48 protein-coding genes, 1 tRNA gene and 1 riboswitch are annotated in these 52,195 nt (G+C 72.3%); of the genes, 9 read left to right on the top strand and 40 right to left on the bottom strand.

Going from position 1 to position 52,195, the window contains the following annotated elements:
• Window positions 1-280: S1 RNA-binding domain-containing protein (locus AB4Z02_RS14030; protein WP_441971649.1), on the bottom strand; the 280-nt coding region annotated here is incomplete at its 3' end.
• 156 nt (window positions 281-436) lie between these two features.
• Here AB4Z02_RS14030 and AB4Z02_RS14025 point away from each other — a divergent pair.
• Window positions 437-1,252, top strand: coding sequence for a class I SAM-dependent methyltransferase (locus AB4Z02_RS14025; RefSeq protein WP_441971647.1), 816 nt, complete (start codon window positions 437-439; stop codon window positions 1,250-1,252).
• A 124-nt stretch (window positions 1,253-1,376) separates the two neighbouring features.
• Window positions 1,377-2,885: an MFS transporter gene (locus AB4Z02_RS14020; protein WP_056885268.1), complete on the top strand. Its 1,509-nt coding sequence runs from the start codon at window positions 1,377-1,379 to the stop codon at window positions 2,883-2,885.
• A gap of 118 nt (window positions 2,886-3,003) precedes the next feature.
• Here the strand turns inward: AB4Z02_RS14020 and AB4Z02_RS14015 are convergent, their stop codons facing one another.
• The 3 genes from AB4Z02_RS14015 to polA all read right to left on the bottom strand — a co-directional run bounded on the left by AB4Z02_RS14015 (window position 3,004) and on the right by polA (window position 9,119).
• Window positions 3,004-5,748, bottom strand: coding sequence for a hypothetical protein (locus tag AB4Z02_RS14015; RefSeq protein ID WP_441971645.1), 2,745 nt, complete (start codon window positions 5,746-5,748; stop codon window positions 3,004-3,006).
• Window positions 5,748-6,287, bottom strand: coding sequence for a hypothetical protein (locus AB4Z02_RS14010; RefSeq protein ID WP_156400084.1), 540 nt, complete (start codon window positions 6,285-6,287; stop codon window positions 5,748-5,750). Before AB4Z02_RS14010 ends, AB4Z02_RS14015 begins: the two co-directional genes overlap by 1 nt.
• A 156-nt stretch (window positions 6,288-6,443) precedes the next feature.
• Entirely contained in the window at window positions 6,444-9,119 is a 2,676-nt protein-coding gene (gene polA / locus AB4Z02_RS14005; protein ID WP_441971643.1) for a DNA polymerase I, read from the bottom strand.
• A gap of 19 nt (window positions 9,120-9,138) precedes the next feature.
• Here polA and AB4Z02_RS14000 point away from each other — a divergent pair, with 19 nt between their 5' ends.
• Window positions 9,139-9,570 carry a PaaI family thioesterase gene (locus AB4Z02_RS14000; protein ID WP_441971641.1) on the top strand — a complete coding sequence of 144 codons (432 nt, stop codon included), beginning with the start codon at window positions 9,139-9,141 and terminating at the stop codon, window positions 9,568-9,570.
• 60 nt (window positions 9,571-9,630) lie between these two features.
• Here AB4Z02_RS14000 and AB4Z02_RS13995 read toward each other — a convergent pair whose 3' ends face one another.
• From AB4Z02_RS13995 to AB4Z02_RS13985, 3 genes are all read right to left on the bottom strand, one after another.
• Window positions 9,631-10,182, bottom strand: a complete 552-nt coding sequence (locus AB4Z02_RS13995) for a GNAT family N-acetyltransferase (RefSeq protein ID WP_056885273.1) — start codon at window positions 10,180-10,182, stop codon at window positions 9,631-9,633.
• Between the two features lie 243 nt (window positions 10,183-10,425).
• Window positions 10,426-10,956 carry a GNAT family N-acetyltransferase gene (locus AB4Z02_RS13990; RefSeq protein ID WP_441971638.1) on the bottom strand — a complete coding sequence of 177 codons (531 nt, stop codon included), beginning with the start codon at window positions 10,954-10,956 and terminating at the stop codon, window positions 10,426-10,428.
• A 3-nt stretch (window positions 10,957-10,959) separates the two neighbouring features.
• Window positions 10,960-11,568, bottom strand: a complete 609-nt coding sequence (locus AB4Z02_RS13985) for an ANTAR domain-containing response regulator (protein WP_235531577.1) — start codon at window positions 11,566-11,568, stop codon at window positions 10,960-10,962.
• A gap of 448 nt (window positions 11,569-12,016) precedes the next feature.
• Between AB4Z02_RS13985 and AB4Z02_RS13980 the strand changes: the two genes are divergently transcribed.
• Window positions 12,017-13,018, top strand: a complete 1,002-nt coding sequence (locus AB4Z02_RS13980) for a S1C family serine protease (protein ID WP_441971636.1) — start codon at window positions 12,017-12,019, stop codon at window positions 13,016-13,018.
• A gap of 34 nt (window positions 13,019-13,052) precedes the next feature.
• On the opposite strand, the gene AB4Z02_RS13975 is transcribed toward AB4Z02_RS13980, so the two are convergent.
• The 20 genes from AB4Z02_RS13975 to AB4Z02_RS13880 form a co-directional block, all read right to left on the bottom strand.
• Window positions 13,053-13,138, bottom strand: a tRNA-Leu gene (locus AB4Z02_RS13975).
• Between the two features lie 142 nt (window positions 13,139-13,280).
• On the bottom strand, window positions 13,281-14,732 hold the full coding sequence (gene pyk / locus AB4Z02_RS13970) for a pyruvate kinase (RefSeq protein ID WP_056885276.1): 1,452 nt from the start codon (window positions 14,730-14,732) through the stop codon (window positions 13,281-13,283).
• Between the two features lie 83 nt (window positions 14,733-14,815).
• Window positions 14,816-16,270, bottom strand: coding sequence for a glutamate synthase subunit beta (locus tag AB4Z02_RS13965; RefSeq protein ID WP_441971634.1), 1,455 nt, complete (start codon window positions 16,268-16,270; stop codon window positions 14,816-14,818).
• Window positions 16,263-20,807 (bottom strand): glutamate synthase large subunit, encoded by a 4,545-nt coding sequence (gene gltB, locus AB4Z02_RS13960; protein WP_441971632.1) that lies wholly within the window; start codon window positions 20,805-20,807, stop codon window positions 16,263-16,265. Before gltB ends, AB4Z02_RS13965 begins: the two co-directional genes overlap by 8 nt.
• A 139-nt stretch (window positions 20,808-20,946) precedes the next feature.
• Complete coding sequence (gene lgt / locus AB4Z02_RS13955; RefSeq protein ID WP_235531578.1) at window positions 20,947-21,861, bottom strand: prolipoprotein diacylglyceryl transferase; 915 nt, start codon at window positions 21,859-21,861, stop codon at window positions 20,947-20,949.
• The gene (locus AB4Z02_RS13950; protein WP_056885279.1) at window positions 21,858-22,619 is read right to left on the bottom strand and encodes a DsbA family protein; all 762 of its coding nucleotides are present in this window, start codon (window positions 22,617-22,619) and stop codon (window positions 21,858-21,860) included. Before AB4Z02_RS13950 ends, lgt begins: the two co-directional genes overlap by 4 nt.
• Complete coding sequence (locus AB4Z02_RS13945; RefSeq protein WP_056885280.1) at window positions 22,616-23,116, bottom strand: DoxX family protein; 501 nt, start codon at window positions 23,114-23,116, stop codon at window positions 22,616-22,618. Before AB4Z02_RS13945 ends, AB4Z02_RS13950 begins: the two co-directional genes overlap by 4 nt.
• A gap of 1 nt (window position 23,117) precedes the next feature.
• Window positions 23,118-23,915 (bottom strand): tryptophan synthase subunit alpha, encoded by a 798-nt coding sequence (gene trpA, locus AB4Z02_RS13940; RefSeq protein WP_441971651.1) that lies wholly within the window; start codon window positions 23,913-23,915, stop codon window positions 23,118-23,120.
• Between the two features lie 2 nt (window positions 23,916-23,917).
• Window positions 23,918-25,189 carry a tryptophan synthase subunit beta gene (gene trpB, locus AB4Z02_RS13935; protein WP_441971630.1) on the bottom strand — a complete coding sequence of 424 codons (1,272 nt, stop codon included), beginning with the start codon at window positions 25,187-25,189 and terminating at the stop codon, window positions 23,918-23,920.
• Complete coding sequence (gene trpC, locus AB4Z02_RS13930; protein ID WP_441971628.1) at window positions 25,186-25,977, bottom strand: indole-3-glycerol phosphate synthase TrpC; 792 nt, start codon at window positions 25,975-25,977, stop codon at window positions 25,186-25,188. The genes trpB and trpC overlap by 4 nt, the downstream gene beginning before the upstream one ends.
• A 38-nt stretch (window positions 25,978-26,015) precedes the next feature.
• Window positions 26,016-26,507, bottom strand: a complete 492-nt coding sequence (locus AB4Z02_RS13925; protein WP_441971627.1) for a DUF2752 domain-containing protein — start codon at window positions 26,505-26,507, stop codon at window positions 26,016-26,018.
• Window positions 26,508-26,511: 4 nt separating this feature from the next.
• On the bottom strand, window positions 26,512-26,763 hold the full coding sequence (locus AB4Z02_RS13920) for an HGxxPAAW family protein (protein WP_056885284.1): 252 nt from the start codon (window positions 26,761-26,763) through the stop codon (window positions 26,512-26,514).
• Between the two features lie 49 nt (window positions 26,764-26,812).
• Window positions 26,813-27,412, bottom strand: a complete 600-nt coding sequence (locus AB4Z02_RS13915; RefSeq protein WP_056885285.1) for a Trp biosynthesis-associated membrane protein — start codon at window positions 27,410-27,412, stop codon at window positions 26,813-26,815.
• Window positions 27,409-28,974, bottom strand: a complete 1,566-nt coding sequence (locus AB4Z02_RS13910) for an anthranilate synthase component I (protein ID WP_441971625.1) — start codon at window positions 28,972-28,974, stop codon at window positions 27,409-27,411. Before AB4Z02_RS13910 ends, AB4Z02_RS13915 begins: the two co-directional genes overlap by 4 nt.
• The gene (gene hisI / locus AB4Z02_RS13905) at window positions 28,967-29,341 is read right to left on the bottom strand and encodes a phosphoribosyl-AMP cyclohydrolase (RefSeq protein WP_056885287.1); all 375 of its coding nucleotides are present in this window, start codon (window positions 29,339-29,341) and stop codon (window positions 28,967-28,969) included. Before hisI ends, AB4Z02_RS13910 begins: the two co-directional genes overlap by 8 nt.
• A gap of 91 nt (window positions 29,342-29,432) precedes the next feature.
• Window positions 29,433-30,143, bottom strand: coding sequence for an ergothioneine biosynthesis protein EgtC (egtC, locus tag AB4Z02_RS13900; RefSeq protein ID WP_200949335.1), 711 nt, complete (start codon window positions 30,141-30,143; stop codon window positions 29,433-29,435).
• Complete coding sequence (gene egtB / locus AB4Z02_RS13895) at window positions 30,118-31,485, bottom strand: ergothioneine biosynthesis protein EgtB (RefSeq protein WP_441971623.1); 1,368 nt, start codon at window positions 31,483-31,485, stop codon at window positions 30,118-30,120. Before egtB ends, egtC begins: the two co-directional genes overlap by 26 nt.
• The gene (locus tag AB4Z02_RS13890; protein WP_441971621.1) at window positions 31,478-32,752 is read right to left on the bottom strand and encodes a glutamate-cysteine ligase family protein; all 1,275 of its coding nucleotides are present in this window, start codon (window positions 32,750-32,752) and stop codon (window positions 31,478-31,480) included. Before AB4Z02_RS13890 ends, egtB begins: the two co-directional genes overlap by 8 nt.
• A gap of 144 nt (window positions 32,753-32,896) precedes the next feature.
• Complete coding sequence (locus AB4Z02_RS13885; RefSeq protein WP_056885291.1) at window positions 32,897-34,678, bottom strand: ABC transporter ATP-binding protein; 1,782 nt, start codon at window positions 34,676-34,678, stop codon at window positions 32,897-32,899.
• Window positions 34,675-36,504: an ABC transporter ATP-binding protein gene (locus AB4Z02_RS13880; RefSeq protein ID WP_441971619.1), complete on the bottom strand. Its 1,830-nt coding sequence runs from the start codon at window positions 36,502-36,504 to the stop codon at window positions 34,675-34,677. The genes AB4Z02_RS13885 and AB4Z02_RS13880 overlap by 4 nt, the downstream gene beginning before the upstream one ends.
• 166 nt (window positions 36,505-36,670) lie before the next feature.
• On the opposite strand from AB4Z02_RS13880, the gene AB4Z02_RS13875 reads away from it, so the two are divergent.
• The gene (locus AB4Z02_RS13875; protein WP_441971617.1) at window positions 36,671-37,315 is read left to right on the top strand and encodes a TIGR03085 family metal-binding protein; all 645 of its coding nucleotides are present in this window, start codon (window positions 36,671-36,673) and stop codon (window positions 37,313-37,315) included.
• A gap of 87 nt (window positions 37,316-37,402) precedes the next feature.
• On the opposite strand, the gene hisF is transcribed toward AB4Z02_RS13875, so the two are convergent.
• On the bottom strand, window positions 37,403-38,176 hold the full coding sequence (gene hisF / locus AB4Z02_RS13870; RefSeq protein ID WP_441971616.1) for an imidazole glycerol phosphate synthase subunit HisF: 774 nt from the start codon (window positions 38,174-38,176) through the stop codon (window positions 37,403-37,405).
• Window positions 38,177-38,207: 31 nt separating this feature from the next.
• Between hisF and AB4Z02_RS13865 the strand changes: the two genes are divergently transcribed.
• The 3 genes from AB4Z02_RS13865 (at window position 38,208) to AB4Z02_RS13855 (ending at window position 41,292) form a co-directional block, all read left to right on the top strand.
• Window positions 38,208-38,882: a hypothetical protein gene (locus AB4Z02_RS13865; RefSeq protein WP_441971614.1), complete on the top strand. Its 675-nt coding sequence runs from the start codon at window positions 38,208-38,210 to the stop codon at window positions 38,880-38,882.
• A 149-nt stretch (window positions 38,883-39,031) separates the two neighbouring features.
• Window positions 39,032-40,081, top strand: a complete 1,050-nt coding sequence (locus tag AB4Z02_RS13860) for an FUSC family protein (protein WP_441971612.1) — start codon at window positions 39,032-39,034, stop codon at window positions 40,079-40,081.
• 20 nt (window positions 40,082-40,101) lie between these two features.
• The gene (locus AB4Z02_RS13855) at window positions 40,102-41,292 is read left to right on the top strand and encodes an MFS transporter (protein WP_441971610.1); all 1,191 of its coding nucleotides are present in this window, start codon (window positions 40,102-40,104) and stop codon (window positions 41,290-41,292) included.
• A gap of 48 nt (window positions 41,293-41,340) precedes the next feature.
• Here the strand turns inward: AB4Z02_RS13855 and AB4Z02_RS13850 are convergent, their stop codons facing one another.
• From AB4Z02_RS13850 to def, 12 genes are all read right to left on the bottom strand, one after another.
• Window positions 41,341-41,847 carry a PH domain-containing protein gene (locus AB4Z02_RS13850; RefSeq protein ID WP_056885295.1) on the bottom strand — a complete coding sequence of 169 codons (507 nt, stop codon included), beginning with the start codon at window positions 41,845-41,847 and terminating at the stop codon, window positions 41,341-41,343.
• Window positions 41,844-42,689: an ATP phosphoribosyltransferase gene (gene hisG / locus AB4Z02_RS13845; RefSeq protein WP_056885296.1), complete on the bottom strand. Its 846-nt coding sequence runs from the start codon at window positions 42,687-42,689 to the stop codon at window positions 41,844-41,846. Before hisG ends, AB4Z02_RS13850 begins: the two co-directional genes overlap by 4 nt.
• A gap of 11 nt (window positions 42,690-42,700) precedes the next feature.
• The gene (locus AB4Z02_RS13840; RefSeq protein WP_441971608.1) at window positions 42,701-42,964 is read right to left on the bottom strand and encodes a phosphoribosyl-ATP diphosphatase; all 264 of its coding nucleotides are present in this window, start codon (window positions 42,962-42,964) and stop codon (window positions 42,701-42,703) included.
• Between the two features lie 180 nt (window positions 42,965-43,144).
• Window positions 43,145-43,615 (bottom strand): 6,7-dimethyl-8-ribityllumazine synthase, encoded by a 471-nt coding sequence (gene ribH, locus AB4Z02_RS13835; RefSeq protein ID WP_441971606.1) that lies wholly within the window; start codon window positions 43,613-43,615, stop codon window positions 43,145-43,147.
• Window positions 43,612-44,871 carry a bifunctional 3,4-dihydroxy-2-butanone-4-phosphate synthase/GTP cyclohydrolase II gene (locus AB4Z02_RS13830; RefSeq protein WP_441971604.1) on the bottom strand — a complete coding sequence of 420 codons (1,260 nt, stop codon included), beginning with the start codon at window positions 44,869-44,871 and terminating at the stop codon, window positions 43,612-43,614. Before AB4Z02_RS13830 ends, ribH begins: the two co-directional genes overlap by 4 nt.
• On the bottom strand, window positions 44,868-45,575 hold the full coding sequence (gene pnuC / locus AB4Z02_RS13825) for a nicotinamide riboside transporter PnuC (protein ID WP_056885300.1): 708 nt from the start codon (window positions 45,573-45,575) through the stop codon (window positions 44,868-44,870). Before pnuC ends, AB4Z02_RS13830 begins: the two co-directional genes overlap by 4 nt.
• On the bottom strand, window positions 45,572-46,258 hold the full coding sequence (locus AB4Z02_RS13820) for a riboflavin synthase (protein WP_441971602.1): 687 nt from the start codon (window positions 46,256-46,258) through the stop codon (window positions 45,572-45,574). Before AB4Z02_RS13820 ends, pnuC begins: the two co-directional genes overlap by 4 nt.
• Window positions 46,258-47,313, bottom strand: a complete 1,056-nt coding sequence (gene ribD, locus AB4Z02_RS13815; protein ID WP_441971600.1) for a bifunctional diaminohydroxyphosphoribosylaminopyrimidine deaminase/5-amino-6-(5-phosphoribosylamino)uracil reductase RibD — start codon at window positions 47,311-47,313, stop codon at window positions 46,258-46,260. The genes AB4Z02_RS13820 and ribD overlap by 1 nt, the downstream gene beginning before the upstream one ends.
• Window positions 47,314-47,442: 129 nt before the next feature.
• Window positions 47,443-47,571: riboswitch (FMN riboswitch) on the bottom strand.
• Window positions 47,572-47,654: 83 nt separating this feature from the next.
• A complete protein-coding gene (rpe, locus tag AB4Z02_RS13810; protein ID WP_441971598.1) occupies window positions 47,655-48,311 on the bottom strand; it encodes a ribulose-phosphate 3-epimerase in 657 nt (218 codons plus the stop codon).
• A 5-nt stretch (window positions 48,312-48,316) separates the two neighbouring features.
• A complete protein-coding gene (locus AB4Z02_RS13805) occupies window positions 48,317-49,945 on the bottom strand; it encodes an RsmB/NOP family class I SAM-dependent RNA methyltransferase (RefSeq protein WP_441971596.1) in 1,629 nt (542 codons plus the stop codon).
• Entirely contained in the window at window positions 49,942-50,898 is a 957-nt protein-coding gene (locus tag AB4Z02_RS13800; RefSeq protein ID WP_441971595.1) for a methionyl-tRNA formyltransferase, read from the bottom strand. Before AB4Z02_RS13800 ends, AB4Z02_RS13805 begins: the two co-directional genes overlap by 4 nt.
• A gap of 1 nt (window position 50,899) precedes the next feature.
• Window positions 50,900-51,445 carry a peptide deformylase gene (gene def / locus AB4Z02_RS13795; RefSeq protein ID WP_056885305.1) on the bottom strand — a complete coding sequence of 182 codons (546 nt, stop codon included), beginning with the start codon at window positions 51,443-51,445 and terminating at the stop codon, window positions 50,900-50,902.
• A gap of 154 nt (window positions 51,446-51,599) precedes the next feature.
• Between def and AB4Z02_RS13790 the strand changes: the two genes are divergently transcribed.
• A partial coding sequence (locus AB4Z02_RS13790; RefSeq protein WP_441971592.1) for a DUF222 domain-containing protein occupies window positions 51,600-52,195 on the top strand: 596 nt, incomplete at its 3' end.

The following is a 52,195-nucleotide window of genomic DNA, read 5'->3' as shown; positions in this document are numbered from 1 at the left end:
GGAGGACCAGGGCCTCGACCTCGTCGCCGACGCTGACGACCTCAGAGGGGTCGACGTCGTGCTTGATGGAGAGCTCGCGCGAGGGGATGACACCCTCGGTCTTGTAGCCGATGTCGAGCAGGACCTCGTCCCGGTCGACCTTGACGATGCGACCCTCGACGATGTCGCCGTCGTTGAAGTCCTTGATGGTCGCGTCGATGGCGGCAAGGAGGTCTTCCTCAGAGCCAATGTCGTTGATGGCGATCTGAGGGGCGGTCTTCTCGACCGTGCTGGCAGTCATGTAGTAGGAACTCCGATGATGGACAGTGAATAGAAGTGGGTGTTGTGTGCGCCCTGGGCGCCCCGCAGTCGGCGGCACGACGAAGCACGCACACGGAGGTGCTCCCCCACACTACCGAGGCGGTCCCCGCACGGTCAAAACACGACAGGAGCAGCCGTGGACGAGTTTGCGCAGGTCAGCCGCCGCGAGGCCGGGGCGGACGAGACCGCGGCCGCGAACCGGTCCTGGTGGGACGCCGAGGCCGGTGGCTACTACGCCGAGCACGGCAGCTTCCTCGGCGACACCGAGCTCGTCTGGGGTCCCGAGGGCTGGCGCGAGGACGAGCTCACGCTGCTCGGTGACGTCGACGGCAAGGACGTCCTGGAGATCGGGGCCGGCGCCGGCCAGGGTGCGCGGTGGGCGGCCCGGCACGGCGGGCGCGTCGTGGCCACGGACCTGTCCGCCGGAATGGTGCGCAAGGGCCTCGACCTCAACCTGAGGTCCAGCCCTGGACGAGGCTCCGTGCCGGTCCCGTTCGCCCAGTGCGACGCGGTCGCGCTCCCCTTCGCCGACCACGCCTTCGACCTCGTGTTCACCGCGTACGGCGCCGTGCCCTTCGTGGCCGACACGGCCCTGCTCATGCGGGAGGTCGCGCGTGTCCTGCGCCCCGGGGGCCGGTTCGTCTTCTCCACGACCCACCCGGTGCGGTGGGCCTTCCCCGACGACCCCGGACCTGACGGCCTGACGGCGACCCAGTCGTACTTCGACCGCACGCCGTACGTCGAGAGCGACTCCGACGGCGAGGCGACGTACGTCGAGCACCACCGCACGCTCGGGGACCGGGTGCGCGAGCTCGTCGGCGCGGGACTCTTCCTCGTCGACCTCGTCGAGCCGCCGTGGCCCGAGCGCAACGAGCAGTCCTGGGGTGGCTGGTCGCCGTTGCGGGGCCGGCTCCTCCCGGGCACGGCGATCTTCGTCTGCTACCGCCCCTGACCTGCCTCTTCGCCGGAAACAGGTGCGCTGCTCGACGTGCGAGTTGCCCCGGTTGGTTCTAGCGTCGATGCGGCGCTCCACCTGGCCGGTGGCGGCGCGACGTCGACTCAACGAGGAGGTACCTGTGGCGTCAGACGTCGAGACAGGACGCATCACCACCGACATCCCCGCGAGGCTGGACCGCCTCCCTTGGGCCCGGTGGCACTGGATGGTCGTCATCGGGCTGGGGACCGTGTGGATCCTCGACGGACTCGAGGTGACCATCGTCGGCTCCATGTCCGAGGCCCTCAAGCCCGCGAACACCGGGCTCGGCCTGAGCAGCTCCGACATCGGCCTCGCCGGGGCCGTCTACGTGGCAGGTGCCTGCATCGGGGCCCTGCTCTTCGGCCAGCTGACCGACCGCTTCGGCCGCAAGAAGCTCTTCCTGCTCACCCTCGGCGTCTACATCTTCGCCACGGTGCTCACGGCCTTCTCCCCCACCCCCCTCTGGTACTTCGTCGCCCGCTTCATCACCGGCATGGGCATCGGTGGCGAGTACGCAGCCATCAACTCGGCCATCGACGAGCTGATCCCCAAGAAGTACCGCGGGCGCGTGGACGTGGCCATCAACGGCTCCTTCTGGGTCGGCGCCGCGCTCGGCTCGCTGCTGACCATCCCGCTGCTCGACCCCAAGGTCCTCGACCCCGCGCTCGGCTGGCGCCTGGCCTTCGGCCTCGGCGCCGTGCTCGCCGTCGGCATCCTGGTCGTGCGGCGCCACGTCCCCGAGAGCCCGCGCTGGCTGTTCATCCACGGCCGCGAGGACGAGGGCGAGAAGATCGTCAAGGACATCGAGGGCACCGTCTCGGAGGAGACCGGTGGCAACCTGCCGTCCGTCGACGACGAGCCGATCACCATCCGCCAGCGCCGGACCATCTCCATCCCGGAGATCGCCAAGACGGTCTTCACGCTGTACCCCCGGCGCACCGTCCTCTGCTTCGCCCTGTTCGTCGGGCAGGCCTTCCTCTACAACGCGTTCTTCTTCACCTACGGCGACAGCCTGACCACCTTCTTCGGGGTCAAGCAGACCGGCTGGTACATCGCGATCTTCGCCGTGAGCAACTTCGCCGGGGCCCTGCTCCTCAGCCCCCTGTTCGACACGGTCGGGCGCGTCCGGATGATCACGGGCACCTACATCCTGTCCGGCGTGCTGCTGGCGGTCGCCGGGTTCAGCCTCGGCGGGCTGAGCGCCGTGACGCTGACGATCTTCGGTGTGGTGATCTTCTTCTTCGCCTCCGCCGGGGCCAGCGCCGCCTACCTGACGGCCAGCGAGGTCTTCCCGCTCGAGACTCGGGCCCTGTGCATCGCGTTCTTCTACGCCATCGGGACCGCCGCCGGCGGCATCAGCGGACCGCTGCTGTTCGGCAAGCTCATCGACAACGCCTCGGCCTCCAAGGACATCACCGGCCTCGCAGTCGGCTACTTCCTCGGAGCCGCCCTGATGATCCTGGGCGGCCTCGCGGAGGCGTTCCTCGGCGTCAAGGCCGAGGGCCAGTCGCTGGAGAGCATCGCCCAGCCGCTGACCGCGGACGAGGCGCAGGAGGAGGGCAGCAGCACGGACACCGGCCGCGCCCAGCCGTCCGCCTCCCCCGCCTGACCCGCACGACCCGCAGGGCTCTTCGCCCAGACGCGACGAGGGGGCGGTCCCAACCGGGACCGCCCCCTCGTTGCTGTGTGCCGTCGGGCCCAGGGCGTCAGCCCTGGACCCGACGGGCTCAGATGAAGCGCCGGCGCAGGAAGGCCGCACCACCCGCGAGGCCGAACGCGGCCACCGCACCGAGGCCGCGGCCGACGTTGCGGCCACCCTCACCATCGGCACCGGCGAGCTCGTAGGAGTACGCCGTGTTGCCCACCGCGTCGGCCGGGGCGCCGTATGCCATTCCCTCGGACTTGGCGCGCTCGGCGCCGGCCACGATGAGGGCGTACTTCTGGCCGTAGTCCGCCGCAGTCGACTTGCCCGCCTCGACGAGCTTCTTGGTGCCCTCGTCGGACAGCTTCTGGGCGCCGTCCTTCAGCTTCGGCGCACCGCCGGCAGCCTGTGCGAGGCCGTCCTTGAGCTGGCCGGAACCGTCGGCGGCGTCGCCCAGGCCACTGGAGAGCTGGTCGGCACCTGTCCGCAGGTCACCCGCACCGGCGTCGAGCTTGCCCGCGCCCTCCCGAGCCGTCCCGGTCCCGTCGGCAAGCTGGCCCGCACCGTCCGAGAGCTGCTTGGCGCCGTCGTCGAGCTGTCCCGCGCCTGCGGAGAGGTCACCGAGGCCCGAGTCGAGCTGCGCCGCGCCACCGGCAAGCTGGTCGGCACCGGCCGCCAGGTCGTCCGCTCCCGTGGACGCCTCACCGAGGACTCCGGAGAGGCTGTCCGCGATCCCGGCGACGAGCTGATCGATGCCCGCCGCGACCAGGCCCTGGACCTGATTGATGCCGCAGGGGTTCTTGGTGTTGGTCGGGTCATCCAGCTTGCAGTTCGGGTTGCTGATACCGAGCTTGACCTGGTCCAGCCCTCCGCTGATCTGGTCGAGGCCGTAGAGCAGCGTGCCGTCCGTGGACTTGTCACCCACACCGGCGACGAGCTCGTTCAGGGCGTACAGGGCGGTCTCACCTGGGACGTCACGCGAGCCGATGTTGGCCAGGATCTGGTCGAGGCCGTACAGGGCCGTCTGGCCCGGGGTGGTGCGCGAGCCGAGCCCGGCGACCACCTTGGCCAGCGTGATCTTGGCAGTCACGGCGGCACCGGCCTTCGGGTCCGGAATCCCCGGTGCGCTGAAGAAGCTGGGCGCAATGACCGTGCACAGGTCGGTGGGGCTCGCCACGAAATGCGCGATATCCACCTGGCCGAGGGAGGTCAGCCCGTCCTGGTTGTTGGGGCACCCGAGCACGGCCTGCAGGTTCATCAGGCCCTGCTTGGCACCAGGGCTGGTCGCGCTGGCGTTGTCGAGCCCGGTGAGGATGCTCGTGAGCGCCTGCTTGGCCCCCGGCGTCGTCGCGCTGTTCTGGTCGAGCTTGTCGAGGAGCTGGTTGAGGACCTGCTTGACGCCACCGGGGTCCGTCGGGCCGAGCGCGCCCTTGGGGTGGTCGAGACCGGCCGTCATGGTCCCGGCGCCGTCCTGCATCTGGGCGATGCCCCAGAGGATCGTGCCGGTCTGCGATGCAGAACCGATGCCCTTCTGCACTGCGGTCAGGGCGTCCTTGAGCTGAGCGACGCCATCCGCGACGTCCGGGTTCTCCGGCAGCTTGGCGACGCCGTCCTGGATGAGGGCGAGGCCGTCGGCCAGCTGCGCCGACCCGTCGGCGACCTGGTTGGCGCCGCCGGCCACCTGCGCCGAGCCGTCCTTCGCCTGCGCGGCGCCGGACTTGAGCTGGCCCGCACCCCCGGAGAGCGCCTTCGAGCCGTCGGCCAGCTTCTTGGCCCCGTCGTCGAGCTGGCCCACGCCACCGCTGAGCTGGCTGGTGCCGTCCTTGAGCTGGCCTGCACCGGCAGCGAGAGCCTTGGCGCCGGGCGCTGCCTGCCCGGCCAGGCCGGCGTTGAGCTGGTCGGCGCCGTCGCGCAGCTTGATGAGGCCGGCGAGCAGGTCGCCCGCGCCGTCACGCAGCTTGAGCAGGTTGGCGTCGATCTCGGTGGCACCGGCGGTCAGGGTCGAGCCGGTCTCGGCGCCACCCTTGTAGGACTCGGCGCCGCCCTTGAACGAGGGGCTGTCGAGGGGACTGACCGGCAGGGCCGAGATGGAGGCCTTCGGCACGACGCCGTCGGAGATCTTCGCCTCGTAGCCGAAGGTCGCCGAGGGCTTCCCGATCGGCCCGAACAGGGTCATCGTGAACGACATCTTGGTGCCGCCACGACCGTCGCCCGCCATGTTCGCCTCGGCCGACTTCACGTCGGTGAAGGTCGAGGGCAGCACGGTGGTCAGCGACCCCACCATCGGGATGACGACGTCCTCGCTGGTCGACGTGGTCTTGCCGGTGCCGTCGTCGAACGAGACCGTCTGCGTCTGCCCGGTCATGTTGGTGACGGTGTACTGCACCTTGAGGACCCCGCTGCGGCCGACGACGTCGCCGGGCTGCACGGTCTTGCCGTCGAGGGTGTAGGTGACGTCGACCTTGAGCGGCAGGCGCTTGGTGTAGTCGCTGACCGAGCGCAGGCGCTTCTCACCGTCGACGGTGTAGGTGCCCACCATGTTGCCGTTCTTGACCTCGAACCCGCCGAAGCCGTCGAGGTTGCGCAGCCCGTTGGTCTCCACCGGGTTGGACAGGTCCACCGTGCCCTTGCCCTGCATGGCGACCTGCTCGTACACGCGAGCCGTGTCGAGCTTGCCGCTGGCGTCGAGGTAGGCCTGGATGGTCTCGGTGTTCGACACCAGGACGTCGCCGGACGAGGCGGCGAACGCGGGCCCGCAGGCCAGCACCAGGGCGGCGGGCACCGCGAAGAACGCAGCTCCCGCGCCGACGGCCGTCTTCTTCTTCAGCATCACTTGGTCTCCCCTGCGAAGAGGCCGTCGAGGCCTTCGGACTCGTCACGTGCGGTGGTGGTGGTTGTGGCGGCGGCGGGGGCGGCGGCGCCCAGGCCCTCGGCCACCAGGGAGGTGGCGAGGTAGCCCAGGGCCACGGCGAACAGCACCGTGGTGGCAGCGGTGGGCGCCTCCGCGAGGAACTGCGACGGCGCGTTGGTGTATGTCTCCTCGTAGGCGCCGACGATGGCCGCCGCACCGAGGAGGCCGCTCCACAGCGGCAGGCGTCCGGCGCTCACCGAGCAGGCGACGGCGACGAGGGCCACGACGAGGAACGCCGCGGCCGCGCGGCCACCGGCCGAGTCGGGCAGCAGCGCCGCGCGCAGCGCGAAGCCGATCCAGGCCAGCACGAAACCGACGGCGAAGCCGCCCAGCTTGCCCAGCGCGGGGGAGTGCGGCACCAGGCCCAGCACACCGCCGAGGGCGGCTCCCATCAGGGCCACGTGCTGGAGGTCGAGCCCGAAGAGCTCCCCCAGACCGATGATCAAGGCCGCAAACACGGCCAGCACAAGCCCAGCGATCAGGCTCCGTCGCATGTCCACCTCACAGTAAAAGCACCCGACGTCCGTTGGCGGGTGCGAATGGTTACCGAAGAGTAGAGGTGACAGGTGGCTACACGTGGTGCATTCGCGAAATTCGTGTACGGCGCGTCGTGCTCAGTGGGCGGCGTCGTGCCAGGACCGGCCGACGCCGACGCTGACCTCCAGCGGCACGTCCATCTCGACGGCACCACCCATCTCACGGCGGACCAGCGCCTCGACGTCCTCAGCCTCCCCCGGAGCGACCTCGAGGACGAGCTCGTCGTGGACCTGGAGCAGCTGGCGCGAACGCGCTCCCGACTCGGCCAGCGCCTTGTCGACGCGCAGCATCGCCAGCTTGATGATGTCGGCCGCCGACCCCTGGATGGGCGCGTTGAGCGCCATCCGCTCCGCCATCTCGCGGCGCTGGCGGTTGTCGGACGTGAGGTCGGGCAGGTAGCGGCGCCGGCCCAGCATGGTCTGCGTGTAGCCCGTGCCGCGGGCCTCGGCGACCACCTCGGTCAGGTAGTCGCGCACCCCGCCGAAGCGGGCGAAGTACTCGTCCATGAGCCCCTGCGCCTCACCGGTGGAGATGGTCAGCTGCTTGGACAGGCCGAACGCGGACAGGCCGTAGGCGAGCCCGTAGGACATCGCCTTGACCTTGGAGCGCATCGCAGGGGTGACGTCCTGCGGCTCGACGGAGAAGACGCGCGAGCCGACGAAGCGGTGCAGGTCCTCCCCCGTCCGGAACGCCTCGATGAGGCCCTCGTCGCCGGACAGGTGGGCCATGATGCGCATCTCGATCTGGCTGTAGTCCGCGGACAGCAGCGACTCGTAGCCCTCCCCGACCACGAACACCTCACGGATGCGGCGCCCGGCGTCGGTGCGGATCGGGATGTTCTGGAGGTTGGGGTCGGTCGACGAGAGCCGGCCCGTGGCTGCGATGGTCTGCTGGTAGGTGGTGTGGATGCGGCCGTCGGCAGCCACCGACTTCTGCAGGCCCTCGACGGTCACCCGCAGCCGCGCCGCGTCGCGGTGGCGCAGCAGGGCCTCGAGGAACGGGTGCTCGGTCTTGGTGAACAGGTCGGAGAGGGCGTCGGCGTCGGTGGTGTAGCCCGTCTTGGTGCGCCGCGTCTTGGGCAGGCCGAGGGTCTCGAAGAGGACCACCTGCAGCTGCTTGGGCGAGCCGAGGTTGATCTGGTCGCCGCCGATCGCGTCGTAGGCGTCCTGCTGCGCCTCGCGGACCTTGGCGGCGAAGTCCTTCTCGAGCTCGTCCATGACGGCGGTGTCGGCGGCGATGCCCGTGCGCTCCATCTCGGCGAGCACCCGCTCGAGCGGGAGCTCGACGTCACGCTGCAGCTCGGTGCCGCCGGTCGCCTCGAGCTGGTCGGTCAACGCCACCCCGAGGTCGAGGACGGCCCGCGCCCGGATCATCGCCTCCCGCGCGACGGCGTCGTCGTCGGCCGCGAAGTCGAGCAGCCCCTGGCCGGAGTCAGGGGTCTCGGCGCGCAGCTCGCGCCCGAGGTTGCGCAGGACGAGGTCGCCGAGGTCGTAAGAGCGCTGGTCGGGGCGCACGAGGTAGGCGGCCAGCGCGGTGTCCATGACGACCCCGCGCAGCTCGAACCCGCGCTCGGCCAGCGCCTGCAGCTGCCACTTGGCGTCGTGCAGGACCTTCGGGGAGTCGGGGTCGGCCAGCCAGGCCGCCAGCGCCGCCTCGGTCTTGGGGTCGGCCGTCGCGAGGTCGAGGTAGCCCGCTGGGCCCTCGCTCGGCGCGACCGCGACGGCGAGCGCCTCGCCGGCCCCGGCGCGGTAGTGACCCGTGACCGCCAGCCCCGCGGTCAGGCGCTGACCGTGCACGCCGTCGCCGAAGAACACCGCACCCGTGTCGGCGTCGAGCACCGAGCCCTCGACCTCGAAGCCGTGGTCGGCCTCCTCCTGCGGCGCCTCGAGGTACTCGAACAGCCGGTCGCGCAGCACGCGGAACTCGAGGCTGTCGAAGACGGTGTGCACCTGCTCGCGGTCCCAGTTCTGGCGCTCGAGCTCGTCGATGGTCACCGGGAGCTCGAGGTCGCGCAGCAGGTGGTTGAGCCGGCGGTTGCGCAGGACACCGTTGAGGTGCTCGCGCAGCGACTCCCCCGCCTTGCCCTTGATCTCGCCGGCGTGGGCGACGACGCCCTGCAGGTCGCCGTAGAGGCCCAGCCACTTGGCGGCGGTCTTGGGGCCGACGCCGGGCACCCCTGGCAGGTTGTCGCTGGTCTCGCCGACGAGGGCGGCGAGGTCGCTGTAGCGCTCGGGGGCGACGAGGTACTTCTCCTCCACGGCCTTGGGGTCCATGCGCCAGACCTCGGACACGCCACGCACCGGATAGAGCAGGGTGACCTTGTCGGTGACCAGCTGGAAGGCGTCGCGGTCGCCGGTGCAGATGACGACGTCCATGCCCTGCGCGGTGGCCTGCGTGGTCAGCGTCGCGATCACGTCGTCGGCCTCGTAGCCGTCCATCTGCACGTGCTTGATCTTGAGTGCGTCAAGCACCTCCCGGACCAGGGCGACCTGTCCCTGGAACTCGCTCGGCGTCGCCGACCGGGTCGCCTTGTAGTCGGCGTACTCCTCGCTGCGGAACGTCTGCCGGCTGACGTCGAACGCGACGGCCACGTGGGTCGGCTGCTCGTCGCGCAGCACGTTGATCAGCATCGACGTGAAGCCGTAGACGGCGTTGGTGTGCTGCCCGGTGCTCGTCGAGAAGTTCTCGACGGGCAGCGCGAAGAACGCCCGGTAGGCGAGGGAATGACCGTCGAGGAGCAGGAGGCGACTCACGCATGGCAGCCTATTGCCCGTGACCGACACCAACGACTTCGCCTCGACGCTGCAGGCCATCGAGGACCTCAACCCCGACTCGCTGCTGCACCGCATGCACATCGAGATCCTCGAGGGGACCCCTGACCGGGTCGTCGGCCGCATGCCCGTCGAGGGCAACACCCAGCCCTACGGCCTCCTGCACGGCGGCGCCTCGGTCGTCCTGGCCGAGTCGCTGGGCTCGATCGGTGCGGCCCTGCACGCCGGTCCCTCGCGCATCGCGGTCGGGCTGGACATCAACGCCACCCACCACCGCGCAGCCCGCTCCGGGTACGTCACGGGCACCGCGACCGCCCTGTCGCTGGGCGGCACCCTGGCGAGCTACGAGGTCGTGATCACCGACGAGCAGGACCGGCGCGTGTGCACGTGCCGGATCACCTGCCTGATCCGCGACGCCGCCCCCGGCGCCTGAGGAGGACGCGCGGCGGGCGCCCCGGGGGGTACGCGCGCGGGCGCCTGGGGACGTACGGCGTCAGCCGGCGAGGCGGTTGGCCGACGCGGCGGCGCGGGCGCGCAGCGAGCGACGGCGGTGCAGCAGCGCGTCCAGCGTGTGCTGGCGCTGCTCGTCGGCGCCGAGGCGGCGACGCAGCGCCGCCACGGTGGTGATGCGCCGGACGACCTGGGAGCTGAAGCCGAGGCGGGCGAAGAACCGGTTGGCGTCACGGTCCTGGGCCGGCACGTTGCAGCCGATCTGGTCGCAGCCACGCGAGTCGGCGTAGAGGCTCACCGCGCCCATGAGCTGCTTGGCGACCCCGTGCTTGCGGGCCTCCGGCACGACGTAGAGCTGGTCGATGGTCACGCAGGGCGCCTCGGTGAGCGCCGAGAACGGGCTGGTGGCAGCGACTGCGAAGCCGACTGCGCGGCCGTCGGCCATGGCGACATACGCCCGCACGTCCTCGCGCGTCAGGGCTGCTGCGACCCGGCCCTCGGAGGCGGCGCGTGCGGCGACCTCGGGACTGACACCGGCCTCCACCCGCGAGGACATCCACAGCTCGGTGAAGGAGCGCTGCTCGTCGTCACGCACACGTCGGACACTGATCGCGGGACGGCTCACCGGTTCCTCCATCGTCGACGGTATGACTCCTGTGCGCGCGGCTCCCCCGAAGACCGCCGGCGGGAGGGTGGCCCCGCCAGACGTAGGACTCTAGGGCCATCGCCGCGAGTTCGTGAAGGGTTCAACAAGACTCGGCTCCGGAAGTGAATGGGCTTGCCTGTGGCAGCCCGTGTTTCGGCTCGACGACGACTGCCTCGAAGGCGTCGGACGTGCTCACAAGGCCTGCTCGTAGACGTAGTCGTCCTCGTAGCGTTCGCCCACGAGGAAGCGCTTGGTGCCCACCCGCTCGAAGCCGCTCTTGCCGTAGAAGCGCTGGGCCCGCTCGTTGAGCTGGTTGACCCCGAGCCAGGCCCCGGCCGCCCCCCGGGCGCGGGCGGCGTCGAGGCAGGCCTGCATGAGCAGGCGGCTGGTGCCGGCGCCGTGCCGGTCGGGCAGCACGTAGATCTTGCTCAGCTCGGACGTCGGGTGGTGGCGCAGCGCCGCGCGCACGTCCGGGTCGGCCGGCTCACCGGTGACGAGCATGGCGTACCCGGTGGCGTGGCCGTCCTCCTCGGCGAGGAACAAGTCACGCGCGGGGTCGGCGAGGTAGCCCTCGAAGCACTCCTGCGACAGGACGGTCGCGATGAACGTGTCGATCGACGCCTGGGTCGTGTGCGGCGGGCACGCGAGGGCGAAGGTGGCTGCCGCCACGGCGGCGAGCGTCACGGCGTCGGCCGGTGTGGCCGACCGCACCTGCACGGGCACCGCTCAGGCCTTGTCCATGCCGCTGACTACCGCATCGGCGACCTCGCGCATCCCGAGCCGGCGGTCCATGGCCGTCTTCTGGATCCAGCGGAACGCCTCAGCCTCGGTCACCTTGAGCTTCTTCATGAGGATGCCCTTGGCGCGGTCGACGGCCTTGCGCGTCTCGAGCCGCTCACCGAGGTCGGCGATCTCGCTCTCGAGCGCCTTGACCTCGGTCCAGCGGTGCCGGGCGATGTCGATGGCGGGCGTGAGGTCCGAGGCAGTGAACGGCTTGACGATGTAGGCCATCACGCCGGCGTCGCGGGCCCGCTCGACGAGCTCGGTCTGGCTGAAGGCGGTGAGCATGACGACGGGGCAGATCTTCGCGGAGCCGATCTCCTCAGCGGCGGTGATGCCGTCCATGACGGGCATCTTCACATCCATGATGACGAGGTCGGGGGTGAGCTCCTTGGCCATCTCGACGGCCTGCTCGCCGTTGCTCGCCTGCCCGACGACCTCGTAGCCGGCCTCCGTGAGCATCTCCGCGAGGTCGAGCCGGATGAGGGCCTCGTCCTCGGCGACGAGGATGCGGGTCGACTTCGAGGGCGCGGTCTGGGCTTCGGTCTCGCTCACGGGGACGAGCATAGGAGACGCACGTTAACGGCACGTTGCCCGGTCACGCGTCCGCCCCCCTGCCGTCGCGGTGCAGACGCCTCTGGACGCACCACTTCCCGCGAACGACGTACTCGGCGTGCGGGAATCAGCCGTTTCTACGGTTTTGGTGCTGGGGCACGGTGCGTTGAGGTCCGGTCAACCGCGTTTTCCCAGGGGGTCGAACATGCGACATGGACTCAGCACCGTGCTGCCCGTGGCACTGCTGGCATCTCTGGCTGCATGCTCCGCGGGTCGCACTGCGGAGCACGGGACGGTCACCGTCACGGTCACGCGCGACCAGCCGACGAAGACCGTCGTGACACCATCCACGGCGCCACCTGGCCGGAGCGTCACCGCCTCGGCCGCGAGCAGCCAACCACCCACGCTGAAGTCGGCCTTCGCCCGGGTGAAGGGTGGCGTGGTGCGGATGGAGGTCGCGACCTGCGACGGCGCCGGTCAGGGATCGGGCTTTGTGGTCGGTCAGGGGCTGGTCGCAACCGTCGCCCATGTCGTCGAGAACGCACAGGTCGTGCGGGTGATCAACGGCAGCATGTCCACGGCTGGCACGGTCATCGGATTCGACGCGGGCGCGGATGTCGCACTGGTGCGAACTTCGGCCGACCTACCCGGGAAACCGCTGTCGTGGTCCTCGGACGTCCCTGAGGTCGGGGACGAGGTGGCTGCTCTGGGCTTCACCCGCGGCGAGCCGCTCTCATTCAAGCCGGGAACCGTCAACAGCCTCGACCGCAAGGTGATCATCGACGGGGTCACCAGGTACGGCCTCCTGGAACTCGACTTCGCGGCCAACCACGGCAACAGCGGTGGTCCGGTGATCAACGCCAGAGGCCAGGCCGTCGGCCTGGTCGACGCGCAGACCGACTATGTGAACGACCAGGGCGCGCAGTCGGGAGAACGACAGGGCGACCGGCTTGCGGTCGCTGCGTCGACGGCGCAGAAGGACCTCGAGCGGTGGAGGTCGGATCCTGAGTCGATCAGGCCGCCGGACTGCGCGGAGGTCATCGGACCTGATGGCGAGCGGATGCCGGCAGACCAGTACCCGCAGGACATCGCCCAACAGGCGTTCCAGACATTGCGCATCTACTTCGGGTCGGTCAACAACGGCGACTACCCCACTGCGCTGGCGCAGCTTGCCCACCCGGTCTCCGTAGGGGAGTTCGCCCGGCGCGTCAAGAGCGCGAACGACACCGACTTCGAGGTCGGGGACGTCTCGTTGGACGCGGTCGGGAACCCCGTCGTGTCGTTGACGTTCCAGAGCCACCAGGACGCAGGGGACGGCCCTGCTGACCGGCCGGAGGAAACCTGCACGCGGTGGTCCTTGGACTGCCAGTTCAGCAAGGTCAACGGCCTGTGGCTGATCGAGCGTGCGCGCGCACACGACCACGAGCCGGCAGACCAACCGTGCAGCTGACCGGTCGCGCCGTCCATGGGACGACTACCCGGGCTGGTGCCGAAGATGGGACTCGAACCCACACGCCCTTGCGAGCAGAGCATTTTGAGTGCTCCGTGTCTGCCATTCCACCACTTCGGCGCACCCGCCGGACGGGCCGGCGGACGGTGCGGGACGAGCATACAAGCGCGGGAGGGCGCCACCGGACACACGAACGCCGCGCCGGGGACGACCCACCGCGGCGCGCGTGCCGGCCGGGCCGGGCACGCGCCCTACAGCCGCTTCAGTCCTGGAGGTCCTCGTAGGCCGGGGCCACCTTGTTGACCGCGTCGCCCATCTTGTGGACCCGCAGCGCGTTGGTGGAGCCCGGGATGCCGGGCGGCGAACCGGCGACGAGGATGACCAGGTCGCCCTCCTTGACGCGGCCGGACCCGAGCAGCGACTTGTCGACCTGGTGGGCCATCTGGTCGGTGTGCCGGGCCATGGGCACGAGGAACGTCTCGATGCCCCAGGCCAGGGCGAGGCGGGAGCGCGTGTGCGGTTCGGGCGTGAACGCCAGCATGGGGATCCGCGGCCGGATGCGCGACATGCGCTTGGCCGTGTCACCCGACTGTGTGAAGGTGATGAGGTACTTCGCCCCGAGCAGCTCGCCGATCTCGACCGCTGCGGCGGACACCGCGCCACCCATGGTGTGGGGCTTGGTGCCGAGGGGGCGGATGCGGTCGAGGCCGTGCTCCTCGGTGCTCTCGATGATGCGGGCCATCGTCTCCACCGCCGTGATGGGGTGGGCGCCCACGCTCGTCTCGCCGGAGAGCATCAGCGCGTCGGCGCCGTCGAGGACGGCGTTGGCGGCGTCGGAGGCCTCGGCGCGGGTGGGCCGTGGGTTGTCGATCATCGACTCGAGCACCTGCGTCGCGACGATGACGGGCTTGGCGTTGGCGCGGGCGATCTCGATGGCGCGCTTCTGGACGAGCGGCACCTCCTCGAGGGGCAGCTCGACGCCCAGGTCGCCGCGCGCCACCATGACGCCGTCGAAGGCGCCGATGATCTCGACGAGGTTCTCGACCGCCTGCGGCTTCTCGATCTTGGCGATGACCGGCAGCCGGACGCCGACCTCGTCCATCACCTCGTAGACGTCGTCGAGGTCCTTGGCGGAGCGGACGAACGACAGCGCGATCATGTCTGCGCGGAGCTTCAGGGCCCAGCGCAGGTCGGCCTTGTCCTTCTCGGACAGCGCCGGGACGGAGACCGCGACACCCGGCAGGTTGATGCCCTTGTTGTTGGAGACGGTGCCGCCCACCGTCACCTTGCAGCGCACGTCGGTCTCGGTGACCTCGACGGCCTCGAGGGCGACCTTGCCGTCGTCGATGAGGAGCGCGTCGCCGGGGCGCACGTCGCCCGGCAGGCCCTTGTAGGTGGTGCCCACCTCGGACGCGGAGCCGTCGACCTCGCGCGTGGTGATGGTGAACTCCGCGCCGTTGGCGAGCTCGACCGGGCCGTCCTTGAAGCGGGCGGTGCGGATCTTGGGCCCCTGCAGGTCGACGAGGATGCCGACGGCGTGGCCGGTCTCGTCGCTGGCCGCCCGGATGGAGCGGTAGATCTCCTCGTGCACGGAGTACTCGCCGTGGGAGAGGTTGAGGCGGGCCACGTCCATGCCGGCGACGACGAGCTCGCGGATGCGCTCAGGGCTGGAGACAGCCGGGCCGAGGGTGCAGACGATCTTGGCGCGACGCATGGGAACGAGCCTATCGGGCATGTCGCGGCGGACGTGACCCCGGTCACCCTGCGGACAGGCGTCCCGCAGGGTGACCGAGACGGTCAGACGACCAGCGGGCGGTCGTTCGGGTTGATCGGGCGCGGCAGGGCGGTCTGCCCGGTGAGAAAGCGGTCGACCCCGGCGGCGGCCGAGCGCCCCTCGGCGATGGCCCACACGATCAGCGACTGGCCGCGTCCCGCGTCGCCGGCGACGAAGACCCCGGGCACGCTCGACATGTAGTCCTTGTCGCGCTTGACGTTCGAGCGCTCGTCGAGCTCGACCTCGAGCTGCTCCACGACGCCTGCCTTCTCCGGGCCGAGGAAGCCCATGGCCAGCAGGACCAGCTGCGCAGGCAGCACCCGCTCGGTGCCCTCGACCTCGACGAAGCCGTGGTCGCCACGCTGCACGTCGACGACGCGGATGCCGCTGACCTTGCCGTCCTCGCCGAGGATCTCCTTGGTGGACACGGCATACAGGCGCTCGCCGCCCTCCTCGTGCGCGGAAGCGACGCGGAAGAGCATGGGGTAGGTCGGCCACGGCTGGCCCGCGACGCGCTCCTCCCCCGGCTGCGGCATGATCTCCAGGCTCGTGACCGAGCGCGCACCCTGGCGGTGCGAGGTGCCGATGCAGTCGGCGCCGGTGTCGCCACCGCCGATGACGATGACGTCCTTGCCCTCGGCGGTCACCTGGCCCTCGACGGCCTCGCCGAGCGCCGCCCGGTTGGCCGGCGGGAGGAAGTCCATCGCCTGCATGACGCCGTCGAGCTCGCGCCCGGGGACGGGCAGGTCACGCGGCACGGTCGCGCCGATCGCCAGCACCACCGCGTCGTAGCGGTCGCGCAGCTGTCGGCCGGTGACGTCCTCACCGACGGCGACGCCGCTGCGGAAGCGGGTGCCCTCGGCCTCCATCTGGGCGATGCGGCGGTCGAGGACCGACTTCTCCATCTTGAACTCGGGGATGCCGTAGCGCAGCAGACCTCCGGGCTTGTCGGCGCGTTCGTAGACGGCGACGGTGTGGCCGGCCCGGGTCAGCTGCTGGGCTGCGGCGAGACCAGCGGGCCCGGAGCCGACGACCGCGACGGTCTTGCCCGACAGGCGCTCGGGTGCCTGCGGCTGCACGTAGCCCGAGTCGAAGGCGCGCTCGATCGTCGTGACCTCGACCTGCTTGATGGTCACCGCGGGCTGGTTGATGCCGAGCACGCAGGCGGTCTCGCAGGGCGCGGGGCACAGGCGACCGGTGAACTCCGGGAAGTTGTTGGTCGCGTGCAGGCGCTCGATGGCCTCGCGCCAGTCACCCTTCCAAGCAAGGTCGTTCCACTCGGGGATCAGGTTGCCGAGCGGACAACCGCTGTGGCAGAACGGGATCCCGCAGTCCATGCAGCGTCCGGCCTGGCGCTGGAGCTGCCCGAGCTCCTGCTCCTCGTAGACCTCCTTCCAGTCCCTGATGCGGACCGGGACGGGCCGACGGGTCGGCAGCTCGCGCTCACGCGTCTTGAGAAAGCCCTGGGGGTCAGCCACGGGAAGCCTCCATGATCCGCTCCCACACCTCGGAGCCGTTGATGTCGAGTCCCTCCGCCTCGGCGGCGGCGCGCACGTCGAGGACGCGCTGGTAGTCGCGCGGCAGGACGAGGGTGAACCGCTGCCTCGCCGCGTCCCAGTCCTCCAGGAGCTGGGCGGCGACGGTGGACTCGGTCCACTGGACGTGCTTGCCGAGCAGCTCGCGGACCACGGTCTCGTCGTCGGCCCGCAGCGCCGACAGGTCGACGAGCTCGCGGTTGACGCGGTCGGCCGCGAGGTCGAGCACGTAGGCCACTCCCCCGGACATGCCGGCCGCGAAGTTGCGCCCGGTGGGGCCGAGGACGAGGACGGTGCCGCCGGTCATGTACTCGCAGCCGTGGTCGCCGACACCCTCGACGACGGCGGACGCACCGGAGTTGCGGACGGCGAAGCGCTCGCCGACCTTGCCGCGGAGGAAGAGCTCACCCGACGTGGCGCCGTAGCCGATCACGTTGCCGGCGATGACGTTCTGCTCGGCCTGGAGGGGCGCTGCGCGGTCCGGGCGGACCACGACGCGGCCACCCGAGAGGCCCTTGCCGACGTAGTCGTTGGCGTCGCCGTGCAACCGCAGGGTCACCCCTCGCGGCAGGAACGCGCCGAGCGACTGGCCGGCCGAGCCCTTGAGCGTGAGGTCGATCGTGTTGTCCGGCAACCCGTCCGGGTGGGCCTTGGTGACCTCGTGCCCGAGCAGGGTGCCGATGGTGCGGTTGACGTTGCGCACGGCGACCTCACCGGTGACCGGCGTGCCGTCGCTGATGGCCTCACGGGCGATGGCGATGAGGTGGTGGTCCAGGGCCTTCTCGAGGCCGTGGTCCTGCGTCGTGGTGTTGCGGCGCGGTGAGCCGTCCGGGCTCTGCACGTCGGCGAAGATCGGGCTGAGGTCGAGCCCGGCCGCCTTCCAGTGGGCGACGGCCTTGGTCGCGTCGATGGCCGACACCTGGCCGACCGCCTCCTCGATGGAGCGGAAACCCAGTGCTGCCAAGTGTTCCCGCACCTCCTCGGCGATGTACTCGAAGAACGTCTCGACGAACTCGGGCTTGCCGGAGAACCGCTTGCGCAGCTCGGGGTTCTGGGTGGCGATGCCGACGGGACAGGTGTCGAGGTGGCAGACGCGCATCATCACGCAGCCGCTGACGACCAGCGGTGCCGTGGCGAACCCGAACTCCTCCGCACCCAGCAGCGCCGCGATGACGACGTCGCGACCGGTCTTGAGCTGGCCGTCGCACTGCACCACGATGCGGTCGCGCAGGTTGTTGAGCACCAGCGTCTGCTGGGTCTCGGCGAGGCCGATCTCCCAGGGACCACCGGCGTGCTTCAGGGACGTCAGCGGCGAGGCGCCGGTGCCGCCGTCGTGGCCGGAGATGAGCACGACGTCGGAGTGCGCCTTGGAGACGCCTGCAGCCACCGTGCCGACCCCGATCTCGGAGACCAGCTTGACGTGGATCCGCGCCTCGGGGTTGGCGTTCTTGAGGTCGTGGATCAGCTGGGCGAGGTCCTCGATGGAGTAGATGTCGTGGTGCGGCGGCGGGCTGATGAGGCCGACGCCCGGCGTCGAGTGCCGCGTCTTCGCCACCCAGGGGTAGACCTTGTGGCCGGGCAGCTGGCCGCCCTCGCCGGGCTTGGCGCCCTGGGCCATCTTGATCTGGATGTCGCCGGACTTGGTGAGGTAGAGCGAGGTCACGCCGAAGCGGCCCGAGGCCACCTGCTTGATGACCGAGCGACGCTCGGGGTCCATCAGGCGGTCGACGTCCTCGCCGCCCTCACCGGTGTTGGAGCGCGCGCCGAGCCGGTTCATCGCGACGGCGAGGGTCTCGTGGGCCTCGAGGCTGATCGACCCGTAGGACATCGCCCCGGTGCTGAACCGCTTGACGATCTCGCTGACCGGCTCGACCTCGTCGATGGGGACCGGCTGGCGCGGGCTGGACCCACCGAGCTCGAACAGGCCACGCAGCGTCATGAGCCGCTCGGACTGCTCGTCCACGCGCTGGGTGTACTGCTTGAAGATGTCGTAACGGCGCTGGCGGGTGGAGTGCTGCAGGCGGAACACCGTGTCGGGGTCGAACAGGTGCGGCTCGCCCTCGCGGCGCCACTGGTACTCACCGCCCACGTTCAGCTTGCGGTGCGGGAGGCGCACGCCGTCCGGCGGGTATGCCGCGGCGTGCCGGGCCGCGGTCTCGGCGGCCACGACGTCGAGGCCGATCCCGCCGAGCTGGCTCACGGTGCCGGTGAAGTAGCGGTCGACGAGCTCCTGCGACAGGCCGATGGCCTCGAAGACCTGGGCGCCGCGGTAGGACGCCACGGTGGAGATGCCCATCTTCGACATCACCTTCAGGACGCCCTTGCCGAGCGCCTTGATGAGGTTCTTCACGGCCTGCTCGGCGCTGACGCCCTCGATCGCCCCTGCGCGGACGAGGTCCTCCACCGACTCCATGGCGAGGTAGGGGTTGACGGCGGCGGCGCCGTACCCGATGAGCAGGGCGACGTGGTGGACCTCGCGCACGTCACCGGCCTCGACGACGAGGCCGACCAGCGTGCGGGTCTTCTCGCGGATGAGGTGGTGGTGCACTGCGGACGTGAGCAGCAGCGACGGGATGGGCGCGTCGTCGCGGCCGGAGTCGCGGTCGGAGAGCACGACGAACCGGGCGCCGTTCGCGATGGCCTGCGAGACCTCCGCGAAGATCTCCTCGAGCCGGGCCTGCATGGCGGCGGCGCCGCCGGTGACGTCGTAGAGGCCGCGCACGACGTGGGTGGCGTAGCCGGGCAGGTCGCCGTCGGCGTTGACGTGGACGATCTTGGCCAGCTGGTCGTTGTCGATCACCGGGAACGGCAGCACGACCTGGCGAGCATGGGCCGGCGTCGCCGCGAGGGCGTTGCCCTCGGGGCCGATGACGGTGCCGAGGGAGGTGACGAGCTCCTCGCGGATGGCGTCGAGCGGCGGGTTGGTCACCTGCGCGAACAGCTGGGTGAAGTAGTCGAAGATGAGCCGTGGCCGGTCGGACAGCACCGCGATGGGCGTGTCGGTGCCCATCGACCCGAGCGCCTCTCCGCCGGTGCGGGCCATCGGCGTGAGCAGGATCTTGAGCTCCTCCTGCGTGTAGCCGAAGGTCTGCTGGCGACGGGCCACCGAGGCGGCAGTGTGCACGATGTGCTCGCGCTCGGGCAGGTCGTCGAGGTGGATGAGCCCGGCGTGGAGCCACTCGTCGTAGGGGTGCTGCGCGGCGAGCGAGGACTTCACCTCGTCGTCGCTGACGATCCGGCCGTGCTCGGTGTCCACGAGGAACATGCGGCCCGGCTGCAGCCTGCCCTTGCGGACCACGCGGGTGGGGTCGAGGTCGAGCACGCCGGCCTCGGACGCCAGCACGACGAGCCCGTCGTCGGTGACCGAGTAGCGCCCGGGGCGCAGGCCGTTGCGGTCGAGCACGGCGCCGATCAGCGAGCCGTCGGTGAAGGTGACACAGGCCGGGCCGTCCCACGGCTCCATGAACGTCGAGTGGAACTCGTAGAACGCCCGCCGGGCAGGGTCCATCTCCTCGTGGTTCTCCCAGGCCTCCGGGATCATCATGAGGACGGCGTGCGGCAGCGACCGGCCGCCGAGGTGGAGCAGCTCCAGCGTCTCGTCGAAGGAGGCGGAGTCGGACGCCTCGGGGGTGCAGATGGGGAACAGCCGCTCGAGGTCGCCGGGGATGACGTCAGAGACGAGCTGGCTCTCGCGGGCGCGCATCCAGTTGCGGTTGCCCTTGACGGTGTTGATCTCGCCGTTGTGGGCGATGAGCCGGTAGGGGTGCGCGAGCGGCCAGCTGGGGAAGGTGTTGGTCGAGAACCGGGAGTGGACCAGCGCGAGCTGGGTCTCGAACCGGCGGTCGGACAGGTCGGGGAAGAACGGCTCGAGCTGGCCGGTGGTCAGCATGCCCTTGTAGACGAGGGTGCGGCACGACAGCGACGGGAAGTAGACCTCGGTCTCGCGCTCGGCCCGCTTGCGCAGGCAGAACGCCAGGCGGTCGAGCCCGATGCCGACCATGCGCCCCGACGCCGAGGCGACGAAGAGCTGCCGGAAGAACGGCATGCAGTCGCGCGCCGGCTGCCCGATGAGGTCGCTGCTCACCGGGACGTCGCGCCAGCCGAGGACGCGCAGGTTCTCCTCCGCGGCGATGGTCTCGATCCGAGCGACGGCCTCCGCGCGCTCGGCCTCGTCGACCGGCAGGAAGGCCAGGCCGACGGCGTACGCGCCGGCGACGGGGAGGTCGAAGTCCACGACCTCGCGCAGGAAGGCGTCCGGGATCTGGGTGAGGATGCCGGCCCCGTCGCCCACCAGGGGGTCGGCGCCGGTGGCTCCACGGTGCTCGAGGTTGCGCAGCGCGGTGAGCGCGTGGTCGACGATGTCGTGACCGGCGCTTCCCCTCATCGTCGCCACGAGGGCCACGCCACACGCGTCGTGCTCGTGCTCGCGGCGGTAGAGCCCGGTGTCGGCGGGCTGGGCGGAGAAGCGCGCAGGAGTCACGTTCGGGTCACCGTCCTAGGGGGGTCGTGGTGCGTCGGAGATGACCTGCTGGACACCTCTGGACACGCGCGTGGACGGCCTTGGCCACGGCTGCGACGAGGATACCGGTAACCCCTCCCGTCCTAGAATGTGAGCCGAGCTATTCCGTATCCTGAGACGTCGCGAGGGGCTCCGTGCGGGCGGAACGGTCGGGCAGCGCCAGCGGGCGCCGCCTCCCCAGCCACACGAGGAAGACCCCGAGGAGGAACACGAGGATGCTCACCCAGACGTTCACCCGGACGCCGAAGATGTGGTTGGCCTCGTCGCTGCGCATCAGCTCGAAGACGATCCGGCCCACCGGGTACCCCGCGACGTAGAGGCCGAACAGCTGCCCCTTCCGCAGGCGCCGGCGGCGGTCGACGACGACCAGGAACAGGGCCAGCAGCAGGCACCACACCGACTCGTAGAGGAACGTGGGGTGGAACGTGCCGAGCACGACGGCCTTGCCACTCGCGTCGCGCACCGCGTGGCCTGCGGCCTGGTCCCACTCGTGGATGGTCAGCCCCCACGGCAGGTCGGTGCGGCCGCCGTACAGCTCGTTGTTGAACCAGTTGCCCCAGCGGCCGAGTGCCTGGGCCACGGCGACACCGGGGACCGCCGAGTCGACGAAGTCGTGGAACGAGACGCCATGACGCCGGGCGCCCAGCAAGGCCCCGAGCGCGCCGAGCGAGATGGCGCCCCAGATGCCGAGGCCACCCTGCCAGATGTACAGGGCGCGGATGGGGTGCCCGCCTTCGCCGAAGTAGGGCTGCGGCGTGGTGATGACGTGGTAGAGCCGACCCCCGACGATGCCGAAGGGCACCGCCCAGGCCGAGATGTCGACGGCCTTCTCCACGGCGTGGCCGCGGTCGACCAGGCGCCGCCCGGTGATCCAGACGGCGGCGACGATCCCCGCGAGGATGCACATGGCATACGCGCGCACCGGGAACGGGCCCACGTGCCACACCCCCGAGGTGGGGCTGGGGATGGTCGCCGGCAGCCCTGCGGGCACCGCCAGGACCGCTGCGGTGGTCACTTCGTGGCGGCCTTGACCTGCGCCGCGAGCGACTCGGCGGTGAAGCCCTTGAGGTCGAGGGTCTTGCCGTTGAGCTTGAGGGTCGGCGTGCCGTTGACGCCGTCCTTCTCGGACTGGGTCTGGACGGACTCCACGTACTGGTTGTGGGCCTTGGTGTCGTAGCACTGCTGCCAGGTCTTCAGCGCGGCGCCGGTGATGCCCGCCTTCTGCGCGAAGGACGTGAGGTCGGCGTCGGTGTAGCCGGCGCCCTCCTTGAGCGGCTGGCCGCCGAAGTTGGCCGAGTGGTAGGGCATGAACTTGCCCTGGTCAGCGGCGCAGGCGGCGCCGTTGGCGGCGCGGTTGCTGGAGTCGTTGCGCAGGTTGTCGTCGAGGAAGCTCAGCGTGTGGACGACGAGGCGGACCTGGTTCTTCTCGGCCAGGGCCTCGATGTCGGCGCCGAAGCGGTGCTCGAACTCGGCGCAGATCGGGCACTGGAAGTCCTCGTAGAGGTCCAGCGTCGGCACCGTCGTGGGTGCGTCCGGGTTGACCAGGATACCGGCCCCCATGGCAGCAGCACCCTTCGGCAGTGACGAGCCGCCGGCCTTCGTGGCCTGCTGCTTGTCCGACTGGCCCAGCACGACGGCCGTGACCACCGCAGCGATGACCAGCACCACGACCACCGCGGCCACCACGACCCGGTTGGCGCCGTTGCCACCGGCCCGGCCCTTCGGCGTCGCCGCCTGGATCTTGGCCTTGCGGCTGGCGCTGCTGCTGGTCATGCGTGGACCCTCTCTTCGTAACCTGCGGGGAACAGGAGCCGCTCGAGGGCCAGTGCCGTGGTGGGCCTCTTGACGAGCCAGGCCGCGCACAGCATCAGCCCGACGTCGCGGGCGATCTCCTGGGGGTACTGCGTCTGGGCGGCGGCAATGGTTCCCCCCTTGCCGAAACAGCCGCAGTCGATGCTCAGGCCACGGGCCCACGCCGAGGCGATCCCGATGATGAACACGACCATGAGGAACCCTGCCACGGCGGCGCTGACCCGGGTGAACAGCCCGACCACGAGCAGCACGCCGAGGGCGACCTCGAGGATGGGCAGGCCGTAGCCGATGACGCCGGCGAGGTCGTAGGGCAGGAGCTGGTAGGCGCGGACCGCCCGCGCGGAGGTCTCGAGGTGACCGACCTTCAGCAGGCCCGCAACGAGGACGACACCCCCGAGCAGGAGCCGGGCCACCAGGCCCACGACGTCCCGGTGGCGGGGGTCGGGCAGGACGGCCATGTCAGCGACCGCTCCTGACGCCCTCGGCCAGGTCGGCGACGAGGGCACGGAGGGCGGTGAGTCCCGACTGGAGGTCCGGGGCCTCGGTGAGGCAGCGCACGAGCGCCGACCCGACGATGACGCCGTCAGCGTAGGCGGCGACCTCGGCGGCCTGGGTGCCGTCGGAGACCCCGAGGCCGACGCAGACGGGCAGGTCGGTGACCGCCTTGGTCCGGCTGACGATCACCGAGGCGGCGTCGCCCATGGAGGTGCGCGCACCGGTGACACCCATGTGGGAGACGGCGTAGACGAAGCCCCGGCACTGGGACGTCACGGCGGCGATCCGCTCCTCGGTGGAGCTCGGGGCGACGAGGAAGATGCGGTCGAGGCCGGTCTCGTCGCTCGCCGCGATCCAGTCGTCCGCCTCGTCGGGGATGAGGTCGGGAGTGATGATCCCGGCTCCCCCGGCCTCGGCCAGGTCGGTGGCGAACTGCTTGGCACCGTGGCGCAGGATGAGGTTCCAGTAGGACATCACCAGCGGCGGGGCGCCGGCGTCGCGCACCGCACGGGTGGCACGGAAGGCGTCGTCCACCCGTACCCCGTGCTTGAGCGCCTGGTCGGCGGCGTAGGCGATGACGGGACCGTCCATGAGCGGGTCGCTGTAGGGGATGCCGACCTCGACGATGTCCGCGCCGGCCTCGACCATGGCCACCATCGCGGCCACCGAGCCCTCGACGGTGGGGTAGCCGACGGGCAGGTAGCAGACCAGGGCCGCGCGGTTCTCCTCACGGCAGCGCTGCAGGACCTCGCTGACACCGATGCTCACAGCTGGGTCCTCCCGTCGCCCTCGGCCCGCGGTTCGTCGGCGGTGCCGCTCGGGACCGCGTCGCCGTCGATGAGGCCGAAGTACTCCGCGGCCGTGTGCATGTCCTTGTCGCCGCGACCGGAGAGGTTCACGAGCAGGAGCGCCTCCGGGCCGAGCTCGCGCCCGACCTCCATGGCCCCGGCGAGCGCGTGCGCCGACTCGATGGCCGGGATGATGCCCTCGGTGCGGCAGAGCAGCTCGAACGCCTTCATCGCCTGCTCGTCGGTCGCATAGCGGTACTCGGCCCTGCCGGAGTCGCGCAGGAACGCGTGCTCGGGCCCGACGCTCGGGTAGTCCAGCCCCGCGGAGATCGAGTGCGACTCCAGCGTCTGGCCGTCGTCGTCCTGCATGAGGTAGCTGAAGGTGCCGTGGAGGACGCCGGGCGAGCTCGCCGCGAAGCGGGCCGCGTGGCGGCCGCCCTCGACGCCCTCTCCCCCGGCCTCGACGCCGATGAGCCGCACGCCGGCGTCGTCGATGAACCGGTGGAAGATGCCCATTGCGTTGGAGCCTCCGCCGACGCAGGCGATGACGGCGTCGGGCAGGCGGCCGGCGAGGTCGAGCACCTGGCCGCGCGCCTCCACGCCGATGATGCGGTGGAAGTCGCGCACCATCTCGGGGAACGGGTGCGGGCCGGTGACCGTGCCGAGGATGTAGTGGGTGTCGCCGACGTTGGTGACCCAGTCACGCAGGGCGTCGTTGATGGCGTCCTTGAGCGTGGCACTGCCGGTAGGGACGGCCTTGACCTCGGCGCCCAGCATGCGCATGCGGGCGACGTTGAGCGCCTGCCGCTCGGTGTCGACCTTGCCCATGTAGATGACGCAGTCCAGCCCCATCAGGGCGGCGGCGGTGGCCGTGGCGACACCGTGCTGACCGGCGCCGGTCTCGGCGATGACCCGGGTCTTGCCCATCCGCTTGGTGAGCAGCGCCTGCGCCAGCACGTTGTTGATCTTGTGCGAACCCGTGTGGTTGAGGTCCTCCCGCTTGAGAACGATCCTGGCTCCGCCAGCGTGCTCCGCGAACCGCGGCACCTCGGTGATGATGCTCGGGCGCCCGGTGTAGGTACGGTGCAGCAGCTCGAGCTCGCCCAGGAAGGCGGGGTCGACCATCGCCTTGCGACGCGCCTCGTCCAGCTCCTCGAGGGCCGGGATCAGGGCCTCGGGGACGAACCGCCCGCCGAAGTGGCCGAAGCGACCCGGCCGGGCCAGGGGTTCGGGGGTCAGGTCGGTCATGAGTGGGCTCCCGCCGCGATGAGGTCGTGTGCCGCCCGGCGGGGCTCGGCCCCGCGCACCAGGGCCTCGCCGACGAGTACGGCGTCCGCCCCCTCCCCCGCGTAGCGCGCGGCGTCGGCCGGCCCGGAGACCCCGGACTCGGCGACCTTGACGCAGGTGTCGGGGATGAGGGCGGCCAGCCGGCCGAAGGTGTCGGGGTCGACGGCCAGGGTCTTGAGGTTGCGCGCGTTGACGCCGATGACCGAGGCGCCTACATCCACCGCCCGCGCGGTCTCCACCTCGTCGTGGACCTCGACGAGCGCCGTCATGCCGAGGTCACGGGCCAGGGCCTGCATGCGGACCAGGTCGGCCTGCTCCAGCGCGGCGACGATGAGCAGGATGATGTCGGCGCCGTGGGCGCGTGCTTCGAAGAGCTGGTAGTCCTCGACCATGAAGTCCTTGCGCAGCACCGGGATCCGCACCGCGCGGCGTACGGCGTCGAGGTCCGCGAGCGAGCCGCCGAAGCGACGCCGCTCGGTGAGCACGCTCACCGCGGTGGCCCCGCCCGCCTCGTAGTCCGCGGCAAGCGCAGCCGGGTCGGCGATGGTGGCGAGGGCGCCCTTGCTCGGGCTGGACCGCTTCACCTCGGCGATGAGCGACAGGCCGGGGCGGCGCAGGGCGGCCTCGGCGTCGACGGCCGGGGCGGCCTCGCGGGCGAGCCGCTCGACCTCGGTCAGGGGGGTGGTCGCGATGGCGCCCACGAGATCCTCGCGGACGCCCGCGACGATCTCGTCGAGCACGGTGGCCATGTCCCACAGGCTAACCAGCGGCCGCGCCGGCGCCGCCGTCAGGGTCGGAGTACGGACAGGGCCGGCAGCAGCCGCAGCGCCCCGAAGGCCAGCAGCCCGACGGCCCAGGCCGCCGCGAGCGCCGAGGCGTGGGCCGCCATCCAGGCGGTGAGCGCGGTGGCGACGCGGGTTCCGCGGTGGCCCTCGCGGCTGGGACCCGGGCCGCCGACCCGGGCGACGAGCCACACGGCGTACGTGCCGACCACCAGCACGGTCGTCAGGACTGCCCAGGCGTTGCTCGAGACGGCGGCGGCGACGTCACCGGTCAGCAGGTCGTGGACCGCGCGGAGCCCACCGCAGCCGGGGCACGGGACGCCGGTCAGGGCGAGGAAGGGGCACGTCGGCCACGCTCCGGGCAGGTGGGGGTCGCGCGCGAGCAGGGCTGCGGCGAGGGTGGCGCCGCCCGCCCCGCCCAGCGCCGGGCCCTTCAGGCGCGCAGCCGACGGCTGCATGCGGGGGTGCGCGGCGCCCCGGGCGACCGCGGCACCCACCGGATCAGCTGACGCCGGAGGAGTTCGAGCTGCGCGAGGTCACGGGCGGGACGTCCTTGGCGCCGTAGCCGGCCATGCCGAGGACCTTGCCGGCCACGACACCGACGACGCAGATGACGGCCCCGACCACGAAGAGGGGGACGCTGGTGACGACGACCGACCACGACATGACCGCCGAGCCGACCAGGAGGACCGTCACGGCCGTCCACGCGGCGACGCTGTGGCCGTGGTCTTCGTGGATCTCGTGCTCTGCCATGGTGCCTGGCTCCTGTGGAGGTGAGGGGTGGTCGTTCGCGACCATTCTGTCAGGTGCCGGAAGGGTCGTGGCGTTCGGTAGGGTCCTCCCCCGCGTCGAGGCGGTCCCAGTCGCTGGCGACGCGCTGGCCACGGGCTCCCGCGGTCGCGCCCGGCGCCTCGTAGCGGGCGCCGAGGCCACGCCAGCCGCGCGCCCCGAACCAGCCACCCACGGCGGCCAGCAGCAGGGGCACGCAGGCGACGAGCGCGACCCACGGCCACGACGTCGGCGTCGCATGGGTCTCGAGGGTCCCCGTCCGGCCGAGGGACCGGGCGGCCTCCCGCCCCAGCGCCTCCTGCGGTGACAAGGCCACGTGGGCGGCCAGCCAGGCCTCGCCGAGCGCGGCCAGCGCCAGGACGACCACGGTGACCCGACGCACCACCGGACCGCTGGTCGTGCTCGCCAGCGCCGCGGCCGCGGCAACGAGCGCCAGCGCCACGACGCCCGAGGCGACCTGGCTGCCGGTCCCCGTGACGCGGCTCGCCCCCATCACCGGGTCGTCGATGGTGCCGGTCACCCACGTCCGCCCGCCACTGGCGAGGAGGGTGCCGGCTCCGAGCAGGGCGAGCAGGATGACGGCGGCCTTGGACGTCAGCCGCAGCCGCCTCATCGCACGGTCCGCAGGGCCGAGGCGGTGGCGACCGCGCGCAGGGCGGCGGCGGCCTTGTTGACCGTCTCCTCGTACTCGGCCGTGGGGACGGAGTCGGCGACGATCCCCGCCCCGGCCTGCACGTGGGCGGTGCCGTCCTTGATGACGGCGGTGCGGATGGCGATGGCCATGTCGAGGTCTCCGTGGAAGTCGAGGTAGCCGACGACACCGCCGTAGACCCCGCGGCGGCTCGGCTCGTAGTGCTCGATGAGGCTGAGGGCCCGCGGTTTGGGGGCACCGGACAGGGTGCCTGCCGGGAACGTGGCGGCGAGGACGTCGTACGCCGTCCGGCCGGCGGCGAGGTCGCCGACCACCGTGGACTCGAGGTGGGTCACGTGGGAGTAGCGGCGCACCTGCATGAGCTCCACGACGTCGACGGTGCCTGCCTCGCAGACCCGCTGGAGGTCGTTGCGCCCCAGGTCGACGAGCATGACGTGCTCGGAGCGCTCCTTGGGGTCGGCGAGCAGGTCCTCGGCCAGGCGCAGGTCGTCCTCCGGCGTCTTGCCCCGGGGGCGGGACCCCGCGATCGGGTGCGTGATCGCGCGGCGACCCGTCACCTTGACCAGGGCCTCCGGCGAGGAACCCACCACGTCGTACGCGGTGCCGTCCTCGAGCGGCAGGCGCAGGAGGTACATGTAGGGGCTCGGGTTGGATGTCCGCAGGGCCCGGTAGACGTCGAGTGCATCGGCCTCGCACGACGTCGAGAACCGCTGCGAGAGCACGACCTGGAAGACCTCACCCGCCCGGATGTCCTCCTTGGCGAGCTCGACCATCTCCTCGAAGTCGGCTTGGGCGTAGTTGCTGCGGACCTCACCGCGCGCCCGCTCGAAAGCGTCAGGGTCGACGGTAGCGACGGTGCTGGGTGCGGCCGCCGCCAGGGCGGTCGTCATGGTGTCGAGCCGGGCGACGGCGTCGGCCCAGGCGTCCTCGACCCGCTCGTCGGTGTCGTCGAAGTTGACCGCGTTGGCGACCAGCAGCACCGAGCCGTCGGCATGGTCGAGGACGGCCAGGTCGGTCGCCAGCATCATGGTGATCTCGGGGAGGCCCAGCTCGTCAGGGATGGTCGACGGCACCTTCTCCCAGCGGCGTACGGCGTCGTAGGTGATGGCGCCGACCATGCCTCCGGTCAGCGGCGGCATTCCCTCGATGGGCTCGGTGGCCAGGGCCGCGACGGTGTCGCGCAGGGCGTCGAGGGGGCTGCCGTCGGTGGGCACGCCAACCGGCGGCTCGCCCACCCAGTGCGCCTGCCCGTCGCGCTCGGTGAGCACCGCCCCGCTCGCAGCGCCGACGATGGAGTAGCGGGACCAGACGCCGCCGTGCTCGGCGGACTCGAGCAGGAACGTCCCCGGCCGGTCACCGGCGAGCTTGCGGTAGAGCCCGACCGGCGTCTCGGCATCCGCCATGAGGCGCCGCACCACCGGGATGACCCGGCGGTCGCGGGCCAGCAGCTGGAAGACCTCGAGGCTCGGCCAGGTCGAGCCGAACGCGAGGTCGGGAGCGGGGTCGCGCAGGCCCTCACCCATGCGACACCGCGGCACCGAGGTCACCGGCGTCGAAGCAGGTGCGGTCACCGGTGTGGCACGCGGCGCCGACCTGGTCGACGCGCACGAGCAGCGCATCACCGTCGCAGTCGATGGCGACCGACTTGACCAGCTGGACGTGGCCGCTGGTGTCGCCCTTGCGCCAGTACTCCTCGCGGCTGCGCGACCAGAAGGTCACGCGACCCTCGGTCAGAGTGCGACGCAGCGCCTCGTCGTCCATCCAGCCGAGCATCAGGACCTCGCCGGTGTCGTGCTGCTGCACCACGGCTGCGACGAGCCCCTGGTGGTCACGCTTGAGGCGGGTCGCGATGCTGGGGTCGAGGGCGGCGGGAGAGGTCACTCGCCCCATTGTGCCGAAGGTCCGGACGGTGCAGCAGGTCGGGCCGGGGCGCGGGACGCGAGCAGGGCGGGTGGTGGCGGCTGGTCGAGGCCCGGGTCGGTCAGAGCGGCGACACGGTGGGTCCCGCGGCCGTGACACGGACCAGGTGGTGGTCGGGGACCTCCTCCCAGCCGGGGGTCTCGTCGGGCTCGCTGGCCACGAGGACCCCGCGTTCGTCCTGGCGCAGCCACAGGGTGTCGCCCCAGCGGGTGGCCAGCAGCTCGTCGCGCGACAGCAGCAGGAGGTTGAGCCGCGCGTCCGGGTCCGCGGCCGCGACGGTCGCCAGCGTCTGCCCCACCCGGTTCGGACCCTGCTCGACCACCCGGGCGGCGAGCAGGGCGGCGTCGCAGGCCGACTCGGCAGCCAGGCTCGGCCCGACCGCCTCGCGCGCGACCCGGCCGTTGTGCGACACGAGCCACCCGTCGTGGAGGAACGGTGCTGCAGCCGTCGCGTCGGCCGGCATCCCCGCGCTGGCAGAGCGCACCGCGGCGACGACCCGGCACGAGACGAGCAGCGGTGCGACCGAGGCGAGGTTGGTGTCGGACCACATCGGCTTGTCGGACCTCCAGCGGACCGGCTCGCCGCCGCCGTCGGGGTGCAGTCCGACGCCCCAGCCGTCGGCGTTGACGGTGCCGTGGGCCTGCCTGCGGGGAGCCCAGGACTGGGTGAGCAGCCCGTGGGCCGGCTGCAGCACGAGGTCGGCGACGCTCGTGGGCTCGCCGAACCAGGCGAGGTGGCGGCACACCTCAGGCGTCCCGGGCCAGGCGGACACCGGTGAAGATCTGCCGGCGGAACGGGTGGTCCCAGTTGCGGAACGAGGGGCGCACCGTCGAGGCCGCGGTCGCCCACGAGCCGCCGCGCAGGACGCGGTAGTCGCCGCCGAAGAAGGGCGCGCTGTACTGCGCGTAGAGCATGGGGCTGAACCCGGGCCACGGCTCGAACCCCGACGAGGTCCACTCCCACACGTCGCCGATGAGCTGCTCGACGCCGTACGCGGAAGCGCCCGCCGGCAGGGCACCCACCGGCGCGGGGCGCAGGGCACCACCGCCGAGGTTGGCGAGCTCGGGGGTGGGCGGGCTGTCGCCCCAGGGCCAGCGCCGTCGCCGGCCGGCGACCGGGTCCCAGGCGCAGGCCTTCTCCCACTCGACCTCGGTGGGCAGCCGGGCCCCGGACCAGCGGGCGAAGGCCTCGGCCTCGAAGTGGGTGACGTGCTGCACCGGCTCGTCGGCAGGGACGTCCTCGCGGACGCCGAACCGCGTGCGGCTGCCGTCCTCGTGCCAGGCCATCGGCCGCTCCAGGCCGGCCTCCTGGCGGTGCTGCCAACCGCGGTCCGACCAGAGCTCGGGGCGGGTGTAGCCGCCGGCCTCGATGAACGCCTGCCACTCGGCGTTGGTCACCGGCACGCGCCCGATGCGGAACGCGGGAACGTCGACCACGTGGGCGGGACGCTCGTTGTCGAGGGACGTCGGCTCGTGAAGCACGTCGACCCCGAGCACGAACTCCCCCGCCGGGACGAGGACCGCGTCGCGTGTGACCCGGCGGCCCGGCGGCAGGGTCCGCGTGGGGCTCAGCACCGACGCGCCGGCGCGCAGCTGGAGGGTGGCGAGCATCGTCTCGTCGTGCTGCTCCTCGTGCTGGACGACCATGGCGTAGGGGAAGACGTCGGTCGCGCGGTCCAGCGCGTCGAGCACCCTCCCACGCACCTCCCGGCCGTAGCGGCGAGCCTCGACCGGCGGCAGCAGCGGCAGGGTCGACCGGATGGCACGGGGCTGCGTGAACGCGTCGTAGAGCGCGTCGACCCCGAGCGGCAGCAGCCCGGGCCGCGTGGCGTCACCCTCCCGGATGAGCCACAGCTCCTCCTGCTGGGAGATGTGGGCGAGGTCCCACACCAGCGGGCTCATGATCGGGCTGTGCTGGGCGAACAGCTCCTGCTCGTCGAGCTCGGTCAGCCAGGTGGTCCTGGCCCGGGCCAGCTCGAGGTCGCGGGCGACCGCGCCGGCTTCCAAGGGGCTCTGGGGGTTCTGGGGGTTGTGGGGGTTTTGAGGGCTCTGGGGGCTCTGGGGGCTCTGGGTGCTCAGGGGGCTCAGGGGGCTCTGGGGGTTCTGCTCAGGCATGTGCCATCTCCTCCATGACCACGGCAGGACCTCGTCCGCGCAGGTCGTCGGTGACCAGGGTGCCGGGACTGCGGCCGTCCGAGGCGAGGTCGGCGAGCTCGGCGACGGCGTCACGCACCTGCTCGGGGACGGCGCCGGCTGACTCCCGCAGGCAGGACGTCGCCGCCGCCCGCAGCACGGGGTCGGCCAGGCCGCTGCGAGCGGCCGCCTGCGCACGGTCGGCGGTCCGCGCCGCGGCCTCGTCGACCACGGGGTGCAGCGACTCGTCGTCCATCCACACCGTGGCGAGGGCGGCGACCGCCGGCCACCACCGCGACGGCAGCACGTCGAGGCACCGCAGCTCCAGCCAGCCGCGCAGGCGCACGGGCGGGAAGAGCGTGGTGAGCTGGCGCCTGACGTCGCCCGCGGTGGCCGGCGGCCAGTGGCGCGGGGCCGTGATCCACTGCCGCAGGCTGCGTCGCTCGTCGGCAGCTGCCACGCCACCCGGGGCAGCCGGCACGAGCACCACCTCGGCCTCCAGGGCCCGCTCGGCCCACGCCTCGACCGGGTCGGCGAGGTCGGGGAGGCGGCCGGCGCGCAGCTCGCCCAGGCCGGACCAGGCCCGCTGGCGCGCCGAGTGCCAGCCGGTGTCGCGGCCCTCGAGGAAGGCGGACGAGCCGCTCAGGGCGGTCAGCAGCGGCGCCAGGCCCTGCGCCCGGCCGACCCGGGCAGACCACCGGTCGCGGGACCCGGCCTGGAGGTTGACCTGCAGCGCCGCGGTCGAGCACATCATCGTCGCACCGTGCCCCTGGGTCGCCGCGGCAGCCGAGAACCACGCCTCCATGGCGGCATACCGCTCGCCCGGGTTGACCCGGCGCGGGGGCCGCACCGGGTCGGCGCCGAGCAGCACCCAACCCAGCCCCTGCTGCGCCAGGGCGGCGCGCACCACGCCGGTGTCCTGCTCCATCGCGTCGAGGGCGGTCGCGAGGTCGGGGTGGGGCGCCGAGGAGACCTCCAGCTGGCCGCCGGGCTCCAGCGTGACGCGGCCGCCGCGGGGCAGCAGGGCGTGGCGCGTGGCCACCTCGAGCAGGACGTCGTAGGGCGGGGACGCGGTCACGTCGCGGCGCACCACCGTGTGCCCCTCCACCTCCAGCCCCACCGTGCCGACGGGCTGGTCGTGCAGTGCGAGTGACCTCACCAGCTCGCGTGCCTCGTGGAGGCTGACCACTGCGTCGTCCGGCAGGTGCGCCGTGGCGGCGACGGGTCGGTGGTCGGTGGATGTGGTCACAGGTCCTGCCCCTCGCGGTCCGGGCCGGATCCACTGCGGGATCCGCGGGTCATCGGGGCGACCGGGCTGTCAGGACCAGGCCGTCCGTGGACCATCATGCAACAGCCCACCGACAGCGACCTGTCGAGCGTGGGGAGGGAGCGCTCAGCCCCGCTGCTGCGCCGACCAGGAGGCGTACAGCGCGGAGTACACGCCCCCGGCGCGCACCAGCTCGCGGTGGGGGCCGCGCTCCACGATGTGCCCGCGATCCACGACGACGACCTCGTCGGCGGCCTCGGCCGTCGACAGCCGGTGGGCGATCGCGACAGAGGTGCGTCCACGCGTCAGTCCCTCGAGTGCGCGCTGGAGGCGGACCTCGGTCGAGGGGTCGACCGCCGACGTCGCCTCGTCGAGGACGAGCAGGTCGGGGTCCGCGAGGTAGGCACGGGCCAGCGCGACGAGCTGCCGCTCCCCTGCCGACAGCGACTCGCCGCGCTGGCCGACCTCGGTGGCCAGGCCCTGCGGGAGCCCTGCCAGCCAGGCGTCGAGGCCGAGTTCGGTGATCGCGAGGGTGATGTCGTCGTCGCTGGCGTCGGGGCGACCGAACCGCACGTTCTCGCGCAGCGTCGCGTCGAACAGGAACCCCTCCTGCGGCACCAGCACCACGCGCTCCCGCAGCGAGGAGAAGCGGACGTCGCGCAGGTCGACGCCGTCGATGCGCACGGTCCCGGTGCTGGGGTCCATGAGCCGGGTGAGGAGCTTGGCCAGCGTCGACTTGCCCGACCCGGTCTCGCCCACGATCGCCACGCGCGAACGCGGCGCGATCGACAGGTCGACGTCGTGGAGCACGGTCGCGCCGCCCGGGTAGGCGAAGGAGACGCCCTCGAAGTCGACGGTGATGGGGCCGCGCGGCAGCACCTGCCCGGCGTCGCCGGGGTCGGCCACGTCGGCCCGGGTGTCGACGACGCCGATCACGCGCCGCCACCCGGCGACGGCGTTCTGGAGCTCGTTGAGGATCTCGGTGGCCTGCTGCACCGGCTGGGTGAACAGGTTGACGAGGAAGAGGAACGCGAGCAGCTGGCCGAGGGTGAGGTCGTCGTGCACGGCCTGGACGGTGCCGACCACCAGCACCACCGCGAGCGTCAGGCCGGCGACGAGCTGTCCCGAGGAGAAGGCGACCACCGACCGCACCTGGGCCCGGATGGCGGCCGACCGGTGCCCCTCGATCGCGGCGTCGATGCGCGCGGCGGTGCGCTCCTCCACGCCGTACGCCCGGATCGTCGCGGCGCCCACGACCGACTCGGACACAGCAGCGAGCAGGTCGCCGACGCGCTCGCGGACGGCGGTGTAGGCGCGCCCCACGATGGTCTGGAACCGGCGGATGACGAACAGCAGCGGCACGAAGCAGAGCCACACCACGGCCGTCAGCAGGGGGCTGTAGAACAGCATCAGCCCCGTGGCCACGGCGATCTGCCCCAGGCTGAGGACGAGGATGATCCCGCCGAACTGCACGAACTGGGAGATGGTGTCGACGTCGGAGGTCACCCGGCTCACCATCGAGCCGCGGCGCTCGGTGTTCTGGGTCAGCGTCGACAGGTCGTGGATGTGCCGGAAGGCCCTCAGCCGCAGGGACGCCAGGCCGGCCTCGGAGGCGCGGAAGAGGCGCACGTTGACGGCGTACGCCGACAGCGCGGTGGCGACGACGGCGATGAGGGCGAGCAGGACGTAGCGGGTGACCAGGCCCGGGTCGGGGCCTCCCTTGCCGAGCAGGCCGTGGTCGGTGGTCTGCTGGACCACGAAGGGCACGACGACCCGGCCGACGGTGGTCACCGCGGCGAGCGCGAGGGTGACGCCGATGCCGCGACGCAGCTCGGGTGACAGCTCGAGACCGCGGCGCAGCGTCGCGACGGTGCCGAGGTCGGACGTGGCCTCGATGGACGTGCTCATCGGACGACCTCCTCCTCGTCGGCGGTGACCGCGGCGCGCTCGGCGGCCTCCCGTGCGTAGGCGGTGACGAGGCGCTCGTAGCCCTCGCACCGCTGCTGCAGCTCCTGGTGGGTGCCGTGGTCGACCACGCGCCCGTGCTCGACGTAGACGATCTCGTCGGCGAGCGTGATCGTGGACATCCGGTAGGCCACGACGAGCACGGTGGTGCCGCTGCTCGAGCGCCGCAGGCCGGCCAGGATCGCCTGCTCCACGGCCGGGTCGACGGCACTCGTCGCGTCGTCGAGCACGAGCAGCTGCGGCGTGCGGATGATCGCCCGGGCCAACGCGATCCGCTGCCGCTGGCCACCCGAGAGAGAGGCGCCCCGCTCCCCCACCCGCGTGTCGAGCCCGGCGCCGAGGGCCTCGACGAAGGTGTGGGCCTGCGCGACCTCGAGGGCTGCCCAGACCTCCTCGTCGGTGTGGTCCAGGCCGAGGGTGATGTTGCCCCGGACCGTGTCGTCGAACATGAACGTCTGCTGCGGGACGAGCGCCGCCACCGAGGACACCCCGCCTCGGACCACCCGGCGCAGGTCGGTGCCGTCGAGCGTGACGTCGCCACGGTCGGGGTCGACGAGCCGCAGGGTGAGGTTGGTCAGCGTCGACTTGCCGGACCCGGTCGGGCCCACGAGGGCCACGGTGGACCCCGCGGGCACGTCGATGCTCACGTCGTGGATCGCCTGGAAGCGGGACTCCCGGCCGGCCTCGTCGACGATGTCGTAGGAGTAGTCGACCCCCTTCAGCTGCGACCGGGCTGCCCCGGAGTGCTTGAGCTGCTGGTCGCCGAAGGCCAGCTCGCCGCGGGCCTTGAGGACCGCGTCGACCCGGTCCCAGCCGACGACGGTGCGCGGGAGCTCGCCGAGGACCCAGCCGAGGGCCCGCACCGGGAAGGCCAGCACGGAGATGAGGTAGGCCACCTGCACGACCGCGGCCGGCTGGAGCACGCCCACGGCCACTTGGTGGGTGCCGACCGCCAGCACGGCAAGGGTGCCGATGGTGGGGATGGCCTCGATGACCGGGTCGAAGGTGCCGCGGGTGCGGCCGACGTCGACGTTGGCCGCCTGGAGCCGGCGGGTGACCTCCTCGAACCGCGCCGCCTCCTGCTCCTCGCGCCCCATCGACTTGACCACGAGCGCCGCCTCGAAGCTCTCGTGGGCGACCTCGCTCACCTCCGCGCGCAGCTGCTGGGCGCGCGACACCCGAGGCGACATCGCCCGCTGGAACACGAGGTTGGCCAGGAACAGCGCCGGGAAGACCGTGAGGCCGATGACGGCCATGAGCGGGTCGACCAGGACCATCTGCACGATGCCCGCGACGAGCATGACGATCACGCCGAGTGCCATGGGCAGCGGGGCGAACACGTTCCAGGTCGCCTCGACGTCGGCGTTCGCGTTGGACAGCAGCTGGCCGGAGGGGTGCCGGTGGTGCCACGACAAGGGCAGGCGGAGGTACTGGCGGGTGACCTCGCGCCGGTAGCCGGCGGCCACGTTGTACATGGTGAACCCCGCGGCGATGCGCCGGATCACCACGCCCACGACGTTGAGCAGCACCGCTCCCGCGACCCACGCGAAGATGGTCCAGAGCTGGGTGCTGGTCACCGCGCCGGCCTTGACCGCGGGCTGGATCTGCTCGCGCGTCACCTTGCCGATGGCCGAGGCGGTGAGGACCGTCATGACGCCGTAGAGGGTGCTGCCGGCCACGGCGAACGCGAACCAGCGCGGTTCGCGCCGGATCCCCACCCCGACGATGGCGAGGCTCCGGCGCAGCGACGGCGCGGCGTCGACGGACACGGTGAACCTCCGGTGGAGCACGAGTGGGATCGGGTGTCACCTTCTCACGGGCCACCGACGCGGGCGCGCGCGGCCGAGGTCACGTTGCCCACCCAGCCGCACCGCGCCACCCACCAGTACGGCGCCCCCTCCGGGCCGCGCCGCCGTCGGGCGCCATGATGGGGCCATGACCCACCTCGCCCGGTCCGAGCGCGACGCCTTCTGCGACTCCCTCCTCACCGCCGGGCCGCACGCGCCCACCCTGTGCTCGCCGTGGGACGCGGCCGAGCTCGCCGCGCACGTCGTGGTGCGCGACCGCCGCCCCGACCTCGCCCCCGGCATCTGGGTGCCGCCCCTCGCCCACCGACTCGAGGAGGGCCAGGCCGCGTATGCCGCCAAGCCCTTCCCGGAGCTGGTTGACCTCGTGCGCTCCGGTCCGCCGGTGTGGTCGCCGGTCCGGCTGGCGCCGGTCGACGACGTCGTCAACCTCGTGGAGCTGTTCATCCACCACGAGGACGTGCTGCGCGGCGACGAGCAGCGTGGACCCCGTCGGGTCGTCGCGGACCGCGAGTCGCGGGCCCTGTGGCGCTCGCTGTCGCGGCTGGCCAGGGTGTTCTTCCGCCGCAGCCCCGTCGGGGTGGTGCTGCGCACGCCCGACGGCCGCACCCTCCACGCCCGCAGCACCACCGAGCTCGGCACCGTGGTCCTGGAGGGGCGCCCCGAGGAGCTGCTGCTCACGGCGTACGGGCGGCGCAGGGTCGCCGAGATCGAGGTGACCGGCAGCGAGGACGCGGTCGACGCCCTCTGGGCCGCCCCGCTCGGCCTCGCCTGACGCCGCTCCGTCCGAGGCCCATGCGCGGCGCGGACGAGGGCCGCGTGGGCCTGGCCCTGCGCAGGGCGAGCCCGGTCGGACCCGCCGTCAGCGGACGGCGATGCCGTCGGCGCGCAGCGCGTCCTTGACGTCGCCGATCGACAGCTCGCCGAAGTGGAACACGCTGGCCGCGAGGACCGCGTCGGCGCCGGCGTGCACGGCCGGCGCGAAGTGCTCGACGCGTCCCGCGCCCCCACTGGCGATGACCGGCACCGTCACGGCGGGCCGCACGAGGCGGATGAGCTCGAGGTCGAAGCCGTCCTTGGTGCCGTCGGCGTCCATCGAGTTGAGCAGGATCTCCCCCGCCCCCAGCTCCGCGGCGCGCGCGCACCACTCCACGGCGTCGAGGCCCGTGCCCTGCCGTCCCCCGTGGGTCGTCACCTCGAACCCCGGCACCGTCCGCCCCGAGTCGTCGCGACGGCGGCGCACGTCGGCCGACAGCACGAGCACCTGTGACCCGAACCGGTCGGCGATCTCGGCGATGAGCTCGGGCCGGGCGATCGCAGCGGTGTTGACGCCCACCTTGTCCGCGCCCGCGCGCAGCAGCCGGTCGACGTCGTCGGGCGTGCGCACGCCGCCGCCGACCGTGAGCGGGATGAACACCTGCTCCGCGGTCCGGCGCACCACGTCGTACGTCGTCTCCCGGTCGCCGCTGCTCGCGGTGACGTCGAGGAACGTGAGCTCGTCGGCGCCCTGCTCGCCATACGCCTTGGCCAGCTTGACGGGGTCGCCAGCGTCGCGCAGGTCCATGAAGTTGACGCCCTTGACCACCCGGCCCGCGTCGACGTCGAGACAGGGGATGACGCGGGTGGCGAGGCTCACCGGCACAGGCTAGCGACCTAGGGTGGAGCCCATGCAGCGCGACCCGGGCGAGCACCCCAGCCCCGAGCTCGTCGTCCGGCTCACCCGCCTCGCGCTCGCCGCGCCGAACCGTGCCGGCTCGACCCGGCTCGTGGCCGTCGACGGCCCCAGCGGTGCGGGCAAGACCACCCTCGCGGACGCCCTGGCCCTCGAGCTGGGGGCACCGGTGGTGCACATGGACGACCTCTACCCGGGCTGGGACGGCCTGCGCGAGTCGCGGTTGCGCGTGCAGGACTGGGTGGTCGCACCGCTGCGCGCCGGCCGGCCGCCGCGCTACCGGCGCTGGGACTGGGCCCGGTCCGAGTACGGCGCGTGGGTGGAGCCCGAGCCCTCCCCGGTCGTGGTCCTCGAGGGTTGCGGGTCCGGGGCGCTCGACAACGCTGACGCCCTCTCGCTGCTCGTGTGGGTGGAGGCCGAGGAGGCTGTCCGGCGCCGGCGGGGCCTGCGCCGGGACCCCGGCTACGAAAACTTCTGGGACCGGTGGGGGCGCCAGGAGCGCGAGGTGTACGCGGCCGACAGGACGCGGGCGCGCGCGGACGTCGTGGTCGACACGACGCCGCCCGGTGCGACCACAGGGCACGACGCGGCCGACGGGCTCGGACGCCATACTCGGCGCATGGCCACCGAGGCACAGGGGGACGACCGCGTGACGGACCCCGCCGAGTGACACCCGAGCCCACCCGCGGGCTGTCCCGCGTCCGCGCTCTCGTGGCACGCGGTCGCTCGCGGGGGACACCGACCTCGGACGACCTGGCCCGCGCGGCGGACCGGGCCGCGAACCGGTCGCGCCGCGAGGCCAGGGCGAGGACCGCCCGCTTGGCCAGCCGACTCGCGTTCATCGTGCAGTGCGGCCTGGGCGCGGCCGTCGCCTGGTGGGTCGCGACCGGCCTGCTGGGTCACGTGCGGCCGTTCTTCGCCCCCGTGACCGCCATCGTCTGCCTCGGCATGTCCTACGGGCAGCGGCTGCGCCGGGTGGGCGAGGTCATGAGCGGTGTGGCCGTCGGGGTGTTCATCGGCGACGCCTTCGTGCACGTCTTCGGCAGCGGCTCCTGGCAGATCGTCGTGGTCGTGGTGATCTCCATGAGCGTGGCCGCGCTCCTCGGGGCCGGCATGATCCTCACCACGCAGGCCGGGGTGCAGTCGGTCATCGTGACCACCCTCGTCGCCGGCCCCGGCCAGGGCTTCACGCGGTGGCTGGACGCCGTCGTCGGCGGGAGCGTGGCCCTGCTGTTCACCCTCGTCGCCCCGGCCGCGCCGCTGCGCCGACCACGCCAGCAGGCCGCCCTGGTCGTCGAGGAGATCAGCGGCATCCTCACCGACACGGTCCGCGCGCTGCGTGAGAAGGACGGAGACCTCGCCTCGGCGACGCTGTCCCGGGCGCGCGACTCCGAGGGGATGCTGACCGAGGCGCGCGCGCTGTCGGCCGAGGGCATCGCGGTGGTGCGGCTGTCGCCGATCCGGCGCCGGCACCTGCCCGGCGTGCAGGCGATCGCCGACCTCCTCGAGCCGCTGGACCGGGCCATCCGCAACCTGCGCGTCCTGGTCCGCCGGGCGGCGATCGCGGTCTGGCGCGACGAACCGGTGCCGACCGCCTACCTGCGCCTGCTCGAGGCCCTGGCGGAGACGACGACCGACATCTCGCGCGAGCTGTTCGAGCGACGGCTGCCGACCCACGCGCGCGTCGGCCTGCACCGGATCGGCGAGGCGAGCGCGGTCATCGACCCGTCGTCCGGCCTGTCGGGCGAGGTGATGCGGGCCCAGATCCGCTCGATGGTCGTCGACCTGCTGATGCTGACCGGCATGCCGCTGGACGAGGCCCGGGAGATGGTGCCCGAGTCGATGACCCACGGGCCGGAGGACGGCTGACCCCTGCGAGACTGGCGGCGATGACCTCGCGACGCCACCTCCCTCCCTTCTGGCTCATGGCGCTCGGCCTCGTGGCCGTGGCCGTCAACCTGCGGACCGCGATGGCCAGCGTGCCGCCGGTGGTGCAGACGATCGGCGCCGACCTCGGCCTGTCCAACGCCGCGCTCGGGGCACTGACGACGCTGCCGGTGCTGTGCATGGGCGTCTTCGCGCCGGTCGCCCAGCGCGTGGCCGCGAGGATCGGGGCCGCTGGCGCCATCGAGGTGTCGGTCCTGTGCGTCGCCGCCGGGCTCGCCCTGCGCCTCGGGGGCGGCCACGTGTGGCTGCTCTACGCCGCGACGTTCGTCGCCGGGGTGGGCATCGCCATCGGCGGCACGCTTCTGCCCGGGCTGGTCAAGGAGCTGTTCCCACCCCAGCGGGCCGGCCTGGTCACCGGGCTGTACATGCTGGCGATGATGGGTGGGGCCGGTGCTGCCTCCGCACTGTCGGTGCCCCTCCAGGAGCGCCTGGGGTCGTGGGAGGCGTCGCTCGGCTCGTGGTCGGTGCTGGGGGTGCTCGGGGCCCTCGCCTGGATACCGGTGTGGCGCGGCCACACGCGGCACCGCGCGGCCAACCCCATGGTGGTCGCCCCGGCGCGTCTGCCGTGGGGCCATGTCACCGCCTGGCTGGTCGCGGCCTACCTCGCCGTCCAGTCGGTGGAGTTCTACTCCTCCCTCGCCTGGATCGCGCCCACCTACCGGGCCCGCGGCTGGGACCCCACGCACGCGGGATACCTGCTCAGTGCGTTCACCGCCGCCCAGCTCGTCTCCGGGCTGCTCGCCCCGGCGCTCACCGACCGGGTCCACGACCGGCGGGTCCTCCTGGTCGCCTCGTCCGTCCTCGGGCTGCTCGGGCAGGCCGGGCTGTGGCTGGCCCCGGGTGGCGCCCCCTGGGCGTGGGCGACGGTCCTGGGTCTGGGCCAGGGAGCCGCGTTCGCCCTCGGCCTGGTCCTCATGGTCGACTACGCCGCCACCCCCGCCGCCAGTGCGCGGCTGGCCGGTATGGCGTTCCTCTTCAGCTACGGGCTCGCCTCGCTCGGCCCCGCCGCCATGGGCGCGGTGCGCGACGCGACCGGCGGGTTCGACGCGGTGTGGATGTCCCTGACGCTGCTGATGGCCGCCCAGCTGGCGGTCGCGTTCGCGTTGCGCCCCTCGCTGCGCAAGATCAGCTGACCGCGAGGCGACGGCGGCCGCCCCCCGACCGCTCAGGGTCAGGGCGTGTCAGGCAGGGGTGACGTCGGGGCTGGTCGCCGACGGGCCGAGCGCCTGCACGAGGGCGGCGAGGCGGCTGGCCTCGGAACGTCCCACCTCGGCGTCCGCCTTCTGGATCGCCATGACCGCAACGGTGTCCGTGTCGTCGAGCTCGAGGGTGACCCAGGGGTCGCCGCCGCCGAACCGCACGTCGACGACCGACTGCCACGCGATGACGCGGGTGGTGAAGAGGTTGCGCACCGTGAGCGACTCACGGGTGGGCAGGGCGCGGATGGAGGCGAAGCGCCACAGGATCGCAGCGATCGCCACGCCGAGCAGGGCGAAGAAGACCTTGTCGCCGGCGCGCCAGGTGCCGCCCTGCTCGGGGCTCGGCAGCACGACCGCGATGACCGCGAAGACGACGAGGGCCGCCACCGCGAAGGCGAGGGACACGGTGCGCCCCCGGTGGGGACGGAACGGCGCGAAGGCCGCCACCTCGTCGGGCGAGGCGCCCGCAGACCGGGGGCGAGGGCTCACAACCGGCACGCGGCGATGTCGGTGACGAGGATCGCCCGGGCCCCGAGGTCGTAGAGCTCGTCCATGATGGCGTTGGTCAGGTGTCGCGGGACCATGGCGCGCACGGCGGCCCAGTCCTTGTTCTGCAGCTGGGAGACGGTCGGCGACTCCAGGCCGGGGGTGATCGCGCAGGCGTCCTCGACGAGGTCGACCGGCACGTCGTAGTCGAGCATGACGTAGTGCCGGGCCGTGATGACGCCGGTCAGGCGGCGCCGCAGCACCTCGACGGCAGCCGCCTCGCCGGAGCCCTCACGCCGGATGAGCACCGCCTCGCTGCGAAGGATCTCCTCGCCGAACACCTCCAGCCCCTGCTGGCGCAGGGTGGTGCCTGTCTCGACGACGTCGGCGATGACGTCGGCGACCCCGAGCGTGATCGCGGTCTCGACCGCGCCGTCGAGGCGCACGACCTGGGCGCTGATGCCCTGGCCGGCGAGGTGCTTCTCGACCAGGCCCGAGTAGCTCGTCGCGACACGGCGGCCGGCGATCTCCTCGACGGACGCGCACGTGCCGGGGCGCGCGGCATACCGGAAGGTCGAACCGCCGAAGCCCAGCGGCATGACCTCGATCGCGGCGCTGCCGGAGTCGAGCAGCAGGTCGCGGCCGGTGATGCCGCAGTCGACGGTGCCGGAGCCGACGTAGACCGCGATGTCGCGCGGGCGCAGGTAGAAGAACTCGACGTCGTTGTCGCGGTCGGTGACGATCAGCTCCTTGCTGTCGCGACGGACGCGGTAGCCCGACTCACGCAGCATCTCCACTGACGACTCGGACAGGGATCCCTTGTTGGGGACGGCAATTCGCAGCATGACGGTGGTTCCTAGAGGTGGGTGTAGACGTCGTCGAGGGTCAGGTCGGAGGCCAGCATGAGCACCTGGAGGTGGTAGAGCAGCTGGCTGATCTCCTCGGCCGTGCGCTCCTTGCCCTCGTGTTCCGCGGCCATCCACACCTCGGCGGCCTCCTCGACGATCTTCTTGCCGATGGCATGCACGCCGGCGTCCAGCTCACGGACGGTCCCCGAACCCTCGGGTCGGGTCAGCGCCTTGTCGGCCAGCTCGGCGTACAGCTCGTCGAAGGTCTTCACGCGCCAAGGGTACGGGTGAGTGCGGCACCGTCCGAATGCGGACCGCCAGCCGGGACCGCGCGCGCAACTTTCGGCCCATGGGCCGCTACCCAGCCGCGCACCGCCTCCACAGGCGCAACTTTCGGCCCATGGGCCGGCACCCTGAGACGCCTGCACGTTCCTGCGCGGGCGGGCGTCCGCTCAGACGTGCAGGTCCCGCAAGGTGACGGCGGTGGCGACCGCGGCGGTCGCGGCCTCATGACCCTTGTCCTCGCTCGACCCCTCGAGCCCGGCGCGGTCGAGGGCCTGCTGCTCGTCGTCGCAGGTGAGCACACCGAAGCCGACGGGCACGCCGGTGGTGACGCTCACCTGTGTCAGGCCGTTGGTCACGCCCGCGCAGACGTAGTCGAAGTGCGGGGTGCCGCCCCGGATGACGACACCCAGGGCCACGAGCGCGTCGTGGGTGGGGGCGAGCCGGGCGCAGGCGACGCTGAGCTCGACGGTCCCCGGCACCCGGACGACGGCCGGGTCGTGGATGCCGGCGTCGGCCAGCCCCCGCAGGGCGCCGGCGACGAGGCCGTCCATGACGACGTCGTGCCAGGAGGCGGCCACGACGGCCACCCTCAGGCCCAACCCGTCGACCGCGATGGTGGGTGCTCCGTGTCCGCTCATGCCGAGGCTCCGTGGTCGGTGTCGAGGAGGAGGCGGTGACCCATGCGGTCCCGCTTGGTGCGCAGGTAGGCCTCGTTGGTGGGCAGCGGCGCGATGCTGATCGGCTCCACCGCCGGGACGTCGATCCCGTGCTCGCGCAAGGCGTTCACCTTGAGGGGGTTGTTGGTCAGCAGCCGCACGGCCTCGACCCCGAGGTCGACGAGGACAGCCGCACCGGCGGCGTACTCCCGCGCGTCGATGGGCAGGCCGAGCTCGACCTGCGCGTCGACGGTGTCAAGGCCCTCGTCCTGCAAGCCGTAGGCGCGCAGCTTGGCCACCAGGCCGACGCCGCGGCCCTCGTGACCTCGCAGGTAGACCACGGCGCCGCCCTCGGCCGCGACGCGCTCAAGGGCACGATCGAGCTGGGCCCCGCAGTCGCACCGCTGCGAACCGAAGACGTCGCCGGTGAGGCACTCGGAGTGCAGACGCACCAACGGCGCCCGGCCGACGAGGCCACGGGGGCTCACCAGGGCGAGGTGCTCGGCCCCGGTCACGACGTCGCGGTAGCCCAGCGCGCGGAAGGTGCCGTGCGGCGTGGGCAGCTCGGTGTCGGCGAGCCGCTCGACCCGGTCGTGGCGCTGCCGCCAGGCGATGAGCTGGGCGATGGTGACCACGGGCAGTCCCTCGCGGCGACCCGTCTCGAGGACCTGGGGCAGGCGCATCATCGTGCCGTCGTCGTTGACGAGCTCGCCGATCGCGCCCACCGGCTCGAGCCCCGCCAGCCGGCACAGGTCGACCGCGGCCTCGGTGTGGCCGGGGCGCTCGAGGACGCCGCCGTCCCTGGCGCGCAACGGGATCACGTGCCCGGGGCGCACGAACGACTCCGGCGTCGCCGCCGGGTCCGCGAGCAGCCGTATGGTGCGTGCGCGATCGGCCGCGCTGATGCCGGTGGTCACTCCCCCGGCTGCGTCCACCGTCACCGTGTAGGCCGTGCGCAGGGGGTCGCGGTTGTCGGCGACCATGAGCGGCAGGCCGAGGCGGTCGGCCGTCGCACCGGTCAGCGGGGCGCAGAGGTAGCCGCTGGAGTGCCGGATGGTCCACGCCAGCCACTCGTCGGTGAGGGTCTGCGCGGCGAGGACGACGTCACCCTCGTTCTCACGGTCCTCGTCGTCGGTGACCAGCACCGGTCGACCGTCGCGCAGCGCCTGCAGCGCCTCCTCGACCGTCGCGAGCGCGGGTCCGCCCGGCCCACCGGGTGCAGGTCGTGTGCCGGTCATGCCGTGGCCTCGGCCAGCTCCCGATCCGGGCTCGCCTCGGTGCGGGACGCCTTGAGCCAGACGAAGAAGCCGTAGAGCACCAGGACGCCGTACACGGCGTACAGGACCGCGGAGGGGTAGAAACGCGAGTGCCACAGCAGCGGCACCCCGACGAGGTCGACGGCGATCCACGCCAGCCAGAAGTCGTTCCAGCCGCGGGCCATCGCGTAGGTGGCGACCATCGAGCCGACGAAGATCCAGGCGTCGCACCAGAAGTACCAGCGGGGCGCGGGCCAGCCGGCACCGATGGTCGCGAACACCCACTGCATGACGACGACGCCGGCGACCCAGGCGCCGAGGTAGGCCGCGCGCTCACGGACCGTCGCCCAGCGCGGGGTGATGGCCGGGGAGTCCTCGCCCGGGTGTGCCCGGTTGCGCAGCTGCTGCCAGCGCCACCAGCCGTAGACGCTGGTGATGATGAAGAACACCTGGCGCCCGGCCTGGCCGTAGAGCGTCTCCTGCTGCGGGTTGGAGAAGGCGACACCGAAGAACACGGTGAACAGCAGCGCGTTGCCGACGATCCCGACGGGCCACGCCCAGACGCGTCGCCGCATGCCGCCGATGGCCGAGGCGAAGCCGAACGCGTTGCCGACCACCTCCCGCCACAGGAGCGGGTGCCCGGCGACCTGCAGCTGGGCGTTGAAGAGCGTCTCGAGCCAGTTCATGCCTGCGTCTCCTGGTGGTTCGGGGTGGGGGTGGTGTTCAGGGTTGGGATGGTGTTCGGGGTGGGGGTGGTGTTCGTGTCGGTGCCCGGGGTGGCGCCGGCCGTCATCAGGCGCTCGACGTACTTGGCGATCACGTCGACCTCGAGGTTGACCGGGTCACCGACCGCCTTGTGCCCCAACGTGGTCAGCTCCAACGTCGTCGGGATGAGCGACACCGTGAACGAGTCGGGGCCGGCGCTGGCGACCGTGAGGCTGACGCCGTCGACGGTGACCGAGCCCTTCTCGACGACGTAGCGCGCCAGGGCCCGGGGCAGCGACAGCTCGACGACCTCCCACCGGTCGCCTGGCGTCCGCCGCAGCACCGTCGCGGTGCCGTCGACGTGGCCCTGCACGACGTGGCCGCCGAAGCGACCGTCCGCCGGCATCGCGCGCTCGAGGTTGACGGGTGCACCCTCCACGAGCGCGCCCAGGCTGGACCGGCTCAGCGTCTCGGCCATGACGTCGACGGTGAACTGCTCGTCGTCGTGCTCGACGACGGTGAGGCAGACGCCGTTGACCGAGATCGAGGCGCCGTGCACGGCGTCGGAGGTGACCAGCGGGCCGTGGACGGTCAGGCGGGCGGAGTCGGCGCCGGGTTCGAGCGCGACGACGCGCCCGAGCTCCTCGACGATGCCGGTGAACATCAGTGGCTCTCCTTCAGGCAGGCCGTGACGCGCACGTCGTGGCCGATCAGGGTGATGTCGGTGGGTTCGAGGCGCAGGGCGTCCCCGATGGTGGTGATGCCGAGGTCGCCGACGGACGGCCGGCCACGCCCCAGGAACACCGGCGCGATGTAGGCGACGACCTCGTCGACCAGGCCGTCGGCGAGGAAGGCCGCGGCGACGGTGGGGCCGCCCTCGAGCCACACGTGGTGGACGCCGGCCTCGGCGAGGGCGGTGAGGACGTGCTTGGGGTCGCGGGTGCGCAGGTGCCAGGTCGGCGCGGCGTCGTCGAGCACGTGGGCGTCCTCAGGGAGGTCCCGCTCCCCCATGACGACCCGCAGCGGCTGGGTGTCCATGAGCGAGCCGTCCGGGTGCCGGGCGGTGAGGTACGGGTCGTCCGTGAGCGCCGTACCGGTGCCCACGAGGACCGCACCGCACTCCGAGCGGAGACGGTGCACGTCGTGGCGGGCCGCCTCCGAGGTGATCCACCGGCTCGTGCCGTCGGCCGCGGCGCTGCGTCCGTCGAGGGTGGTGGCGAGCTTCCACGTCACCCACGGGAAACCTGTCGTCGCGAGGTGGGTCCACGAGCGGTTGAGGGCGGTCGCCTCCTCGGCCAGCACCCCACCCCGTACCTCCACACCGTGCTCGCGCAGCCACCCGGCCCCGCCGGCCGCGACGGGGTTGGGGTCGGTCTGCGCGTGGACCACGCGCGCGACCCCGGCGGCGTGCAGCGCCTCGGCGCAGGACCCGGTGCGCCCGGTGTGGGCGCACGGTTCGAGGGTCACGTATGCCGTCGTGCCCCGGGCGGCGTCGCCGGCTGCCAGCAGCGCGGCCGCCTCGGCGTGGGGTGTGCCGGCGCCGCGGTGCCAGCCCTCGGCCACGACCTCGCCGTCGGGGGACACCAGGACGCAGCCGACGCGCGGGTTGGCGTCGACCAACGGCCCGCGAGCGGCGAGCTCGAGGGCGCGACGCATCCAGCGCTCGTCGGGGTCCTGCCCCTGCGACGCCGCGTGCTGCGAACCGTGAGTGTCCTGCATGTCCTGCCCTCGTGCTCCAGACCAGTGGGTCGAGCTCCGGGGGACGTGCGGTCGACACCACGGCTGCACGGCGACCGCCGACGGCCGGAGCCGTCGTCACCACCGCACAGGACGCGGAGTCCTGCCTTGCTCGTGCTGCCTACCATCCGGACTTTCACCGTCGGTCCTGGAGTTCCACCAGGTCAACCGGCCGCTGGCTGCGGTCGGGTCGCGGACTGTCACCGCCGGTTCGGAGTTGCACCGACCCCGGAGCACGTCAACCCAGTATGCCAGCGGTCGCCGAGAAGGCGCACAGTCGGCTCAGGTGACGGTCCTCACCCGGGGTCGGCTACGGGTACGTCTCAGTGGGCGTGGCGGCGGGCGAGGTCGCGCAGCTCGTCCACGGCCTGTGCCGCGTCCTGGGCGCCGTACACCGCCGACCCGGCCACGAAAACGTCGGCGCCGGCCTCCGCGCACTGCTCGATGGTCGTGGCGGACACTCCCCCGTCGACCTGCACCCAGACCTCACCGCCGTGGCGGCGCACGGCCTGCCTGACCTGGGCGACCTTCGGCATCTGGTCGGCCATGAAGGACTGGCCACCGAACCCGGGCTCGACCGTCATGACCAGCACCATGTCGAGCTCGGGGAGCAGGTCCTCGTAGGGGGCGAACGCCGTACCCGGCTTCACCGCCATGCCTGCCCGCGCTCCGGCCGCCCGGATCGACCGTGCGACGTCGCGGGGGTTGCCGGCCGCCTCCACGTGGAAGGTGACGGACGCGCCCCCGGCCTCGGCGTACTGCGGTGCCCAGCGGTCGGGGTCGTCGATCATGAGGTGGCAGTCGAGCGGGATCGGGCTGACCTTGGCCAGGGCCTCCACGACGGGAAGGCCGAGGGTCAGGTTGGGCACGAAGTGGCCGTCCATGACGTCGACGTGCGCCCAGTCGGCGTTGCTGATGCGGCGCAGCTCCGACTCGAGGTTCGCGAAGTCGGCCGACAGGATGCTGGGCGAGATCTGCACGGCGCTCACCCTAACGGGCCGGACTTGCGCAGCAGGGCGAGGAACATCCCGTCCGTGCCGTGGACGTGGGGCCAGAGCTGGACCGTCGGACCGGGCCCGGGAACGGGTACCGGCTGGCCCTGGGCGTCGAGCAGGAACGGACGTGCGTCGATGAGCTCGACGTCGTCGCGCCGCTTGGTCACGTCCCGCACGACGAACTGGGTCTCGGCCAGGTGGGGGCTGCACGTGGCATACGCGACCACGCCGCCGGGGGCCGTCGCGTCGATGGCCGACGAGAGCAGGTCCCGTTGCAGCGCACCGAGATCCGCGAGGTCGGCCGGCGTGCGGCGCCAGCGCGCCTCGGGGCGTCGTCGCAGCGCGCCGAGGCCGGTGCAGGGGGCGTCGACCAGGACGCGGGTGTAGCGGCCGGGTTCGTCGGCACCGATGTCGCGGCCGTCGCCGGTGCGAACCTCGATGGTCCGCCCCAGGTGACCGGCCTGCAGCAGGGCGGGACGCAGGGTCTGGCGCACCAGCTCGGTGCGGTGCTCGCTCACCTCGTTGGCGGTGAGGTCCGCACCTGCCCGCAGCGCCAGCGCAGCCAGCAGGCCGGCCTTGCCCCCGGGGCCGGCGCACAGGTCGAGCCACCGCTCCGGCCCCTCGGCCTCCACGGGCACGGCGGCCAGCGCGAGGGCGAGCAGCTGGGAGCCCTCGTCCTGGACCGCGGCGCGCCCCTCGCGCACGGCGGGTACGGCGCCCGGGTCGCCGCCGGGGAGCACCGCGCCGACCGGCGACAACGGGGAGGCCTCGGCTCCCGACTCGACGAGCTCGTCGACACTGGCCTGGCCGGGACGGGCGACGAGCGAGACCTTGGCGGCCGCGTTGTCGGCCGTGACGAGGGCGGTGAGCTGCTCGTCGACGGTCTCGGCCGTCGCCGCGCCGTGGCCGAGCAGGGCTGCCCGCAGCGCCCGCACGACCCAGTCGGGGTGCGACTGCTCGACGGAGAGCCGGGTCACGAGGTCGCCCTCGGCCGGGACGACCTCCGCCAGCCAGGCGTCGAGGTCGCGCTCGCTGATGCGGCGCATGACGGCGTTGACGAAGCCGGACGCCCCTGCGCCGTTGACCTTGCGCGCGAGGGCGACGGTCTCGTCGACCGCGGCGTGGGTCGGCACGCGCATGCCGAGGAGCTGGTGGGCCCCGAGCCTCAGGGTGTCGAGCACGTTGGCGTCGATCTTGGCCACGGGGCGGCCCGCCGCGACGGCGATGACCGGGTCGTAGAGACCGTGCATGCGGATCGCGCCGTAGACGAGCTCGGTCGTGAACGCCGCGTCGCGACCGCGGATCTGCTTGTCCCGCAGCTCCCGCGGCAGCTCGAGGTTGGCGTAGGCACCGGCCGCCACCGCGCGCATGACCGTGTAGGCAGCCAGCCGCTGGGGGTCGCCGGTGCGACCGCGCTCGCTGGGCCGCTGCGCGGAGCGCTGCTGCCCGCCGTGCACGCGCTCGGGGCGCTGACGCCCTTGGGCGTTGCGGCGACCTCCAGCACCCTGGTTGCCGCCGCGACTCGAGTCACCTCGTCCTGCTCCGCCGCGTCCTGAATCACCTCGTCCTGCGCCGCCGCGTCCTGCGCCGTGCTGGCCGTCGTCGCGTGCGGGGCTCATGCCGCTCCTCCGTCGTCGAGACGCTCACCGGGGGTGATGCGTACGCCGCGGGCCCAGTCGGCCGCGGCCATCTCCTTCTTGCCGTGCGGGCGCACCTGCGTCAGGCGCACCGGCGTCGTCGCCGTGCCCACCCACACGTCGCGCTTGCCCGCGTGCAGCTCGCCGGGCGCGAGGTGCGGGACCTGCGCCACCGCGTCGCCCTGCTCCGGTGACACCGGGGCCAGCTTGAGTCGCTCGCCCCTGAACGTCGTCCAGGCACCCGGCGCGGGCGTGCAGCCGCGGACCAGCCGGTCGACGGCGACGGCCGGCAGCTCCCAGCGCACCCGCGCATCCGCCACGTCCAGCTTGGGCGCGAGCGAGACGCCGTCGGAGGACTGGGGCACCGGCTGGAGCGAACCGTCCTCGATCCCGTCCATGGTGGCGACGAGGAGCCCCGCTCCACCCTCGGCCAGCCGGCCGAGCAGGTCCCCGGTGGTGTCGGTGGGCCGCACGCGCTCGGTCATCACGCCGTACACGGGCCCGGTGTCCAGGCCCTCCTCGATGAGGAAGGTCGACGCGCCGGTCACCTCGTCGCCAGCCATGACAGCGTGCTGAACCGGTGCCGCACCACGCCAGGCAGGCAGCAGCGAGAAGTGCAGGTTCACCCAGCCGTGGGTGGGGATGTCGAGCGCGACCCGGGGCACGAGCGCGCCGTAGGCGACGACGGGGCAGGCGTCCGGTGCCAGCTCACGAAGCCGGTCGAGGAAGGCGGGGTCACGGGGAATGGCCGGGGTCAGGGCCTCGACGTCGTGGTCCTGGGCCCAGCTGCGTACGGGTGACTGGGCGACCGTGCGACCCCGTCCCGATCGCGCGTCCGGACGGGTGACGACGGCCACGACCTCGTGGCTGGAGGCGTGCAACGCCTCGAGGGCCGGGACTGCCACCTCGGGGGTGCCGGCGAAGACCAGTCGCACGTCACATACCCCGGCCGAAGGTCGCGTGCGGGCTGACCTTGACCGTGGGGGCGGGCTCCCCGGACCACTCCGCCTCGCGGATCGCGCGCATGGCGAGCTTGCGCTGCTCGCGGTCCATGCGGTCGATGAACAGGATGCCGTCGAGGTGGTCGGTCTCGTGCTGGATGCACCGCGCCATCAGCTCCGAGCCCTCGATGGTGACCGGCTCGCCGAACTGGTTGAAGCCCTTGGCCACGACGCGCAGCGCGCGCGGGGTGTCGAACCGCAGGCCGGGGAAGGACAAACATCCCTCCTCTCCGTCCTGCATCTCGCTGGACAGGTCGAGGTCGGGGTTGACGAGGTGGCCCAGCTCGCCGTCGATCCAGTAGGTGAAGACGCGAAGTCCCACACCGATCTGAGGGGCTGCAAGGCCCGCTCCGGGCGCGTCCATCATCGTGTCGGTCAGGTCCTTCACCAACTGGCGCAGCTCGCGGTCGAAGTCGACCACGGGCGCGGCCTCGGTACGCAGCACCGGGTCACCGAAGAGGCGGATGTTCTGGATCGACACGGCGACAGTCTAGGTGGGGCGGCGCGTTCACTGGTCCGCACCGGCACTGTGTTGCCAGCTGGGAGCCGCTTCGATCGCGGATCGCGTTCCGCTGCAAGCGGATTCATTCTCTCCTCCCCTTCCATGATTGTTCGAACACCTGTACGATTGAGGCATGTCCACCGCCCCTCTCGCGCAGTCCCGGCACCGCCGGCAGCAGGAGCTGTGGGCACGCACTGCCGCCGTCGCGGGGCGGTTGAACCGGGCGCAGGCCGAGCTGGTCGACATCGCCGCCGAGCTCATCACGGACCGGCACTGGGGCGACGGCGGGTTCAGGACCCCCGAGCACTACCTGGTGGTGCGGGCCGGGTTGTCGCCGGCGCACGCCAAGGATGTGGTCGCGGTCGCGCGGCGCCGGGGCGAGCTGGTCGAGGCGTCTTCGGCGTTGGGTGCGGGTGAGCTGTCGCTGGACCAGGTCGCGGTCATCGCCCACGGCGTCCCGACCGGCTACCAGGCCTCGGTCACCGCCCTCGCCCGGGAGGCGACGGTGCCGCAGCTGCGCCGCGCCGTGAGTAGACACGCCTTCCCCGCTCAGCCCGCGGCCGGAGCCATAGGCAGTGACACTGAGGCAGCAGCGACCGAATTGGACCCACGCGCAGCCGTCGAGCAGGAGCAGGAGACTGCCCGCGGTTCTGCATCGGAGCGGAGGGCGTGCGCGAAGCCGGAGCTGTCGATGAGCTACGACGCGGACGGCCGGTTCCAGCTGCGGTA

Origin of the sequence: Pedococcus sp. 2YAF34 (genome assembly GCF_052114585.1) — a bacterium.
Classification (GTDB): domain Bacteria; phylum Actinomycetota; class Actinomycetes; order Actinomycetales; family Dermatophilaceae; genus Pedococcus.
Note: the sequence above shows the minus strand (reverse complement) of the source record. Positions and strands in the feature narration are given on the sequence as shown.

Coding starts and splice junctions, on each gene's coding strand:
- AB4Z02_RS13885 (WP_056885291.1), bottom strand. CDS start 34,678: ATGAGCACGTCCATCGAGGCCACGTCCGACCTCGGCACCGTCGCGACG.
- AB4Z02_RS14015 (WP_441971645.1), bottom strand. CDS start 5,748: ATGCTGAAGAAGAAGACGGCCGTCGGCGCGGGAGCTGCGTTCTTCGCG.
- AB4Z02_RS13820 (WP_441971602.1), bottom strand. CDS start 46,258: ATGTTCACCGGCATCGTCGAGGAGCTCGGGCGCGTCGTCGCGCTCGAA.
- AB4Z02_RS13875 (WP_441971617.1), top strand. CDS start 36,671: ATGACCCACCTCGCCCGGTCCGAGCGCGACGCCTTCTGCGACTCCCTC.
- AB4Z02_RS13910 (WP_441971625.1), bottom strand. CDS start 28,974: ATGGGTGAGGGCCTGCGCGACCCCGCTCCCGACCTCGCGTTCGGCTCG.
- egtB (WP_441971623.1), bottom strand. CDS start 31,485: ATGCCTGAGCAGAACCCCCAGAGCCCCCTGAGCCCCCTGAGCACCCAG.
- AB4Z02_RS13920 (WP_056885284.1), bottom strand. CDS start 26,763: ATGGCAGAGCACGAGATCCACGAAGACCACGGCCACAGCGTCGCCGCG.
- ribD (WP_441971600.1), bottom strand. CDS start 47,313: ATGCAGGACACTCACGGTTCGCAGCACGCGGCGTCGCAGGGGCAGGAC.
- pyk (WP_056885276.1), bottom strand. CDS start 14,732: ATGCGTCGCGCCAAGATCGTCTGCACCCTCGGCCCGGCTGTCTCCAGC.
- AB4Z02_RS13805 (WP_441971596.1), bottom strand. CDS start 49,945: ATGAGCCCCGCACGCGACGACGGCCAGCACGGCGCAGGACGCGGCGGC.
- hisI (WP_056885287.1), bottom strand. CDS start 29,341: ATGGGGCGAGTGACCTCTCCCGCCGCCCTCGACCCCAGCATCGCGACC.
- ribH (WP_441971606.1), bottom strand. CDS start 43,615: ATGAGCGGACACGGAGCACCCACCATCGCGGTCGACGGGTTGGGCCTG.
- AB4Z02_RS13915 (WP_056885285.1), bottom strand. CDS start 27,412: ATGAGGCGGCTGCGGCTGACGTCCAAGGCCGCCGTCATCCTGCTCGCC.
- AB4Z02_RS13865 (WP_441971614.1), top strand. CDS start 38,208: ATGCAGCGCGACCCGGGCGAGCACCCCAGCCCCGAGCTCGTCGTCCGG.
- AB4Z02_RS13855 (WP_441971610.1), top strand. CDS start 40,102: ATGACCTCGCGACGCCACCTCCCTCCCTTCTGGCTCATGGCGCTCGGC.
- hisG (WP_056885296.1), bottom strand. CDS start 42,689: ATGCTGCGAATTGCCGTCCCCAACAAGGGATCCCTGTCCGAGTCGTCA.
- AB4Z02_RS13945 (WP_056885280.1), bottom strand. CDS start 23,116: ATGGCCGTCCTGCCCGACCCCCGCCACCGGGACGTCGTGGGCCTGGTG.
- AB4Z02_RS13980 (WP_441971636.1), top strand. CDS start 12,017: ATGGAGGTCGCGACCTGCGACGGCGCCGGTCAGGGATCGGGCTTTGTG.
- AB4Z02_RS13830 (WP_441971604.1), bottom strand. CDS start 44,871: ATGACCGGCACACGACCTGCACCCGGTGGGCCGGGCGGACCCGCGCTC.
- pnuC (WP_056885300.1), bottom strand. CDS start 45,575: ATGAACTGGCTCGAGACGCTCTTCAACGCCCAGCTGCAGGTCGCCGGG.
- AB4Z02_RS13950 (WP_056885279.1), bottom strand. CDS start 22,619: ATGACCAGCAGCAGCGCCAGCCGCAAGGCCAAGATCCAGGCGGCGACG.
- trpB (WP_441971630.1), bottom strand. CDS start 25,189: ATGACCGACCTGACCCCCGAACCCCTGGCCCGGCCGGGTCGCTTCGGC.
- trpC (WP_441971628.1), bottom strand. CDS start 25,977: ATGGCCACCGTGCTCGACGAGATCGTCGCGGGCGTCCGCGAGGATCTC.